This window comes from Rhizobium sp. P38BS-XIX, assembly GCF_012641435.1.
GTDB lineage: Bacteria > Pseudomonadota > Alphaproteobacteria > Rhizobiales > Rhizobiaceae > Rhizobium.
Map to the genome: position 1 here is coordinate 1 of NZ_JABAIJ010000001.1, position 56941 is coordinate 56941.

General features: G+C 60.2%; 51 protein-coding genes and 1 riboswitch (1 of these 52 cut by a window edge). Of the genes, 24 read left to right on the plus strand and 27 right to left on the minus strand.

The features are described from left to right. Positions 1 to 148 precede the first annotated feature (148 nt). Positions 149 to 2263: a glycine--tRNA ligase subunit beta gene (gene glyS, locus HGP17_RS00005; protein WP_168804751.1), complete on the plus strand. Its 2115-nt coding sequence runs from the start codon at positions 149 to 151 to the stop codon at positions 2261 to 2263. Between the two features lie 14 nt (positions 2264 to 2277). Further along, positions 2278 to 2772: a DUF523 domain-containing protein gene (locus tag HGP17_RS00010; RefSeq protein ID WP_168804753.1), complete on the plus strand. Its 495-nt coding sequence runs from the start codon at positions 2278 to 2280 to the stop codon at positions 2770 to 2772. A 77-nt stretch (positions 2773 to 2849) separates the two neighbouring features. Here HGP17_RS00010 and HGP17_RS00015 read toward each other — a convergent pair whose 3' ends face one another. The 3 genes from HGP17_RS00015 to purD all read right to left on the minus strand — a co-directional run bounded on the left by HGP17_RS00015 (position 2850) and on the right by purD (position 6822). Further along, complete coding sequence (locus HGP17_RS00015; protein WP_168804755.1) at positions 2850 to 4664, minus strand: methyl-accepting chemotaxis protein; 1815 nt, start codon at positions 4662 to 4664, stop codon at positions 2850 to 2852. 345 nt (positions 4665 to 5009) lie between these two features. Beyond that, positions 5010 to 5441: a plant virulence effector HPE1-like domain-containing protein gene (locus HGP17_RS00020; protein ID WP_168804757.1), complete on the minus strand. Its 432-nt coding sequence runs from the start codon at positions 5439 to 5441 to the stop codon at positions 5010 to 5012. 112 nt (positions 5442 to 5553) lie between these two features. Then, positions 5554 to 6822, minus strand: a complete 1269-nt coding sequence (purD, locus tag HGP17_RS00025; protein ID WP_168804759.1) for a phosphoribosylamine--glycine ligase — start codon at positions 6820 to 6822, stop codon at positions 5554 to 5556. Positions 6823 to 7068: 246 nt separating this feature from the next. On the opposite strand from purD, the gene HGP17_RS00030 reads away from it, so the two are divergent. Together HGP17_RS00030 and HGP17_RS00035 are read left to right on the plus strand one after the other, a co-directional pair. After that, a complete protein-coding gene (locus tag HGP17_RS00030) occupies positions 7069 to 9378 on the plus strand; it encodes a Tex family protein (RefSeq protein ID WP_168804761.1) in 2310 nt (769 codons plus the stop codon). Positions 9379 to 9523: 145 nt separating this feature from the next. Beyond that, on the plus strand, positions 9524 to 10783 hold the full coding sequence (locus tag HGP17_RS00035; RefSeq protein WP_168804763.1) for a cyclopropane-fatty-acyl-phospholipid synthase family protein: 1260 nt from the start codon (positions 9524 to 9526) through the stop codon (positions 10781 to 10783). A gap of 183 nt (positions 10784 to 10966) precedes the next feature. Here HGP17_RS00035 and HGP17_RS00040 read toward each other — a convergent pair whose 3' ends face one another. Further along, positions 10967 to 11401: an Ig-like domain-containing protein gene (locus HGP17_RS00040; protein ID WP_168804765.1), complete on the minus strand. Its 435-nt coding sequence runs from the start codon at positions 11399 to 11401 to the stop codon at positions 10967 to 10969. A 294-nt stretch (positions 11402 to 11695) separates the two neighbouring features. Between HGP17_RS00040 and HGP17_RS00045 the strand changes: the two genes are divergently transcribed. The 3 genes from HGP17_RS00045 (at position 11696) to HGP17_RS00055 (ending at position 14000) form a co-directional block, all read left to right on the plus strand. Further along, the gene (locus HGP17_RS00045; RefSeq protein ID WP_348648897.1) at positions 11696 to 12478 is read left to right on the plus strand and encodes a MipA/OmpV family protein; all 783 of its coding nucleotides are present in this window, start codon (positions 11696 to 11698) and stop codon (positions 12476 to 12478) included. A gap of 62 nt (positions 12479 to 12540) precedes the next feature. Then, complete coding sequence (gene ubiA, locus HGP17_RS00050; RefSeq protein ID WP_168804769.1) at positions 12541 to 13503, plus strand: 4-hydroxybenzoate octaprenyltransferase; 963 nt, start codon at positions 12541 to 12543, stop codon at positions 13501 to 13503. Between the two features lie 41 nt (positions 13504 to 13544). Beyond that, a complete protein-coding gene (locus HGP17_RS00055) occupies positions 13545 to 14000 on the plus strand; it encodes a GNAT family N-acetyltransferase (protein ID WP_168804771.1) in 456 nt (151 codons plus the stop codon). A 68-nt stretch (positions 14001 to 14068) separates the two neighbouring features. Here HGP17_RS00055 and HGP17_RS00060 read toward each other — a convergent pair whose 3' ends face one another. Next, positions 14069 to 14635, minus strand: coding sequence for a DUF6101 family protein (locus HGP17_RS00060; protein WP_168804773.1), 567 nt, complete (start codon positions 14633 to 14635; stop codon positions 14069 to 14071). A gap of 318 nt (positions 14636 to 14953) precedes the next feature. On the opposite strand from HGP17_RS00060, the gene HGP17_RS00065 reads away from it, so the two are divergent. Then, positions 14954 to 17461, plus strand: a complete 2508-nt coding sequence (locus HGP17_RS00065) for a DUF1217 domain-containing protein (RefSeq protein WP_168804775.1) — start codon at positions 14954 to 14956, stop codon at positions 17459 to 17461. Positions 17462 to 17678: 217 nt separating this feature from the next. After that, a complete protein-coding gene (locus HGP17_RS00070; RefSeq protein WP_168804777.1) occupies positions 17679 to 20660 on the plus strand; it encodes a DNA translocase FtsK in 2982 nt (993 codons plus the stop codon). 78 nt (positions 20661 to 20738) lie between these two features. Here the strand turns inward: HGP17_RS00070 and HGP17_RS00075 are convergent, their stop codons facing one another. Continuing rightward, a complete protein-coding gene (locus HGP17_RS00075; protein ID WP_168804779.1) occupies positions 20739 to 21290 on the minus strand; it encodes an MOSC domain-containing protein in 552 nt (183 codons plus the stop codon). Positions 21291 to 21362: 72 nt separating this feature from the next. Here HGP17_RS00075 and phnF point away from each other — a divergent pair, with 72 nt between their 5' ends. Further along, entirely contained in the window at positions 21363 to 22097 is a 735-nt protein-coding gene (phnF, locus tag HGP17_RS00080; protein ID WP_168804781.1) for a phosphonate metabolism transcriptional regulator PhnF, read from the plus strand. A gap of 4 nt (positions 22098 to 22101) precedes the next feature. Here phnF and HGP17_RS00085 read toward each other — a convergent pair whose 3' ends face one another. Genes HGP17_RS00085 through HGP17_RS00095 form a run of 3 tightly spaced genes read right to left on the minus strand, consistent with a single transcriptional unit; the run spans position 22102 to position 25217 of the window. Continuing rightward, positions 22102 to 23532 (minus strand): FAD-binding oxidoreductase, encoded by a 1431-nt coding sequence (locus HGP17_RS00085; protein ID WP_168804783.1) that lies wholly within the window; start codon positions 23530 to 23532, stop codon positions 22102 to 22104. Positions 23533 to 23565: 33 nt separating this feature from the next. Next, on the minus strand, positions 23566 to 24540 hold the full coding sequence (locus tag HGP17_RS00090; protein WP_168804785.1) for an L-threonylcarbamoyladenylate synthase: 975 nt from the start codon (positions 24538 to 24540) through the stop codon (positions 23566 to 23568). A 59-nt stretch (positions 24541 to 24599) separates the two neighbouring features. Further along, positions 24600 to 25217 (minus strand): DUF6656 family protein, encoded by a 618-nt coding sequence (locus HGP17_RS00095; protein WP_168804787.1) that lies wholly within the window; start codon positions 25215 to 25217, stop codon positions 24600 to 24602. 100 nt (positions 25218 to 25317) lie between these two features. On the opposite strand from HGP17_RS00095, the gene HGP17_RS00100 reads away from it, so the two are divergent. The 3 genes from HGP17_RS00100 (at position 25318) to HGP17_RS00110 (ending at position 28586) form a co-directional block, all read left to right on the plus strand. After that, positions 25318 to 25731 (plus strand): ACT domain-containing protein, encoded by a 414-nt coding sequence (locus HGP17_RS00100; RefSeq protein WP_168804789.1) that lies wholly within the window; start codon positions 25318 to 25320, stop codon positions 25729 to 25731. A gap of 217 nt (positions 25732 to 25948) precedes the next feature. Continuing rightward, positions 25949 to 26153: riboswitch (cobalamin riboswitch) on the plus strand. A 97-nt stretch (positions 26154 to 26250) separates the two neighbouring features. After that, positions 26251 to 27495, plus strand: coding sequence for an aromatic ring-hydroxylating dioxygenase subunit alpha (locus tag HGP17_RS00105; protein ID WP_168804791.1), 1245 nt, complete (start codon positions 26251 to 26253; stop codon positions 27493 to 27495). A 2-nt stretch (positions 27496 to 27497) separates the two neighbouring features. Further along, entirely contained in the window at positions 27498 to 28586 is a 1089-nt protein-coding gene (locus tag HGP17_RS00110; protein WP_168804793.1) for a hybrid-cluster NAD(P)-dependent oxidoreductase, read from the plus strand. Positions 28587 to 28615: 29 nt separating this feature from the next. On the opposite strand, the gene HGP17_RS00115 is transcribed toward HGP17_RS00110, so the two are convergent. Then, on the minus strand, positions 28616 to 29626 hold the full coding sequence (locus HGP17_RS00115; protein ID WP_246703934.1) for a GH25 family lysozyme: 1011 nt from the start codon (positions 29624 to 29626) through the stop codon (positions 28616 to 28618). A gap of 247 nt (positions 29627 to 29873) precedes the next feature. Here HGP17_RS00115 and HGP17_RS00120 point away from each other — a divergent pair, with 247 nt between their 5' ends. After that, on the plus strand, positions 29874 to 30341 hold the full coding sequence (locus tag HGP17_RS00120) for a BA14K family protein (RefSeq protein WP_168804795.1): 468 nt from the start codon (positions 29874 to 29876) through the stop codon (positions 30339 to 30341). Positions 30342 to 30407: 66 nt separating this feature from the next. On the opposite strand, the gene HGP17_RS00125 is transcribed toward HGP17_RS00120, so the two are convergent. Continuing rightward, the gene (locus HGP17_RS00125; RefSeq protein WP_168804797.1) at positions 30408 to 31409 is read right to left on the minus strand and encodes a transporter; all 1002 of its coding nucleotides are present in this window, start codon (positions 31407 to 31409) and stop codon (positions 30408 to 30410) included. Between the two features lie 288 nt (positions 31410 to 31697). On the opposite strand from HGP17_RS00125, the gene HGP17_RS00130 reads away from it, so the two are divergent. Both HGP17_RS00130 and HGP17_RS00135 read left to right on the plus strand, forming a co-directional pair. Further along, on the plus strand, positions 31698 to 33476 hold the full coding sequence (locus tag HGP17_RS00130; RefSeq protein WP_168804799.1) for an acyl-CoA dehydrogenase: 1779 nt from the start codon (positions 31698 to 31700) through the stop codon (positions 33474 to 33476). A gap of 9 nt (positions 33477 to 33485) precedes the next feature. Continuing rightward, positions 33486 to 34238: a crotonase/enoyl-CoA hydratase family protein gene (locus tag HGP17_RS00135; protein ID WP_168804801.1), complete on the plus strand. Its 753-nt coding sequence runs from the start codon at positions 33486 to 33488 to the stop codon at positions 34236 to 34238. 4 nt (positions 34239 to 34242) lie between these two features. Here HGP17_RS00135 and HGP17_RS00140 read toward each other — a convergent pair whose 3' ends face one another. Together HGP17_RS00140 and HGP17_RS00145 are read right to left on the minus strand one after the other, a co-directional pair. Next, entirely contained in the window at positions 34243 to 35493 is a 1251-nt protein-coding gene (locus tag HGP17_RS00140) for a class I SAM-dependent RNA methyltransferase (protein ID WP_168804803.1), read from the minus strand. Further along, on the minus strand, positions 35490 to 36230 hold the full coding sequence (locus HGP17_RS00145) for a TlyA family RNA methyltransferase (RefSeq protein WP_168804805.1): 741 nt from the start codon (positions 36228 to 36230) through the stop codon (positions 35490 to 35492). The genes HGP17_RS00140 and HGP17_RS00145 overlap by 4 nt, the downstream gene beginning before the upstream one ends. 114 nt (positions 36231 to 36344) lie before the next feature. On the opposite strand from HGP17_RS00145, the gene HGP17_RS00150 reads away from it, so the two are divergent. The 3 genes from HGP17_RS00150 (at position 36345) to HGP17_RS00160 (ending at position 40926) form a co-directional block, all read left to right on the plus strand. After that, on the plus strand, positions 36345 to 37355 hold the full coding sequence (locus tag HGP17_RS00150; protein ID WP_168804807.1) for a DUF4424 domain-containing protein: 1011 nt from the start codon (positions 36345 to 36347) through the stop codon (positions 37353 to 37355). Positions 37356 to 37610: 255 nt separating this feature from the next. Then, positions 37611 to 39548 (plus strand): methyl-accepting chemotaxis protein, encoded by a 1938-nt coding sequence (locus tag HGP17_RS00155; protein ID WP_168804809.1) that lies wholly within the window; start codon positions 37611 to 37613, stop codon positions 39546 to 39548. 349 nt (positions 39549 to 39897) lie between these two features. After that, positions 39898 to 40926, plus strand: a complete 1029-nt coding sequence (locus HGP17_RS00160; RefSeq protein WP_168804811.1) for a sensor domain-containing diguanylate cyclase — start codon at positions 39898 to 39900, stop codon at positions 40924 to 40926. 96 nt (positions 40927 to 41022) lie between these two features. Here the strand turns inward: HGP17_RS00160 and dxs are convergent, their stop codons facing one another. The 4 genes from dxs to HGP17_RS00180 form a co-directional block, all read right to left on the minus strand. Next, on the minus strand, positions 41023 to 42939 hold the full coding sequence (gene dxs / locus HGP17_RS00165; protein WP_168804813.1) for a 1-deoxy-D-xylulose-5-phosphate synthase: 1917 nt from the start codon (positions 42937 to 42939) through the stop codon (positions 41023 to 41025). A gap of 124 nt (positions 42940 to 43063) precedes the next feature. Then, entirely contained in the window at positions 43064 to 43987 is a 924-nt protein-coding gene (locus tag HGP17_RS00170) for a pirin family protein (protein WP_168804815.1), read from the minus strand. Positions 43988 to 44071: 84 nt separating this feature from the next. Next, on the minus strand, positions 44072 to 44323 hold the full coding sequence (locus HGP17_RS00175) for an exodeoxyribonuclease VII small subunit (protein WP_069613731.1): 252 nt from the start codon (positions 44321 to 44323) through the stop codon (positions 44072 to 44074). Positions 44324 to 44325: 2 nt separating this feature from the next. After that, complete coding sequence (locus tag HGP17_RS00180) at positions 44326 to 45267, minus strand: histone deacetylase family protein (protein ID WP_168804817.1); 942 nt, start codon at positions 45265 to 45267, stop codon at positions 44326 to 44328. 167 nt (positions 45268 to 45434) lie between these two features. Here HGP17_RS00180 and HGP17_RS00185 point away from each other — a divergent pair, with 167 nt between their 5' ends. Next, complete coding sequence (locus HGP17_RS00185) at positions 45435 to 45836, plus strand: thioesterase family protein (RefSeq protein ID WP_168804819.1); 402 nt, start codon at positions 45435 to 45437, stop codon at positions 45834 to 45836. A 54-nt stretch (positions 45837 to 45890) separates the two neighbouring features. Here HGP17_RS00185 and HGP17_RS00190 read toward each other — a convergent pair whose 3' ends face one another. Genes HGP17_RS00190 through HGP17_RS00200 form a run of 3 tightly spaced genes read right to left on the minus strand, consistent with a single transcriptional unit; the run spans position 45891 to position 47756 of the window. Beyond that, on the minus strand, positions 45891 to 46448 hold the full coding sequence (locus tag HGP17_RS00190; RefSeq protein ID WP_168804821.1) for a biotin transporter BioY: 558 nt from the start codon (positions 46446 to 46448) through the stop codon (positions 45891 to 45893). Between the two features lie 28 nt (positions 46449 to 46476). Next, positions 46477 to 47079 (minus strand): energy-coupling factor transporter transmembrane protein EcfT, encoded by a 603-nt coding sequence (locus tag HGP17_RS00195; protein ID WP_168804823.1) that lies wholly within the window; start codon positions 47077 to 47079, stop codon positions 46477 to 46479. Continuing rightward, complete coding sequence (locus HGP17_RS00200) at positions 47079 to 47756, minus strand: ABC transporter ATP-binding protein (protein ID WP_168804825.1); 678 nt, start codon at positions 47754 to 47756, stop codon at positions 47079 to 47081. The genes HGP17_RS00195 and HGP17_RS00200 overlap by 1 nt, the downstream gene beginning before the upstream one ends. Positions 47757 to 47863: 107 nt before the next feature. Here HGP17_RS00200 and HGP17_RS00205 point away from each other — a divergent pair, with 107 nt between their 5' ends. Further along, positions 47864 to 49054: a winged helix-turn-helix domain-containing protein gene (locus tag HGP17_RS00205; RefSeq protein ID WP_168804827.1), complete on the plus strand. Its 1191-nt coding sequence runs from the start codon at positions 47864 to 47866 to the stop codon at positions 49052 to 49054. 144 nt (positions 49055 to 49198) lie between these two features. Beyond that, entirely contained in the window at positions 49199 to 49759 is a 561-nt protein-coding gene (locus HGP17_RS00210) for a GNAT family protein (protein ID WP_168808000.1), read from the plus strand. Between the two features lie 64 nt (positions 49760 to 49823). Here the strand turns inward: HGP17_RS00210 and ribB are convergent, their stop codons facing one another. Both ribB and aroC read right to left on the minus strand, forming a co-directional pair. Continuing rightward, positions 49824 to 50927, minus strand: coding sequence for a 3,4-dihydroxy-2-butanone-4-phosphate synthase (gene ribB, locus HGP17_RS00215; protein ID WP_168804829.1), 1104 nt, complete (start codon positions 50925 to 50927; stop codon positions 49824 to 49826). Between the two features lie 10 nt (positions 50928 to 50937). After that, a complete protein-coding gene (aroC, locus tag HGP17_RS00220; protein WP_168804831.1) occupies positions 50938 to 52035 on the minus strand; it encodes a chorismate synthase in 1098 nt (365 codons plus the stop codon). Between the two features lie 309 nt (positions 52036 to 52344). Here aroC and HGP17_RS00225 point away from each other — a divergent pair, with 309 nt between their 5' ends. Continuing rightward, positions 52345 to 52605: a DUF1344 domain-containing protein gene (locus tag HGP17_RS00225; RefSeq protein WP_168804833.1), complete on the plus strand. Its 261-nt coding sequence runs from the start codon at positions 52345 to 52347 to the stop codon at positions 52603 to 52605. Between the two features lie 111 nt (positions 52606 to 52716). Here the strand turns inward: HGP17_RS00225 and HGP17_RS00230 are convergent, their stop codons facing one another. From HGP17_RS00230 to HGP17_RS00245, 4 genes are all read right to left on the minus strand, one after another. Further along, complete coding sequence (locus tag HGP17_RS00230) at positions 52717 to 53313, minus strand: histidine phosphatase family protein (protein ID WP_168804835.1); 597 nt, start codon at positions 53311 to 53313, stop codon at positions 52717 to 52719. 17 nt (positions 53314 to 53330) lie between these two features. Continuing rightward, positions 53331 to 54149 carry an enoyl-ACP reductase FabI gene (gene fabI, locus HGP17_RS00235; protein WP_168804837.1) on the minus strand — a complete coding sequence of 273 codons (819 nt, stop codon included), beginning with the start codon at positions 54147 to 54149 and terminating at the stop codon, positions 53331 to 53333. A 122-nt stretch (positions 54150 to 54271) separates the two neighbouring features. Further along, a complete protein-coding gene (locus HGP17_RS00240; protein ID WP_246703935.1) occupies positions 54272 to 55450 on the minus strand; it encodes a DnaJ domain-containing protein in 1179 nt (392 codons plus the stop codon). Positions 55451 to 55736: 286 nt separating this feature from the next. Then, positions 55737 to 56174, minus strand: a complete 438-nt coding sequence (locus tag HGP17_RS00245) for an RT0821/Lpp0805 family surface protein (RefSeq protein ID WP_348648898.1) — start codon at positions 56172 to 56174, stop codon at positions 55737 to 55739. Between the two features lie 85 nt (positions 56175 to 56259). On the opposite strand from HGP17_RS00245, the gene pdxH reads away from it, so the two are divergent. Beyond that, the gene (gene pdxH, locus HGP17_RS00250) at positions 56260 to 56880 is read left to right on the plus strand and encodes a pyridoxamine 5'-phosphate oxidase (RefSeq protein WP_168804841.1); all 621 of its coding nucleotides are present in this window, start codon (positions 56260 to 56262) and stop codon (positions 56878 to 56880) included. Positions 56881 to 56921: 41 nt separating this feature from the next. Here the strand turns inward: pdxH and HGP17_RS00255 are convergent, their stop codons facing one another. Then, a protein-coding gene (locus tag HGP17_RS00255; RefSeq protein WP_168804843.1) for a polysaccharide deacetylase family protein crosses the window boundary here: on the minus strand, positions 56922 to 56941 show its final stretch. The gene runs 1039 nt beyond the window's last position; the window shows 20 of its 1059 coding nt (coding positions 1040-1059); its start codon lies beyond the right edge, outside the window; it ends in the stop codon at positions 56922 to 56924.

The following is a 56941-nucleotide window of genomic DNA, read 5'->3' on the forward strand; positions in this document are numbered from 1 at the left end:
GGCGGCGGTGGTGGTGGATCGTCAGGCGGCGGCGGCGGCGGTGGAGGTGGCGGCGGATGGTAAATTCGCCGTTTGCCTTGGTGACTTTTGCTGCCGGGCTTGCTAAGTCCGCCCGGATCATTTCTGCCTCAAGGTAAAGACAGCTCCCATGCCCGATCTCCTTCTCGAACTCCGCTCCGAGGAAATTCCCGCCCGTATGCAGCGCAAGGCTGCCGGCGACCTGAAGAAGCTGGTCACCGATGCCCTGGTCGAAGCGGGTCTTTCCTATGAGGGTGCCAGGGAATACTGGACGCCGCGGCGCCTCACGCTCGATATTCGCGGATTGACCGCGCGCTCGGCGGATGTGCGGGAAGAACGCAAGGGCCCGCGCACCGATGCCAACGAGAAGGCGATCGAGGGCTTCCTACGCGGCGCCGGCCTGTCTTCCATTTCCGAGGCGCAGGTACAGAGCGACCCGAAGAAGGGTGATTTCTACGTCGCGATCATTTCCAAGCCCGGTCGTGCGGCGGAGGAAATCGTCGCTGCGGTCATGCCTGACATTACCCGCAACTTCCCCTGGCCGAAGTCGATGCGCTGGGGCAAGGCCTCGGTAAAGCCCGGCTCGCTGCGCTGGGTGCGCCCGCTGCAGTCGATCGTCTGCACCTTCGGCACCGAGCATGAAGAGACTGTCGTCATCCCCTTCGAGATCGACGGCATCGTCGCCTCCAACGTCACCTACGGCCATCGCTTCCATGCGCCGGACGCGATTACGGTCAAGCGCTTCGAGGATTATGTTACCAGCCTCGAGAAGGCTTACGTCGTGCTGGACGCGGAGCGCCGCAAGGACATCATTCTGCATGATGCCCGCGATGTCGCTTTCGCCAATGGCCTGGAACTGGTCGAAGACGAAGGTTTGCTGGAGGAAGTGTCCGGCCTCGTCGAGTGGCCGCAAGTCCTGATGGGTTCCTTCGAGGCAGACTATCTGACCATCCCGTCGGAAATCATCCGTCTGACAATCAAGACCAACCAGAAGTGTTTCGTCACCCGGCCACAGGTTGGCGAGACGCTGTCCAACCGCTTCATCCTGATTTCCAATATCCAGGCGACCGACGGCGGCGAGGAAATCATCCACGGTAACGGCAAGGTCGTGCGTGCCCGCCTGTCCGACGCGCTGCACTTCTGGAAGCGCGACCAGGGCGATCTGCCCGATCTCGAAACGCTGGAAGCCTCGGCTAAGAAGTTCGGCCTCGATCTGAAGAAGCCGCTCGATCAGCGCATGGCCAAGCTCGACGCCCTGAATGTCACCTTCCATGCCAAGCTCGGCAGCCAGGGCGAGCGTGTCGCCCGCATCCGCACGCTGGCCGCTGACCTCGCCAAAATCACCGGCGCCGATGCCGCTTTGGTCGACCGTGCCGTGGTGCTCGCCAAGGCCGATCTGCGCACCGAAGCGGTCGGCGAATTCCCCGAATTGCAGGGCCTCATGGGCCGCAAATATGCGGTGCTTCAGGGCGAGAATGCCTCTGTTGCTGCGGCGATCGAAGATCACTACAAGCCGCAAGGACCATCCGATCGCGTGCCTGAAGACAAGGCTGCGATCACGGTCGCGCTTGCCGACAAGCTGGATACGCTTGCCGGCTTCTGGAGGATCGATGAAAAGCCGACGGGTTCGAAAGATCCTTACGCGCTGCGTCGCGCAGCCCTCGGCGTCGTCCGTATCCTGCTGGAGCGAGGCGTGCGCGTGCCATTGCTCGCAATCACCAAGGATGCCGATCTGCTGGCCTTCTTCCATGATCGCCTCAAGGTCTATCTGCGCGATCTCGGTGCCCGCCATGATCTGATCGACGCCGTGCTGACGCCGGAGGCTGATGATCTGCTGATGGTCGCGCGCCGCGTCGAGGCGCTGACCGCGTTCATCACCTCCGAGGATGGGAAGAACCTACTGGCCGGCACCAAGCGTGCGACCCAGCTTCTGGCCGCCGAAGAGAAGAAGGGTACGGTCGTTGCCGATGGCGTTTCGGACGCTCTGCTGAAGCTCGATGCGGAAAAACACCTCTTTGCCGCCGTCAAGGCCGCCTCCGCCGAGGCTTCCGATGCGGTCGCAAAGGAGGACTTCCGGTCGGCCATGGCAGCGCTTTCCAAGCTGCGCGCTCCCGTCGACCGCTTCTTCGAGGACGTGCTCGTCAACGATGAAGACACCGCCATCCGTGCCAATCGCCTGGCGCTGCTGCGCCTGATCCGCGAAGCAACCGGCACGGTTGCCGACTTCTCGAAGATCGCTGGATAAGGCATGGAGGCGCGATGACCGGAAAGATTCTCGTCAGCGCCTGCCTCATGGGCCATGCCGTCCGCTACGACGGTCGTTCCAAGCCGCTCATCCATCCCGCGATCGATCGCTGGCGCGAGGAGGGGCGGCTGGTGACGATCTGTCCGGAAATGTCTGCGGGCATGGCGGTTCCAAGACCGCCGGCCGAGATTGCCGGTGGCGCCACCGGCGAAGACGTGCTGGCCGGCACGGCAAAGGTCATGGAAATCACTGGCGGCGATGTGACGGCGGAGTTTCGTCGAGCGGCGGAAAATGCACTGACGCTCGCACAGGAAACCGGCTGTCGCTACGCTCTTTTGATTGACGGCAGCCCATCCTGCGGTTCCGGCTTCATCTATGACGGCTCATTTTCGGGTGGCCGGCAGAGCGGCCAAGGCGTTACCGCAGCGCTGCTCAAGCAGGCCGGCATCGAGGTCTATTCCGATCGCGAGATCGATAAATTGGTCGAGCGGTTGCAAGCCGTGGACTGAATTGGCGGCCAAACCCAGCGCAAAAGAAAACCGCCGGACGCGAGCCCGGCGGTTTCTTGTTTTAGGCCACGTCGTGTTTAGGCGGCGCGGCGATGATCCATGGCCGAGCGGCTGTCGTTGACGCGGAAACCGCGAATGAGGGCGAGAAGATCTTCCGTGTCGGCGGCGAGCGTTTCGGCCGATGCGGTGGTCTCTTCCGCCATGGCGGCGTTCTGCTGCGTGGCGGCATCGAGCTGGTTCATCGAGGACGAGATCGAGCGCAGCGTCGTATCCTGCTCGGAGGCGCTATGAGCGATCTTCGAGACGATTTCGTTGGCCGCCTTGATCTGGTCGGAGATGCGCTTCAGCGCCTCGCCTGCCTCGCCGACAAGGCGGACGCCCTGGTCGACCTGGCCGGAGGAGCGGGCGATCTGGTCCTTGATCTCCTTGGCGGCTGCCGCGGAGCGCTGAGCCAGTTCACGCACTTCCTGGGCGACGACCGCAAAGCCCTTGCCGGATTCGCCGGCACGAGCGGCTTCGACGCCGGCGTTGAGCGCCAGCAGGTTGGTCTGGAAGGCGATCTCGTCGATAACGCCGATGATCTTGCCGATCTCAGACGAGGACTTCTCGATGCCGCTCATCGCTTCGATGGCCTGGGCAACCACGGCATCGCTGCGTGATGCTTCGGCGCTGACGGCATGAACGCGCTTGCTCGCTTCGTCGGCACCTTCCGCGGTCTGGCGGACGGCGACGGTGAGCTCGTCGAGTGCTGCCGAAGTTTCTTCCAGGCTTGCGGCCTGACGTTCGGTGCGCTGCGACAGTTCGTTGGAGGCGCGACGGATCTCTTCCTTGCTGAGGCCGATGTCGTTGCCCTTGGCGTTGACGCGGCCCATCGCAGCTTCGAGATGCGAGAGAGCTTCGTTGAAGTTATTGCGCAGACCTGCATAGCCGGCACCGAGATCGCCGCAACGCACCGTCAGGTTGCCTCGGGCCAGCTCTTCGAGCGCATTGCCGATGACGGACACGACACGGGCCTGTTCACGGGCTTCGTCCTGCTGCTGGCGCAGGTTCTGTTCGCGCTCGCTGCTGATCTCGAGTTCCTGAGCGGCCTGGCGGTCGGTCAGCATATGGCGCTCGCGCACCTTTTCCTGCAGCGCCTGGGTTGCTTTGGCCATCAGGCCGATTTCGTTGCGCATCTCGACATGCGGGATGGGCATCTTCACGTCTTCGTCGGCAACGGCCTTGAGCGCGGTATGAACGTCGGCGAGCGGCCGCGTAATGCCGCGGATGAAGAAGAGAGCGGCACCGATGCCGATGACGAACACGATGCCGCAGATCAGCAGGGCATTCCACATGGTCGTGTTGATCTGTGCCTGCAGGTCATCCATGTAAACGCCGCAGCCAACCACGAGCTGCCAGGGTTCGAAGGCGGCGGAATAGCTGCCCTTCAGGAAGACGTCGCTGTCCGGATGGCCGGGCTTGTTCCAGTAGTAGATCGTGCGGCCACCGCCCTTGATGCCCTTTTCAACCATTTCCTTGCTGAAATAGGTGCCCTTCTTGTCGACCTGCGAGGACATGTCCTTGCCGATATTGACCGGGCTTGGGTGGATGCGCTGCACGACATTGTAATCGAAGCCGAATAGATAGCCGGCCGGCGCGAAGCTGACATGCGAGAGGATCTTGAAGGCTTCGGCCTGGGCGGCCTCATGCGTCATCTCGCCGGATTTCTCGCGCTGGTAATATTGATTGAGGACCGAGATGCCGGATTCGACCTGCGTGCGCAGCATGTCGAAGCGGTCGTCATAGATGGAATCGGCCTGCGACCGGATCTGGAAATAGGTGGCCACTGCAAAGGCGGCCATCAGCACGCCAAGCAGGGCGAATAGTTGATGTGCAATCTTGAGATTCTTCATAACGTCTCCCACAGGTAAGTGATTACCGGTGCGGTATCCTACCGCCTGTGCGATCGCCTGAGATAATCCCCAATACGCTTGCCGCCGCTCAAATGACATGCTGCTGTCCGGTGGCAGTAAAATCGCTTTTTATGTCTAAAAAAGCTTTAATTGTAGGGGGTTGGTTGTGTTCTTCCGGAATTTAAACCGGCGATATGCTTTTCTCGAGAAAGTAATAATTATCTAGATTTGTAAAAAACTTCAGAAGCGAGTGGTTTTCTCAATCTGTATCTAGATATTCGAATATTATTGAAAATACGTTGAGCTTTCAGGCATGCGAGCCGACGCGGCGTAGCCCTCAGGGCACTATTGGCGAAGCTGGAACGTGGAGAGATTGAGCGGCGCCGGAGCGACGGCTGCTGCGGCCATGTCTGAAAGGGCTGCGGTTTTGGCGGTCATATCGATACCGTCGGAAGAAATGCCGGCGGACGCCAGGGCCTCAGGAGTAGGTTTGCTGACGAACATGACGGGTGAGCCGCCCATCCAGGCCTCGGTGCGCACGACCTTCTGCTGGCCATCAATGCTGCGAACGGTGATCGACTGTGTCCCAGGCGTCAGCGTCGGAACGGTATATTCTTTCTCAGCCAGCTTTGGCTTCAAAGGCGGGCAGTTGGCGCAGCTTTTTTCGACGATGCTGTTCCCACTGGTGCGCGTCGTGCTGTCGACGGATTGGATCGACGAAGCCATGGCGGAGCCGCCGGCCAGTACGCATGCCAAGGTCAGAAAGAGGGAACGCATAACAAACAACTCCGTCTATGTTGACGAAGACATTAGCGGCGCTTTGTTTCCATACCGTCAGGAGATTAGGTAAAGATTTAATGGACGGTCGATCGTAGGGCCGATCCGGCGTTTACGTTTCGCGCTCGATCGCGCGCCAGCCGATATCGTTGCGATGAAAACCGTTGTCCCACTGCACGGCACCGGCAAGCTCGTAGGCGCGCTTCTGCGCTTCTCCAACCGTCTTGCCCGTTGCGGTGATGTTGAGCACGCGGCCGCCGGTTGCGACCAGCGCTCCGTCCTTCAAGGCTGTGCCGGCATGAAACACTTTGGTGCCTTCGCCATCGCTGGGCAGCGCTGCAATCGGCGTATTTTTGTCATAGGAGCCGGGATAGCCCTTCGAGGCCATCACCACGGTCAACGCCGCGTCGTCACTCCATTCGGCCGTAACCTGATCGAGCGTGCCGGTGGCACAGGCATGAAGCAGCGGCAACAAATCGCTCTTCAGGCGCATCATCAGCACCTGGCACTCAGGGTCGCCGAAACGGACGTTATATTCGATCAGTTCAGGACCCTTGGCGGTGATCATCAGACCGGCGAAGAAGACGCCTGAGAACGGATGACCGCTTTCCGCCATGCCGCGCATCGTCGGCTCGATGATCTTCTTCATGGTGCGGTCGATCATCTCCGAGGTCATCACCGGGGCAGGGGAATAGGCTCCCATGCCGCCGGTGTTCGGGCCGGTGTCGCCGTCGCCGACGCGCTTGTGGTCCTGGGCTGTTGCCAGCGCCAGCGCATGCTTGCCGTCGCAAAGGCAGAAGAAGCTCGCTTCCTCGCCGTCGAGGTAGGCTTCGATTACGACCTCGGCACCGGCTTCGCCGAACGCACCTTCGAAACAATCGTCGATGGCTGCAAGCGCCTCCTCGACCGTCATGGCGACGGTCACGCCCTTGCCCGCAGCAAGGCCATCGGCTTTGACGACGATCGGGGCGCCCTGCGCACGCACATAGGCCTTCGCCTTCGGACCGTTGTTGAAGCGCTGGTAGGCGCCTGTGGGAATATCGTATCGAGCGCAGATATCCTTGGTGAAGCCCTTGGAGCCTTCCAGCTGGGCAGCGGCGGCGGAAGGCCCGAAGACGGCGATGCCGGCGGCTCTCAGCGCGTCGGCAATGCCCGCGACCAAAGGTGCCTCCGGGCCGACCACGACGAAGTCGATGGATTTTTCCTTGCAGAAGCCGATGACGGCATCATGATCGTCGACATCGAGCCCGACGAGTGTCGCATGCTCGGCGATGCCTGGGTTGCCCGGCGCCGCGTAGAACTCGGTCATGAGAGGCGATTGCGCCAGCTTCCAGGCCAGCGCGTGCTCGCGTCCGCCCGATCCGATCAACAGAACTCTCATGGCTTGCCCTCTCGTTGCATCCATTTGCGCGGTTAAGCGGGCTTGGAGCAAAGGTCAAGCATCAAATCCTGTGGAGGTTTGCCCGGTAACATTGCCATGCCTTTTTATGGCGCTAAAGCGGGGGTGCTTTTGGATGCGAGATCGCCTCTTCCTTGCCGGATTGGCATGTTCTGCGTCAAAACCGTTTCTATTGCTCACGGGATCATGCTTATGGTCCCCTTACGATTGTCCAGTCCAGAGAGTCACATGGCCGCTGATATCCGTTCCCTTGCCGCAACCATCGCCGCCGAGATCAATTCCCGCCCGGATCAGGCCAAGGCTGCGATCGAGCTTCTCGATGAAGGCGCGACCGTGCCGTTCATTGCCCGTTACCGCAAGGAAGTGACCGGTGGCCTGGACGACACGCAGCTTCGCAACCTGGCGGAGCGGCTCGTCTATCTGCGTGAACTGGAAGCCCGCCGCGCCGCCATCGTCGAATCGATCAACGGCCAGGGCAAGATGACCGACGAGCTGATGGGCAAGATCGTCAAGGTCGCCACCAAGTCGGAGCTCGAAGATCTCTATTTGCCCTATAAGCCGAAGCGTCGTACCCGCGCCGAAATCGCCAGGGAGCGCGGCCTTGGCCCGCTGGCCGACACGATCCTTGCCGATCGCTCCAGGGAGCCGGCAGCGCTCGCCGAAGGGTTCATTACCGCCGATGTCGCCGATGTGAAGACGGCGCTCGAAGGCGCACGCGATATCATCGCTGAAGGCATTGCCGAAAATGCCGATCTGCTGGGCAAGCTGCGCGGTTATATGAAGACCAATGCAAGCCTGAAAGCTGCCGTCGTCGATGGCAAGCAGGAGGCAGGCGCAAAATTTTCGGACTATTTCGCCCATCAGGAGCGCTGGGCAACGGCGCCGGGCCATCGCGCGCTTGCCATGCTGCGCGGCTGGAACGAAGAGTTCCTCACGCTGAATATCGAAGTCGATATGGATGCGGTCTCGCCGAACAAGCCCGTCGAGCGGATGATCGCTACAGCTTACGACATCGGCTCCAGCCGCCCAGGCGACCGCTGGCTCATGGATGTAGCGAGCTGGACATGGCGCGTGAAGCTATCCATGTCGCTGTCGCTCGATCTGATGCGCGAACTGCGCGAGCGGGCTGAAGAAGAGGCTATCCACGTCTTCGCCCGCAATCTGAAAGATCTGCTGCTTGCCGCTCCCGCCGGCTCGCGTGCGACCATGGGTCTCGATCCGGGCATCCGCACCGGCGTCAAGGTGGCGGCGGTCGACGGCACGGGCAAGGTTCTGGAGACGACGACGGTCTATCCTTTCCCGCCGAAGAACGATGTCCGCGGCACGCAGGCAACCTTGGCGGCCCTGATCCGCAAGCACAAGGTCGAGCTGATCTCCATCGGCAACGGCACCGGTAGCCGCGAGACGGAGAAGCTGGTGGCCGACATGCTGGCCGAGCTGCCGGCACCGAAGCCGACCAAGGTTATCGTTTCAGAGGCGGGCGCATCCGTCTACTCGGCCTCGGAAACGGCCGCGCTTGAGTTCCCCGGCCTGGACGTGTCGCTGCGCGGAGCCGTCTCTATCGCCCGCCGCCTGCAGGATCCGCTCGCCGAACTAGTGAAGATCGAGCCGAAATCGATCGGCGTGGGTCAGTATCAGCACGACGTGGATCAACAGAAGCTGTCCCGCTCGCTGGATGCCGTGGTCGAAGATGCGGTGAATGCGGTTGGCGTCGATCTCAATACGGCATCGGCCCCGCTGCTCGCTCGCGTGTCGGGCCTCGGCCCTTCGATTGCCGATGCGATCGTCAAGCATCGCGATGGTGAAGGTCCGTTCGGAAGCCGCCGCGATCTGTTGAAGGTCGCCCGGCTTGGTCAGCGCACTTTCGAGCAATGCGCCGGCTTCCTGCGCATCCCGAACGGCAAGGAGCCGTTGGACGCGTCCTCTGTGCATCCGGAAGCCTATGGCGTTGCCAAGAAGATCGTCGCTGCCTGCGGCCGCGATCTGCGCAGCCTGATGGGCGATAGCGCGGCGTTGAAGGCCGTGGATCCCCGGCAGTTCATTGACGAGCGATTCGGCCTGCCGACCGTGCGTGACATCATCGCCGAACTGGAAAAGCCCGGCCGCGACCCACGCCCGAGCTTCAAGACCGCGACCTTTGCCGAAGGCGTGAACGAGATCAGCGATCTCAAGCCGGGAATGCAGCTGGAGGGAACCGTCACCAACGTCGCCGCGTTCGGCGCCTTCGTCGATATTGGCGTCCACCAGGACGGTTTGGTGCACGTCTCCCAGCTCGCCGATCGCTTCGTCAAGGACCCCCATGAGGTTGTCAAAGCCGGCGACGTGGTGAAGGTCAGGGTGGTCGAAGTCGACGTAAAGCGAAAGCGAATCGCCCTTTCGATGCGCAAAGATGGCAGCACTGTGGCCGCCCCTTCAGGCCGCGAGTCGCGCGAGCAAAGTGGTGCGCGCAACGCTGGCGTTAGTGGCAATAGCCGTCCAAAGGCCGAGGAGAGGGGTAGTTTTGGTGCCGCTCTGGCGGATGCACTTAAACGAAAATAAGGACTTAGCGGGAGATAATGCAAGAATGTCACACTCTGGCAGAGTTGTTGCCAGAGTGCCAATGACTGCTGAAAGCTGATCTTGCCACACAGCTGTGAGGCGTTAAAGTCTGCCATAATGTCATGTCATAACATTCGAGGCGTCCATGGCGTCGGCACTTCTTTCTCTCGTTAAGAAACTCATCCGTAAAGGCTCCCTCAAACTGACGCTCGCTTCCGGCGAGACGCACACGATCGGCGATGGCTCCGGCGAAACGATCGTGGCGCGTATTGCCGACCAGCAGGCGGAAGACGCGATTGCGCGCGATCCGACCCTGAAGCTCGGCGAAATGTACATGGAGGGGCGCTTCATCCTGGAGCAGGGGGATATCTACGAATTCCTCTCGCTGGTGAAGCAGAACACGACCAACGAAATCTTTGACCTGCGCATGGCGGCACTCCTCATCGGCCGTATCGCCTGGCAGCAGATCAAGAGTCGTTCGCCGGTCAATCGCAACAAGTACAATGTTGCGCATCACTACGATCTGTCGGCCAAGCTCTTCGATCTCTTTCTCGATGAGGACTGGCAGTATTCCTGTGCGTACTTCAATCCGCCGGGCATCAGCCTCTACGAGGCGCAAGTGGCAAAGAAGCGCCACATTGCCGCGAAGCTGCTGGTCGAGCCGGGTCAAAAGGTACTGGAAATCGGCTCCGGTTGGGGCGGCATGGCCATGTATCTCGCCGAGGCCTATCCCGGCCTCGACGTGACAGGCATCACGCTCAGCGAAGAGCAGCTGAAAGTCTCACGCGAGCGGGCGGCCAAGCGCGGCCTTTCGGATCGCGTCCGTTTCGAGCTGCAGGACTATCGCTATATGACCGGTCGGAAGTTTGACCGTATCGTTTCCGTCGGCATGTTCGAGCATGTCGGCATCGGCGATTACGGCAAGTTCTTCCGCAAGGTGTCGGAGCTGCTTGACGATAACGGCGTCATGCTGCTGCATTCGATCGCGCGTCCGAAGCCAAGCTTTGCAACCAACGCCTTCATCGAGAAGTACATCTTCCCGGGCGGATATATTCCGTCGATCGGCGAAACCACGCCGCCGCTGGAAAAGGCCGGCTTGCTCACCAGGGACGTCGAAACCCTGCCGATGCATTATGCCTACACGCTGCGGCATTGGCGCAATCGCTTCGTCGCGCGCAAGGCCGAGGCAGTCGCACTTTACGACGAGAAGTTCTTCCGCATGTGGGAGTTCTATCTGGCCGGATCGGAAATGGGCTTCCGCTGGGATGAGCTGTTCATCATGCAGCTGCAGATCACGAAGAACCAGTTCGCAGTTCCGGACAATCGCAACTACATCGGTGAGCGCGAGGCGCTGCTGAAGGAGTTCGAGGCGACGCGCGCGCCGCTGGAAAAGATAACGTTCTGAACGTCAGCCATATCGCTTTCGAAAACGCCAGACCTGGGAAAACCATGGTCCGGCGTTTTCGTTTATGATCCGCGGATGGGGACCTGTGCTGGAGCCATTCCGTCCTTCTTTAAATCGCAAAGCGTCTCATTCCCGTATTACGTAACTCCAGATGGAAACGCTGTGCGCTTTACAGCGGCTGCTTTATCTGCCGACGCGGACGACGAAGGTTCCGTCCTGCACGGTGCCATCGGTGTGTAAACCCGTAAGGCGCACGGTGAACTGGTCGGTGCCGGAGAAGCCGGGGTTCGGCGTGTAGGAAATGATGTTCCCCTGGACGGATTTGCCTGAGCAAATATAGGCAGGGCTGTCCTTGGAAAACTTTGCCGCGACCGGACCGTGCTCGATATCGATCTTACCATGGGCCGGTGGCTTGACGACGCCTGTGTAGGGAAATCCCGCAAAGGTGCAATCCTGCTTTACAAGAGAAGCGCTTGTAATCTTCGTTTTCTTTCCGGCCGGAACCTGACGCGAAAAGCTGCTTTGCTTCGCACCTCCGATCGGAGCGCTGACGCAGCTGGAAAGCGCCGTTGCGGCGCCAAGCAGTAAACCCATGGAAATCAGGGATATGGTCTTCATTCGGTTCTCGTTTTGAAAAATGGGGGCTGCGCAATGGCCGGGTGAGATGATCGCTCGCCATTACCTATGATTGAGTAGCCTAAGTCATAATTAAATCACCGCGACAGATTGGCGCATGTCGCCCGCAACAACCGCGCAACCGGAATTTGGCCTGCGCATGAATTCGACGCCTTGTGGTTAAGAGAGCGGTAACGCGATCCGCATAATTTGAAGCAACTCTGGGGCCGCGTGTATGGCCCTTTGTATTGCGTATCATGGAGTTGCATTGTGTTTGCCAAGTCGCGTCTTTTCCTTATCCTCGGCCTTTCCGTTGCTTATGCGGGCGTTGCCCATGCCGGTGACGGCCAACATCTCTGGTCGGGCGATTGGTACTTAAGCGTCGGCGCGGCCGGTTTCTCCGCTCCGAAGTTCGAGGGTGGCAAGCATAACAAGCTGCAATGGTCGCCGCTGGTCTCCATCGGCCGGCAAGGCCCCGGTCCGCGGTTTTCCTCGCGCAATGACAACCCGTCCTTTGCCTTCATCGAGAGCGATGCGTTCCGCGTCGGTATCGTCGGCAAGTTCGTGCCGAGCCGCGATAGCGGTGATGGTCGTGAGCTGAAAGGGTTGAAGAAGGTCAAGTGGGGTCTGGAAGCCGGTGGCTTCGCCGAAGCCTATCCGACGGATTGGCTGCGTGCCCGCATCGAGGTGCGCCAGGGCATCCGGGCTCATAGCGGCCTCGTTGCCGACGCCGCCGTCGACGCCTTCACCGATATCACGCCTGAGCTGCGTGCATCCGCCGGCCCGCGCATGACGCTGGCCAGCAACGATTATATGAACACGTATTACGGTGTGAACGCGCGTGAATCGGCCGCATCCGGCCTCAGCCGCTATAGCCCCGGCGGCGGCGTGAAGTCCGTCGGCTTTGGCGGCGCGTTGACCTGGAAGGCCTCGCAGAACTGGACCACCAGCACGTTCCTCGAGTACACCCGGCTCACCGGACCCGCGGCCGATAGCAGCCTCGTTCGCGAACGTGGCGATCGCAATCAGCTGCTGATCGGCGTCTCCGCCAGCTACAAGTTCAATTTCACGATGAACTGAAATGAGCGGGGCGATCGCCCCGCCGCTTGACCTGCCCTGCCGGATATCACTACTACTCGCCTATGCAAAACACAGGCGACATCAACGGGCGCGTCGTCGACGCGCCATCCGGCAACTGGGTCTATCGTGTCCTGCCTCCGGCACTCTGGCCTTATGCGCAGCTCGCGCGCTGGGACAGGCCGATCGGCTGGCAACTGTTGATGTGGCCGTGCTTCTGGTCGGTCGCGCTCGCCGCTAATGCCTCGATATCCATGGGGCAGGGGTCGCCAGGCTTTGTGGTGATCTATCATCTGATCCTGTATTTCGTCGGCGCGGTCGCCATGCGCGGCGCCGGCTGCACCTATAACGATCTGGTCGATCATCAGATCGATATGTCTGTGGCTCGAACCCGCTCGCGCCCGCTGCCGTCAGGCCGGGTAACGCGCAGCCAGGCCAAGGTCTTCATTGCGCTGCAGGCTCTGCTCGGTCTGCTCGTGCTGCTGCAGTTCAACTGGTTTTCGGTTGTTCTCGGCGTCCTGTCGCTTGCCATCGTCGCGCTTTATCCCTTTGCGAAGCGCTTTACCGACTGGCCGCAGTTCTTCCTCGGTCTGGCCTTCTCCTGGGGTGCGCTGATGGGCTGGGCTGGGCTGTTCGGAAGCCTGTCGTTCGCAGCGATCATCCTATACGCCGCCGCGATCCTCTGGACGATCGGCTATGATACGATCTATGCCCATCAGGACAAGGAAGACGACGAACTGATCGGCGTTCGCTCGACGGCGCGGCTGTTTGGCGATCAGACACGTCTCTGGCTGATCGGTCTTTATGGCGCAACGCTTTTCCTGATGCTCATTGCCTTCGCGCTGGCCGGCGCCGGATGGCTCTCTTACATCGGCCTGATCGCCGCCGGCGGCATGTTTGCCTATCAGATCGCCGTGCTCGACATTAACGACGGCGAGCAGTGCCTGGCATTGTTCAAATCGAACAATCGAGTCGGACTGATCATCTTCGTCGGCTTGTTTGCATCGTTCCTGTTTTTGGTGCGCTGACCGGAGCGGCAAGCCGCGCCCAATTCCGAAGGAGGGGCGTCATGGCATGTAAGATTCGTCCGGCTGTCGAGGCCGACGCCGAAGCAATCAGCGGCGTGATCCTTGCCACGCTTCGCGAAAGCAATGCCAAGGACTATTCTGCTGGCATCATCGACCGCGTTGCCCGGAGTTTCAGTCCGATCGGAGTGCGCAAGCTCCTGAGCAGCCGAACGGTTTTCGTCGCGGTTGACGACGGAATTGTCGTCGGCACCGCCGGCCTGGAAGGCTCGGTCGTGCGCACGATGTTCGTCTCTCCCTCGATGCAACGACGTGGGGTTGGTGCCCAGCTGATGGAAGCAATTGAACAAGCTGCCATCGCCCGTGGGATTGTCACGCTGTCCGTACCCTCATTGATGACCGCGCAGGGCTTTTACGAACGGCTCGGTTTCCATGCCGTCGGTGAGCACTTTCATGGCGAAGAGCGAACGATCCTCATGGAGCGTTTGCTGCGCTCATAACGATTTCGGCCGCGGAATTGGATATCCCACGGCCGAATTGCGTATCATCGGGCTGTAATATGGATGCCCTAGCGGCGCGCGATGATCTCGCGGCCCTGGATCTTCATCTTCACGCCCAGCTTGCCGGTCGAGCGGCGCACGAGGAAGCGCGGACGGCGATCGGCGAAGTAGGAGTGGCGACGACGCGGCTGGCTGTCGTTCGCACGGACGCCGCCGAGATGCTCTTCCAGCGGACGGGCAACGCCGTCGGCTTCGATCATGAGCATCGGAATGCGGAAGGCTTCCGACCAGGAGCGCCAGTCGGCGGCGATGTCGCTGAGGTCGTGAGCGACGAGAAGAGGAATGCAAAGATCCGGATCGGAGTGATGAAGCTCCAGCGTCACGGTGACCTCACCGTCGCCATGGTCGATGGCGCGAGCGGCGACACCCATGAAGGCCCGCTTCGGGAGGGCCACGGACAGCGGCAGGCCGCTGGATGGCAGGATCTTGCGCAGGACGGCGCCGCGCTCGTCTATCGTGATGGTAACGTCGCCTTCGGCACCCCGCATGGCATAGCTGACCTGCTGCGGAAAGCGCGAGGGGTCAAGTCGCAGTGTGGTTCCAGCCCAATCGGGCTTCAGGACGGTATTTGTCATCGATTCTCTACCCTTGCTTTACCTGAGAGCCGTTTTTTCCGGTCTTCTCTCGGAGAACTTTTGTCCTCTCGTTGTAGGGCAGATTAGGCGCCGTCCCTTCCAGACAGCTTAAAAATCGAGGTTAAGAAAACTTTGCCTCATCAAATGGTTAGCAAAGTCGAATGCATCAGGGTTTCCATAAAGTGAACACACGGCAGGGGAGTCGTTTCACTATAGTGCACGCATAGGGAGAGTGCATGTAAGTCTCGGGTAAGGTTTGTATGAAATAATGTCAGCTAGATTCGCCCCCTATATTAGAGATCTATTGGGATTCTGCTGATGATTTCCACCTATCTTGGTTATACGATCGCAACCAGAGATATGTCGACCTCTCTCAATCAGGTGGCGTCACAGGCGCAAAACAAGCGCCAGATCGACTATTACAATGCCAATATCGGCAAAGTAACCAACGCCGACGACTTCGTGAATGACTATCAGCTATACAGTTATGCCATGGAAGCCTACGGGCTCTCCGACATGACGTATGCCAAGGCGTTTATGAAACAGGTGCTGACCAGCGACCTCAGCGACTCCAACAGTTTCGCGAATAAGCTGAGCGATCCGCGCTACAAGGAGTTTGCCGCTGCGTTCAATTTCGGCACGGGCGGCACGAATACGGCCCAATCCAGCACGCAGGAAGACGATCTCATCGGGCTTTATCAGCAGTCGTTTACAAATGAAGAGACGTCCGCGGCCACCGAGACAAGCTATTACACGCAGAACATCAGCTCCGTTAAGACGGTCGATGACCTGCTCGGCAACAGCAGGCTGAAGAATTACGTTCTCCAGGCCTATGGCATCGATCCGACCTACGCCTCGAATTCGATCCTGAAGCAGATGCTGACCAGCGATCCGAACGATCCCAACAGCTTTGTCAATCAGAATGGCAGCGCTGCCGACAAGGCTCTTGTCGCGGAATTCAATTTCAACGCCGACGGCACGGTCAAGGCTTCGACGCCGGACAGCGATAACGCCTATTATCAGGCAACGATCGGAACGATCACCTCGGTCGATCAGCTGACCTCGAATGCACGGCTGTTTCAGTACGTAAAAACCGCCTACAATATTCCCGCCTACATCACGGCCGATCAGTTCAACAATTCGGCGATGAGCGCCACCACGGCGGCCTCGAATGGGCTGACCAGCGTGATGGCGCAATTCAATTTCAAGAACGACGGAACAGTTGCCTCCGGCTCGCAGGCACAGACGTCGGATCAGGCGAATGCGACAACGGCTGCCTACACCGCCAACTATCCCGGCGGCCCGCAGACGCTCGGCCAGAAGGCCGATGTGATGAGCGCCTATAACTCAACCGTGCCTTCGTTCATCACGACTGTCGGGGCGGCCGACAACGATCTCTATTACAAGGATCATATCGGCTCGATCACCTCGGTCGACCAGCTGACCTCGGATCCACGGCTCTACGACTATATCAAGACGGCCTACGGCATCGATCCAACCACGCCGGCCATCGTTTTCAAGAATGCCTTTGCCGACCCTTCGACCGCCGCCATCTTCGGCCTGACGAATGTCGTATCGCAGTTCAATTTCCAGTCGGACGGCACGCTTGCCTCCGGCCAGACGGCGCAGTCCCAGGACGCCACCAATGCCGCGTCCAAGGCCTACATGACCAATTATCTGACCTCGCAGTCGAACATGACGAGCGATGCGGTCAACAATTACAAGAACCGGCTCGCCGACGTGAAGACCATCAAGGATTTCTTCGCGAGCAATAAGTCCGACAGCGATGTTTCCAACGACAACGCGCCGGAGCTTTATCAGATGGCGCTGCGCGCCTACGGCATCGGCGAGAACGAGGTCACGAAGACGCAGCTGACAAAGATGCTCGAAAGCGATCCCTACGATCCGAAGAGCTACGTCAATTCGCTCAACGATCCCCGGTTTACCGCGCTTGTCAAAGCCTTCAATTTCGACAGCAAGGGCAATCTGACGCCGCCGGTCCAGGCTTTGTCGTCGGCGCAGGTGAATAGCTACATCTCGCAATATTCCAGCCGCGCGACGACCGGACTGACGGGCGCCGAGCTGACCAAGGCGACCAGCGACGCCAAGGATGCCGGCACCTATTTCGCAACCAACATCGTCAAGGTGAACAGCCTCACGGATCTGCTTGCGGACAGCAAGCTCACCAATTTCATCCTGACCGCCAACGGCATCGATCCGAAAACAGTCGATACCGCGACCCTGAAGAAGGCCTTCGCCTCCGATCCCTCCGATTCGAAGAGCTTCATCAACACGGCCGATGGCGCCAAGTTCAAGAGCATCGTCGAGGCGTTCAATTTCGACACGAAGGGAAACCTGACCGATAGCAAGCTCGGCGTTGCGCAGAACCAGGGCGCCCTCTCGGCGACCAACGATCTCTACCTGCATCAGACGCTTGAAGATCAGGAGGGTGACACCAATCCCGGCGTCCGCCTCGCGCTCTATTTCCAGCGCAAGGCGCCTGACATCAATTCGATCTATGACATCATGGGCGATGCGGCGCTGTATCAGGTGATTACCACGACCTACAGCTTGCCGAGTTCGATCTCGAATATGGATGTCGACACCCAGGCCAAAATGCTGGGCAAGTTCGTCAATGTCAGCGACCTGCAGGACCCGGATAAGGTCAACAAGCTGCTGCAGCGTTTCTCGGCGATGTACGACATCAATAACAATACGGCTGCGTCGACGTCGCCGGCTCTGTCGATTCTGACCGGCTCCTCTTCAGGCGCCGGCATCAGCGCCGATACCCTGCTGTCGATCGCACAGCTGTCGCCGTCGCGATAACGAACCGACAAAAAATTTAACCGGCCGCCTGGCCGCATTCACGCGCGCCAAAGCTGTTTGCGTGCGCCGGTTTGCGGAGGATTTTGCCTGTTGTAGCGGCAACACAGAGGGTGGGGAATAAGCGCTTTCGCGGGCTTCAGGAAGGAACTTATTAACCATCCTTGCCCTATCGATTTGGAAAGCCATCGGCAATATCAATGACTGGGTTGCAGGTCTCATGCGTCTTTCCCGAACGACAGTTTCAAATGCGTCATCAGGCGTACAGCCGGAGGGCGAACTCAACCAGGAGCAGGCAGCCGAAGAGGCGCGCCGGGCCGAGCAGATCGCTGCACGTCGGGCATTCCTGGAAGAAAAGATCCGCAATGCCCGCGAAGGCAAGCGCAAGGCTGAAGAGCAGCGTCGCGCGGAAGAGTTGCGTCGTGCCGAAGAGCTGAGGCACCGCACAGCGGCTGCGCCAAAGCCGGTTGTCGAGGCTCTGCAGGCAAAGCCCGCCGAGAGCGCTCCAGTGATGCCTGTCCTGCCGCAGGGCATATCGGCCGAGGATCTGGCTTCCCCGGGCTGGCAGAACGCGTTCCTGATGGGGCCGAACGTGCGCTTCACCCGCACGCGCGAAAACGAGATCATTGGTCGTCGTCCGCCGGCCGAGCCTCAGGTCGAGGTCGCGCCGCAGGTTTCCGCCCATGCCGCCATGCGCCTGATGGAGCCTCCGGTCATCGAGACGCCGATCGTCACGGCACCGGTGGTCGAGACCCCGGTGACAACAGTTGCGCCCCAGCTAGCGCAATATGCCGAATTCCACCTGCCGCCGCTTGAGGACATGCCTTTTGCGGTTGGGGGCTACATGCCCTCCGTAATCAAGAAATCTCCGGCAACCGAGCCGGACGCATTGGAGATGACCGTTATCGCTACCGCATTTTCGAAGGCTCCCGCGATCGCGCTGGATGCTTCCCCTGTATCGTCAAGTGTTCCTGAGTCTGTTGCCGCGCCTGTGGTCGAGTCGCGGCTTACCCATCTTTCCGATTTCGCCTTCTGGGATGCCATGCCATTCGAAGGTGAATTCGTGTCCGCCATCCGGGGCGTGCCCGTCCAGCCTGTCGTACTGCCCGAGATTCAGATCGAAGCCGAATCGATCGTTGCCAAATTCCGCATCGTGGAATGCCGCAAGCCTGCCTCGATGATCGAGATCCAGCCATCCGTCTCTGAGGTTATTGCTCCCTTCGAGCCCGTCCTCAACCTCGCGCCGGTCGCGGCCAGCACACCCGCCATGGACGAGCTTGCGGCTTGGGAAGCTTCTGTATTGGTCACCGTCGCAGACCCGGTCGTCGACGTTGTTGTGCCTGTTGTTGCGGAACCGCAAATCGCGGTCGAGGCCGCAATGTTCGTTCCTCCGGCGTTTGTAACCGCAGTCTATGGTTCGGCGGCCGCTCCCGTTGTCGAAGCGCGCCCGGCGCCGATGGTTCTGGCACCAATGCCGACCAAGGTCGCGGCTGTCGCGCCTGCCGAGCCTGTGGCCAAAGCAACGCCGACCATGCCGGCTGTCGAAGCTGCTGCTCAGCGCTTGATCGATGCGCCGCCTTCACGGGTTGTCCCACGTCGTCCTGCATCGCTGACGCCTCCGGAATGGCGCCCGATCGCCCCCAGTGTCGATGGCGAGTATGAGTTGCCGCCGCGTGAACTGCTGCAGGAGCCGGCGGCTCGCACCGGCGTAATCATGACGCAGGAAACCCTGGAGCAGAATGCCGGCCTGCTGGAAAGCGTGCTTGAAGATTTCGGCGTCAAGGGCGAGATCATCCATGTGCGTCCCGGCCCTGTCGTCACGCTTTATGAATTCGAGCCGGCGCCCGGCGTTAAATCCTCGCGCGTCATCAACCTTGCCGACGATATCGCCCGTTCGATGTCGGCCCTTTCGGCCCGCGTTGCCGTCGTTCCCGGCCGTAACGTCATCGGCATCGAACTGCCGAACGTCAACCGCGAGACCGTCTATTTCCGTGAGATGATCGATTCGCCCGATTTCGAGAAGAGCGGCTACAAGCTGGCGCTCGGCCTCGGCAAGACCATCGGCGGCGAGCCCGTCATCGCGGAACTTGCGAAGATGCCGCATCTGCTCGTTGCCGGCACCACCGGTTCGGGCAAGTCCGTCGCGATCAACACGATGATCCTGTCGTTGCTCTATCGCATGACGCCGGAACAGTGCCGCCTGATCATGGTCGATCCGAAGATGCTGGAACTGTCCGTCTATGACGGCATCCCGCACCTTCTGACCCCCGTCGTTACCGATCCCAAGAAGGCCGTCATGGCGCTGAAGTGGGCGGTGCGCGAAATGGAGGATCGCTACAAGAAGATGTCGCGCCTCGGCGTGCGCAACATCGACGGCTATAACAGCCGCGTCGCCTCCGCCAAGGAAAAGGGTGAGACGATCCACGTCATGGTCCAGACCGGCTTCGACAAGGGCACCGGTGCCCCGATCGAGGAGAGCCAGGAAATGGACCTGACGCCAATGCCCTATATCGTCGTCATCGTCGACGAAATGGCAGACCTGATGATGGTCGCCGGCAAGGAAATCGAAGGGGCGATCCAGCGTCTGGCGCAGATGGCGCGTGCCGCCGGTATCCACCTGATCATGGCGACGCAGCGTCCATCGGTCGACGTCATCACCGGCACGATCAAGGCGAACTTCCCGACGCGCATTTCCTTCCAGGTGACGTCGAAGATCGACAGCCGCACTATCCTTGGCGAACAGGGTGCCGAACAGCTCCTCGGCCAGGGCGACATGCTGCACATGGCCGGCGGCGGCCGCATCTCCCGCGTTCACGGCCCCTTCGTCTCCGACGAGGAAGTCGAAAAGGTCGTGGCGCACCTCAAGCTGCAGGGCCGGCCGGAATATCTCGATACGGTCACGGCCGACGAGGAAGAGGAAGACGAGGAAGAAGATACGGCCGTGTTCGACAAGGGCGCGATTGCCTCGGAAGATGGCGACGATCTCTACGAACAGGCGATCAAGGTCGTCATGCGCGACAAGAAGTGCTCGACCTCCTATATCCAGCGTCGCCTGGGCATTGGCTACAACCGCGCCGCCTCGCTCGTCGAGCGCATGGAAAAGGACGGTCTGGTGGGTCCGGCCAACCACGTCGGCAAGCGTGAGATCATCACCGGCAACCGCAATGGCGGCGGTAATTCCAGCCAGGAAGATTTCGATTGATCTGACCGGCAGCCAGATCGGAACGACATCGTGACAAGATAGAAAGCGGCTTTCCAATGGAAGGCCGCTTCTTTTTTGTCAGACACGCTCGAGCTTGATGTGCGGCAATGGCGGTAGCTCGACATGGATGGTGTCATCGCGCCGTACGCGGCCACCCTGCGAGACGATACCCATAATGCCGGCCTTGCGGATCAAGCCGCCATCCGCATCCTTGTCGAGCACGGCATGCAGCAGGCCCTTCTGGAAATTATCGATCTGCTTGCAGGGATTGCGCAAGCCCGTCACCTCGACGATGGCATCCTTGCCGATATGGAGGCGCGTGCCTTGCGGCAGCGAAAGCAGGTCGATCCCTCTGGTCACGATATTCTCGCCCATATCGCCCGCCGAAACGGAAAATCCCTTTTCCGTGAGTTCGTCGAACAGCTCTTCATGGATGATATGCACCTGGCGCAGATTGGGCTGGGTCGGATCGACCGCGACGCGGGAACGATGCTTCACCGTCACCCCCATATGCGCGTCACCCTCTACGCCGAGCCCCGTCAGCAGCTGGATATGATCTTTGATCTGCTTGCTGAACTCGTGCACGCCGCTGCTGCTGACCGACGTTACATATATGCGCTTGTCGCCCATGCCGAACCCTTCCATAAACGATCGAGATCTTTATAAATTGGTATATACCAATTTCAAGGCGACAGATTTGTGATGGTAGAGAAAATTCGACAGGACGAAGACGTAAAAACTGGGGGAGGCTGGGCGACCGTTGCCGCGGAACTCAGACGCGCCATCGATGATGGCCAGCATGCGCCGGGTAGCCGGCTGCCGAGCGAGCGCGCTCTATCCGAACAATTCGGTGTCTCCAGGGTGACGATGCGGCGGGCGATCGCCGAACTGGAGGGGGAGGGGCTGCTGCGTGTCGCGCGTGGCAGTGGCGCCTATGTCCGCGCCGATATGCCCGTTCGTTTCCAGTTGGGCGACAAGGTGCGCTTCAGCAAGGACTTGACCGCGACAGACGCCAACCTCACGCGCAAGGTTATCTCGGCGAAGGAGGTTCCGGCGACCGCCGATATCGCCGCAAGGCTGAATTTGCAGCCGGGCGAGATCGTGCTGGATATGTGCGTCGTCGCCTATGCCGATGCGCTTCCCGTCTCGGTGGTCATGCGCAGCTGCTCAGCTAAGCGCTTCGCCGGCTTGGCAGAGAAGTTCGCTGCAATGGGTTCGTTTACGGCGGCGCTGAAGGAGTACGGCGTGACGGATTACTGGCGACGTTCCACCGACATCACGGCACGCATGCCGACGGAAGCCGAGGCGCGACTTCTGCAGCAATCGCGTTTGACCCCTGTGCTTGCTTACGCCGGCGAAGATATCGATGCCGGTGGCACGATCATCTCATGCCAGATCGGCTGCTTCGCCTCGGAGCGGGTCGTCGTGACTGTCTAGGGGATCAGACCTTGAGAACCTTGCCGGGATTCATGATGCCGGCCGGGTCGAAGGCCGTCTTGATCCGGTGCATCAGGTCGATCTCGATATCGGAGCGGATCGAGGCAAGCTCGTCGCGCTTCAGCTGGCCGATACCATGCTCGGCGGAGATCGAGCCGCCATGCTGTAGCACCAGACCGTGCACAATCTTGTTGATCTCGCGCCAGCGGCCGATGAACTCCGCTTTGTCGGCGCCGACGGGCTGCGAGATGTTGTAATGGATATTGCCGTCGCCCATATGACCGAAGGCGCAGACGCGCGCGCCCGGCATGGCGGCAACGACGGCCTTTTCGGCCTCCGCCATGAATTGCGGGATCTGCGCCACCGGCACCGAAACGTCGTGCTTGATCGAGCCGCCTTCCGGCTTTTGCGCGTCCGACATGCTCTCGCGCATATGCCAGATGGCCTTTTGCTGGGCTTCCGAGCTGGCGATGGTCGCATCCTGGATCAGGCCGGCCTCATAGCCCTGTTCGAGCAGTGCCGTCATCATCCGCTCGGCCGTCTCGGCTGAATCGGAGGTAGAGATGTCGATCAGCACATACCAGGGATGGGCAGTCTCAAGCGGATCGCGCACGCCGGGGATATGCCGTGTCGTGAACTCGACGCCGATGCGTGGCATCAGCTCGAAGCCCGTCAGCGCCGGGCCGCAGAGGCTCGAGGCATTCTTGAACAGGGTCAGCGCATCATCGACGGATTGCAGGCCGGCGAAGGCCACCTGATGGCCGAGCGGTTGCGGAAAGAGCTTCAGCACCGCGCCAGTGATGACGCCGAGCGTGCCTTCGGCGCCGATGAAGAGATCGCGCAGATCGTAGCCGGTATTGTCCTTTTTCAGGCGGCGCAACCCGTTCCAGATTTCGCCCGTGGGCAACACGACTTCAAGGCCGAGGCAGAGCTGGCGCATGTTGCCATAGGCAAGAACGGCCGTACCGCCGGCATTGGTGGACAGGTTGCCGGCAATGCGGCAGGAGCCTTCGGAGCCGAGCGAAAGCGGGAACATGCGGCCATGCTCGGCCGCTGCCTTGTGCACATCGGCGAGAATGCAGCCGCCGTCGACGATCATGGTGTTGCCGACCGGATCGATATCGCGAACGCGGTTCATACGCTCCAGCGACAGGATGATGTCGGAGCCACCCTCGCGGGGCGTCTGCCCGCCGACAAGGCCGGTGTTGCCGGTCTGGGGTACGATGGCCGTACCGGCCTCGCTTGCCAGTTTCAGGATCGCGGACACCTCTTCCACCGAGCCGGGCTTCAGCAGCATGGGTGACGAGCCGTGATAGAGGCCGCGATTTTCCACGAGATGCGGCGCGATTTCCGCCGGGTCCCGCACGGCATGGTTTTCGCCGACGATGGCGGCGAAGCGATCGAGAAGGTCGGAAGAAAGGGCGGAGCTGCTCATGGCGTGTCCTTTGCCTGATAAGGTCGGGCTGATTTATTCTCTGGGTGCGGCCGCGCGGCGCAGCCGGTCGTTGATGGCCTCGCCGAGGCCTTCGTCGGGAATATGTGAAAAGGCAATCGTCGCAGCGCCGGTGGCATCGGCGCGCTTCATGAAGTCGAAGAGGTTTGCGGCGGCTTCGGAAAGATCGCCGGCAGCGCTCAGATCGAGCACGGCGACGGCCTTTTCGATGCCGGTAATGTCAGGCGTACCAAAGCGGATCAGCGTCTCGTTTGCGGAAACGTCCGTTGCATCCAGCCGCACGGCCGCTCCCGGCGCATAATGCGAAGCCATCATGCCGGGCGCCTCGATGGCAGCCGAAGCCTTCTTCTTGCGCTTCAGCGCCTTGCCGGCCACGCGCTCGATTTCGCTGGCCGCAAGGCCGCCGGGCCGTAGGAGGCGCATCTCGCCATCCTCGACCTTGACGATGGTCGACTCCACGCCGACAACGGATGCTCCTGCATCCAGAATGAGGGTAATCCGCTCACCGAGATCGTCGTCGACGTGATCGGCGCTGGTGGCGCTGATCTTGCCTGACGTATTGGCGCTCGGCGCTGCAAGCGGGCGGTCGAAGGCGCGGATCAGGTCTCCGGCAAAACCTTGCGGCACGCGAATGCCAACAGTGTCGAGACCGGCAGTTGCCAGCGGATGAATGCCGCTATCGGGTCTGAGCGGCAGCACCAGCGTCAACGGGCCGGGCCAGAAGGCTTCCGCGAGCTTGCGCGAGATGGGGTCGAAGATGGCATAGCGCTCGGCCATGGCGAGATCGCTCATATGGCAGATCAATGGATTGAAGCGCGGCCGCCCCTTTGTCTCATAGATCCGGGTAATGGCAGTGGGGTTGGTGGCATCGGCGGCGAGACCATAAACCGTCTCTGTCGGTAGCCCGATCGGCAGACCCTCGGCAAGGGTTGCCGTTGCGACGTCGATCGCGGTTTGCGGATGTTCGAGAATGTCTATGTGTCGTGCCATGGCCTGCCTGCTTGCAGTTCAGGCCGTTTCTTATGCCCTTCGAGTTTTCGGATCAATCGTCAAAGCTGGCGAATGATGTCGCGAAGCTGCTCGTTGCGGGCGCCGAGCAAAAGAACATTGCGGATGGCGATCTGCGGATCATGGGTGTGGAACAGGACGCCGTTGCCTCTGATATCGCGATTGATCGTCAGCTTCTTGTCTTCCGCCTGTTTGTCCGGATGGACGGCGACGGCGAAATACATCCGCGAATATTTAAGGCTGATGTCCTCGAAGAAGTTTTCTTCCTGGCCGATGCGGGCGAAGAAATTGGCGATATAGAAGGCCCAGTTCACTTCCTCGTATTGAGCGAACTGCGTCCGTGCCGCGGTCACATGGCAATAACCGAGATGCGGTGAGTCTTTCAGCGTGTGGTGAAAGATGAGCTTCGGGAAACGAATGGATTGGTGGAAGCTGTTGAGCCGGTCGTGGGTCTTTTCGCCGGCGCTGAGCAGCTTCATCGCCGTCCGTTCCGCCACCTCCTGATGGCTCATGTAACGCCGTTCCTCGGCGAGCCAATGCGCTCTGTCGCGGGTGATGCGACCGGTGCGCAGGAATTCGCTATGCCCCGTTGTCGATGCCACTGGCGTCGGCTCGGGGTCGGCGGGCTTCCCAGCGTCGAAATATCTGAGTTTTGCCATGCCGGCTCTCGCTATAGAGGTCTGGAGACTGCATGATAAACTGTCTGGCTTGAGCCGAGCTTAACCGCGACCTGAGCCGAATTTCAAGGAGATTGACGACATGCCGGGAATGACCGATCTCAAACTGCTTCTGTCCGGCATGCGGCCCAATCTGATCGAGGGCGAGTTCGTCTATTGCGGTGTACCGTCGTCGTCGCTTGCCGACTATGTTCACCTCGAACCTGTCGGCGTCTTTCGTGAAAAAGAGGGAGCAACCTTGATCCTTCCGCTTGAAACCGCACGGCAGGCGGGTCTGGCGACGGCGCCCGTGATGCGCATGATCACCCTCGATGTTCACTCCTCGCTGGAAGCCGTGGGTCTGACCGCAGCCTTTGCCACAGCGTTGGGAAACGAGGGCATCAGCGCCAATGTCGTCGCGGCTTTTTACCACGACCACATCTTCGTGCCGACGGTCGATGCCGAGCGGGCGATGGCGGCGCTGCGGGCGCTTTCGGCAGCGCAGACGGCACCCTGATAGCCGGAGTTCAGCCGCTCTGTCGCAATCAGAATAAAGCGTCATAAAGGCTGAGCGGCCGGATCGGATTTTACCGTTCGGGCCGTCATTCCTAAAGGATTGAATTACCTTTCTATATCGGCTCTTTTTATCGCTTTTCCGAGCCCGTTTTTCAAACGTCGGCAATTTCGAAGCGGATGTCGCATTGTAGCGCAGTCGGCGACACGGCCGAGGGATATGATGTGATCAATCTCAAGGTGCCGTCTATTAGGGAGACGGAGAATTGGGAAGCCGGTCAAAATCCGGCGCTGCCCCCGCAACGGTGGTGGAGTGAGGCATGGCGAAAAAAGCCACTGGGTCGGCCGACCTGGGAAGGTGCCATGGGGTCCTGGAAACAGGGCCGCTCCAGAGCCCGGAAACCAGCCTTGGGCACATATGGTTTACTGACCGCGGCGGGCGGTCGGGACATTGCTTTCGGCTGTCTTCAAGCGGCCTCGCATGTCCTTCGTTCGCCTCTCGGTACTGCGCAAGGATAGGCAAATGGACATCAGAAGCAACGTTCTCAGGCAATTGAAGAACCACCCGACAGGCTTGAGCCTCGAGCAACCGTTCTACACGGATCCGGACTACTTCAAGCTCGACATGGAGACGATCTACTATCGCGACTGGCTGTTCATCGGTCACGATTGCGAAGTGCCGCGCGCGGGCAACTATTTCACCGTCCAGATCGGCGATTATCCCGTCGTTATCGTTCGCGGCCGTGATCAGGTCATCCGCGCCTTCCACAACAGCTGTCGCCATCGCGGTTCGCGCGTGTGCACGACGGAGCGCGGCTCCTCGGCGAAGCTCGTCTGCCCCTATCATCAATGGACCTACGAGCTCGACGGGTCACTGCTCTTCGCCCGCCAGATGGCCGAGGACTTTGACAAGAGCCAGTATTCCCTGAAGCCGGTTCACTGTGAAAGCGTTGGTGGCTACATCTTCATCTGCCTCGCGAAAAACGCGCCGGATTTTGAGCCGGTTCGCGCAACGATCGAGCCCTATATGGCGCCGCATCGGATCAGCGAAGCCAAGATCGCCTTCCAGAGCACCATCATCGAGAAGGGGAACTGGAAGCTCGTCTGGGAAAACAATCGCGAGTGCTATCACTGTGCGGCAAACCATCCAGAGCTTTGCCGCACCTTCCCGGAAGCGCCGACCGTGACCGGCGTTCAGGGCGCGATGAACGATCCCGTCATCGCCGAACATTGGAATCGCTGCGAAGCGGCCGGCTTGCCGAGCGAATTCAAGATCTCGCCCGATGGCCAGTTCCGCACCGCCCGCATGCCGCTGATCGAAGGCGCCGAAAGCTACACCATGTCCGGCAAGAATGCCGTCCAGCGGCCGCTCTCGCCGGATGTCAGGATTAACGGCATCGGCACCATGCTGCTGTTCCACTACCCGACCACTTGGAACCACATCCTGGGCGATCACGCGATTTCCTTCCGTGTGCTGCCGATCAGCGCGGAGGAAACCGCCGTCACCACGAAGTGGCTCGTCCATAAGGATGCCGTCGAAGGTGTCGATTACAATCTCGAAGAGCTGACCCACGTCTGGACCGAAACCAACGATCAGGATCGCCGAATCGTCGAGGAAAATGCCTTCGGCATCCGCTCGCCGGCTTACGAACCAGGCCCCTATTCGGAAATCCACGAAGGCGGCGTCATGCAGTTCGTCGAGTGGTACACGAATTTCATGATCAACCGGCTGCAGGGCGATCAGTCCAAGCTGTCGGCGGTTGCCTGAGTATGAACATGGCCGTCTCTCTTCCGCATCGCCACCTCGACCAGATGCAGCCCTGGAATGACAGGCAGCATGTGCTCGAATGCCTGTCGGTCACGCCGGAAGCTCCCGATGTGATGACCTTCACGTTCGGATCCGACAAGGACAACTGGTTTCGGTATCTGCCGGGCCAGTTCGTGACGCTGGAGTTGCCCACGGCTCCCGAGCCGGTCATGCGCACTTATACGCTGTCTTCCACGCCATCGCGGCCCTTTTCGGTCGCGGTGACGGTGAAGGCGCAAAAGGACAGCATCGGCACGCGCTGGATGTTCGAAAACCTGAAGCCGGGCATGCGCATCAAGGCTTTCGGACCGCTGGGGGATTTCACCCATATCCGCCATCCCGGCGAGAAATACCTGTTCGTCTCGGCCGGCTCGGGCGTCACCCCGATGATGGCCATGACCCGCTACATGGCCGACACGGCGCCGCTATCGGACATCACCTTCGTCAACTGCTCGCGCAGCCCGGCCGACATCATCTTCCGTTCCGAACTCGAATATCTCGCCCGCTTCATGCCGAACCTCAATCTCGGCCTGATCGTCGAGGGTTGCGGCCGCACCGATCTTTGGTCGGGGCTGAAGGGCCGCATCGACAAGGCGAAAATCGGCCTGCTGGCGCCCGACTTCATGGATCGCACCATTTTCTGTTGCGGCCCGGAAGTCTTCATGGATGCCGTCCGCTCCATGCTGGACGCGCACGGCTTCGACATGAAGCGCTATCATCAGGAAAGCTTCCAGCCGGCGAGCGCGGCAACACCGTTGGCGGAAGTGGCCGACGATGGCTCGGCCGAAGCGGCCACCACGATCCGCTTCACCATGGCCGGCAAGGACGTTGCCTGTGCGGCGGGCCAAACCGTGCTGCAGGCGGCGCGCGGCGCCGGCGTTCGCATCGGTGCGGCCTGCGAGTCCGGTCTATGCGGCACATGCCGTGTGATGAAGCTCTCGGGCGACGTCGATATGAGCCACAATGGCGGCATCCTCGATGACGAGATCGAAGAGGGCTATATTCTCGCCTGCTGCTCGCGGCCGAAAACGGACGTCCAGATCGAGGCTTGAGGACTGTCCGGCACGTAAGCCGGGCAGTCTCAAAAATCCTGATAGTTCAGCTCGTTGATTTCGACAGGCTTGGTTTGCGGCGTCGAGGCGGTAACGACCGGATCGACGTCGACGATGAGCGAAACGAGCGTCTGCCGCGGCCCGTTGCACATCTGGGCGAGCGCGATCGTCAGGTCGGGCGCGGGCAGGGGTTTGGCCGGCAGGAGATCTCCCTGCGGCCAGATCTTCGCAAGCTGTAGCTTGGTCATCGGCACGACATTGACATCGATGTCCGTCAGCGTGCCCGGCACGCGGTAGGGGCAGCTCTTTTCCGAGCAATTATCCGACGAGGCGAATTGCCAGATGGCATAATTATCCCAATTGCCGAGCGGGAACGTCCCCTTCACGTCCGACTTGTAGCGCGCGTACCACAAGGGAAGTCTTGAGAGCAGCGCGTAGGTGTCGCGATGATCGGCGATATAGCGGGCCGTGTTGTGATTGACGTAGAGGATGGGATAGCGCCCGGTTCTGAGCTTGATATGGGCAACGAAAATCTGCGCATCCTCGAGCGACATGAACTGCGTCGTATCCATGCCGTCTATGTCGAGCACCATAAGCTCATCCGGCTGCGGATCGGCATAATCGAGAAAATGATTGGCCTGGTCGATCGGATTGCCGGGTCGCCCTAGATGATAAGCGCCCCATAATAGGCCATTTGTCTTCGCGAGCATCCGGCGGGTCTGATAGAGCTCGCGACTGACGGCATATTTGCGCCAGATCGTCTTGCAGTGGGCGACGGTGTCGCCGGCATGATCTCCGGTGCAGCTGAAACTTTCGGGAAGTCCATCGGACGCCTTGGAGATGAACGCCGCGATGCGCTTGTCCTGTAAAAACGCGCTCCAGTCGATGGTATTGAGCTCGTAAGCGTCGACGATGAGGGCGTTTTGCGGATCGGTCCAGGGCTGGCTTTCGCTCGCCGAAGGCTTCGATGCCGGCCCCATCAGAGCCAGAACCGTCAGGAGGCTGCAAATCAGAGCGTGGCTCGGCCGGTATCCTCTCATGAAATAATGGTAAGGATTGCAGGTTAATCTTGGGTTAAGCATACGTTCACTATAAATTCATCGTGGAGCCCTCGCATACCTCCTCAAATCGGTAGGGTTTGAGGAACTGAACAACATGTTGCCGCGTTTCAGATTGTCTATTCGGACATGCGACGAAGCAGGCAGTTCAACCTTGGTCGGGAACGACACGCCCGATTTGAAACGCTACATGCTTGAGCACAAGTCAAACCAGGGAATGGAGATAAAAATGCTTGGTTTCCGTGCGAAACTTGCGACCATCGCTATCACGGCCGCAGTCACTGTGACGAGCTTCACGCCGTCCTTCGCTATCCAGATGCCTGCTGCGCCGGCCGCGCCGGTCGAAAAATCCACGCTTGGCAATGTCGAGCAGGTCCAGTGGCGTCACGGCGGCTATTACCGCCGGGGCTGGTATGGCGGTTATCGTGGCTATTCGGGTTATCGCCATGGCTATCGTTATCATGATGGCTACTGGTTCCCGCTGGCTGCCTTCGGCGCCGGCGCACTGATCGGTGGCGCAATCGCCAGCGAGCCGCGCTATTATGCACCTGCGCCGCGTTACTATGCGCCCGCCGGCGGCATCAACCCGCGCCATGTCGAATGGTGCTCGGATCGCTATCGTTCGTATCGCTCTTACGACAATACGTTCCAGCCGAATTACGGCCCGCGCCGCCAGTGCTACTCGCCTTACTATTGATCGGCATTCGATGCTGATTGAAACAAGCCGTCCGGTGCGCCGGACGGCTTTTTCATGTTCGGGGCGTCAGAGAATATCGACGCGCTTCAGCAGCCACCACGCAAGCAGCATGGATATCAGGATAAAGCCGACGGCATAGCCTGTGCCGCCGGCGCCGCCGGAAAGGGGCAGGCCTGAGGTGTTCATGCCGAAGAAGCCGGTCACCAGTGTCGGTGGCAGCAGGAACGCGGTCATGATCGAGAGAATGTAAAGGTGGCGATTGATCTCGGACGCCAGCTTTGAATCGATCTCTTCGTGCAGCAGTCTAGCTCGCTCCTGCAATGCGTAGACATCGTGCTCGACGGCCTCGAGGCGGCCCGTCAGGCGGCCCGCGACATCTTCGAAGCCGAGCGGCATTTCCTCGTCGTCCGAGGCTGCGGCGTGGCGCATCAGAGAGAGGACGGTCCGCAGATGCCGGTGCAGACGAACGATCGTCCGGCGAATGGGCGGAAGTTGTGCCCGCTCGTCACGCGACGTGTTGCCGTGAACGAAATCCTCGATGGTATTGAGTTCTTCGCCGATCTCGATGACGACGGAAATCAGCGTGCGCTGAAACTCGACGACCAACGCCTCGAAAATGTCCAGCGGGCTCGTGAAGCGCGCGGGATTCTTCTCGATCATGATCCGGCCGCGGTCGACGCATCGAAGCGGCTGTAGCCTGCTGGTGATGAGGATGCGGTCGGTCAGCGCAAAATGCAGCCAGCCGATATCGTGCGTGTTATGGGCGAAGTCACGCTGGAAATCGACCAGCGTGCCGAACAGCATCTGCTCGTCGACCGTGACCGTCGCATGAGTTTCATGCGTCGTCAGCGCGAGGCGCGCTGCCTCGCTCAGTCCGGGCGTATCTTCGAGAAAGGCCGGGATACGGGCATCCACGAGATTGAGGTGCAGCCAAAGGAAACCTTCCCCTCCAAAGAGCGCGGCGCGATCGGTATCATCAGATAGCCGCTCCGGCTTGTCTGCGCCGGGAAGCAAACGATAGGCCCAGACGAAACCGGGTATCGTGGAGGTTGACGTCATCGTGTTCATGGCTGGATCGTTCGCATTGTCTGAAGAGTTGCCTTAGTCTTCGTTCATGACGATTGTTTATGCAAGGCTTGAGGTCTGATGGAATAATTGCCTTTGCACTGCCGATTCCGAGGGTCCGCAACGCGCTTAAGGCGTATGACCGTCAGGACTTCACGACAGGGTGGAAATTGCCGTTCGCGAGCGTTTGATAAAATTGACGTTTACGTAAAAATCAACTAGCTATACCAACATATTGCCGATGAGCCGGGTGAGGTGGATCGTTGGCATCACCGATGCGGAGGAAGCAGCATGTATAAGGCGCCTGTCGAAGAAATCGCATTCACGCTCAATCATGTTGCCGGCATGGGGCGGGCCATGGAAGAGGGCATTCTCGGCGATCTCAGCGCCGATGTCGTCGATGCCATTTTGGCGGAGGCCGGACGTTTCGCCGGTGAGGAGATGGAGCCGCTTGCCGAAGTCGGAGACAGACAGGGTGCAAAGCTCGTCGACGGCAAGGTTGTGCTTCCGGACGGATGGGAGAAGCTTTATCGCGACTGGATCGCCGGTGGCTGGAACGGGCTGACCGCACCGGAGGAGTTCGGCGGGCAGGGCCTGCCGCACATGCTCAACATCGCGACGCTGGAAATGTGGAACTCGGCATCGATGGCCTTCGGCCTTGCGCCGACTTTGACCATGGGCGCCGTCGAGGCGCTGATCGCTCACGGCAGCGAAGACCTCAAGCAAACCTATCTGACCAAGCTCGTCTCCGGCGAATGGGCTGGCACGATGAACCTGACCGAGCCGCATGCCGGTTCCGACGTCGGAGCCTTGCGCACTCGCGCCGAGCGCCGCGATGACGGCACCTATCGGCTCTTTGGCCAAAAGATATTCATCACCTGGGGCGATCATGAAGCGGCCGAGAATATCGTCCACTTCGTGCTTGCCCGTCTGCCTGATGCGCCGGCCGGCACACGCGGCATTTCGCTGTTTCTCGTTCCGAAATTCCTGGTCGATGGCGATGGTTCGCTCGGCGCCCGCAACGATTATTTCGCCCATTCGCTCGAACATAAGCTCGGCATCCATGGATCGCCGACCTGCACGATGATTTATGGTGATGGAAAATACGGCACGGAGAAGGGTGCAGTTGCCTGGCTCGTCGGCGAGGAAAACAAGGGTCTCGCCTGCATGTTCACGATGATGAACAACGCTCGCCTGGCCGTCGGCATTCAGGGTGTCGCGATTGCCGAAGCTGCGACGCAGAAGGCAATCGTCTATGCCCGGGAGCGCACGCAAGGCCGCGCACCCGGTACGACATCCCCAGGCATGAGCCCGATCATCGAGCATCCGGATGTCGCGCGCATGCTGCTGACGATGAAGACGCTGACCCAGGGTTCTCGCGCCATCTGCTACGCCTGTGCCGAGGCGATCGACATGTCGCATCGCGACCCACAGAAAGCTCGTTATTGGCAGGAGCGGGCTGCATTGCTGACGCCGATCGCCAAGTCCTTTTCCACCGACGCCGGTGTCGATGTCGCTTCTCTCGGCATCCAGGTTCACGGCGGCATGGGCTTCATCGAGGAGACGGGTGCCGCGCGCTTGCTGCGGGATGCTCGTATCGCACCGATCTACGAGGGCACGAACGGCATTCAGGCCATGGATCTGGTGACGCGCAAGCTGACGATCGCCAATGGCGACCACGTGCGCGGTTTCATCGCCGAACTGCGCGAGACGGCGGACGCCGTCGCAAAGTCCAATCTCGATGGTTTCGGCGAAACGGCGGAAAGGCTGAAGGCGGCCATCTCCAATCTGGAAAAGGCAAGCGAATGGCTGCTTGCGCGACAGGCCGAAGGCGCGACCGCCGAAGCCCTGGCTGGGGCGACACCCTATCAGCGCCTTTTCGGTCTTGTGCTGACCGGATCTTATCTGGCCAAGGGCGGCCTTGCCGATGTGGCGGATGGTGCGGGTGCTAAGCGCATCAGCCTTTGCCGCTTCGCTGTAGAGAACCTTCTGGCCGAAACCGCTGCGCTCGCCGATTGCGTTGTCACCGGCGCATCCAGCCTCGAAGCCGCCCGTATTGCACTTGCCTGAGGAGAGGCCATGACCGACCATATCCTGATCGAGCGTTCCGAAACGGCGCCGCATGTCCAGATCATCCGGTTCAATCGGCCGGAAAAGAAGAATGCGATCACCCGCGCCATGTATCAGGTGATGACCGATGCACTGAAAGCGGCGGACGAGACGCCGGATATCCGCGTTACAGCTTTCCTCGGCACGGAGGGGTGCTTCTCCGCCGGCAACGACATGGCTGATTTCCTCGCCTTCGCCATGGGCGGCAGCATGGGTCGGGAAGTGTTGGATTTTCTGGCCGCGCTGGCAAATGCCAGAAAGCCGATCGTCTCAGGTGTCGATGGGCTGGCGATTGGCATTGGCACCACCATCCACCTCCATTGCGATCTGACGGTCGCTTCCGACCGCAGCCTGTTCAAGACGCCTTTCGTCGACCTGGCTCTCGTTCCCGAGGCCGCGTCGAGCCTGATCGCGCCGCGCTTGATGGGGCATCAGCGCGCCTTTGCCCTGCTTGCCCTTGGCGAAGGGTTCTCCGCCACTGATGCCAAGGAAGCCGGATTGATCTGGAAGGTGACGTCACCGGAAGTGGTGGAGGCAGAAACCTTGTCCCTGGCGGCCAGGCTCGCCGCCAAGCCGCCGGAGGCGCTGCGGATCGCGCGAGACCTGATGCGCGGCTCACCGGATGACGTGCTCGAGCGAATTCAAAAGGAAGCCGAGCACTTCGCCGCGCAGCTGAAAAGCGCCGAAGCCCGCGCGGCCTTCGAAGCCTTCATGAAGCGGTGAGGGTCTATTTCTCCAATACCGCGACCACCTCGACGTGGGAGGTCCACAGGAACTGGTCGATCGGCGTTACCTTGGTGATGCGGTAACCGCCTTCGACCAGCAGCGCGAGATCGCGGGCGAATGTCAACGGGTTGCAGGAGACGGCGACGATCTTCTTGACCTGCGAGCGCGCCAGTTCCTTGCACTGGAATTCCGCGCCGGCGCGTGGCGGGTCGAAGACGACGGCGTCGTAGACCTTCAACTCCTGTGCCATCAGCGGCCGGCGAAAAAGATCGCGGCGTTCGACGCTGACAGGCTTCAGTCCTTGCGTGTTGCGAGCCGCATGATCGAGCGCGGCCAGCGGTTTATCGTCGCTTTCAACCGCATGGACGCGGCCGATGCGCGCCAGACGGAGCGAGAAAGTGCCGCTGCCGGCAAAGAGATCGGCGACCCGCTTTGCCTTGCCGACGTGACCGACAACCAGTTCGGCCATGGCGTCTTCCGCCTGCTTGGTCGCCTGCGTAAAGGCACCGGGCGGTGGTGCGACCTGCACGCCGCCGAAATCGATCATCGGCTTTGACGGTTCAACGAGGATTTCACCGTTGAGCGAGACGCGGGCAATGCCGCGCAGCGACAATACCGTCTCGACCGCGCTGCGGCGCTGCTTGTCGGAAAGCGATTTGATGCCGTCCACGGCAAGATCGAGGCCGGAGAGGGTCTCCAGCACCGAGATGCGGAAGGCCTCGGCATTGATGGCAAGCGCGGTCGCAACCGCCCGGATCGCTTCCAGCCGCGCCATGATCCCCGACGAGGCAATGGGACATTCCTCGATCGCGACGATGTGATGGCTTTCGGCCTGGTTGAAGCCGATGAGTGTGCTCTTCTCGGTCTTGCGCGCTGCAAAGACGACCCTGCGCCGTTCGCCCGGATGGGCGGCAACGACATCGTCGACCTCTGGCGTCAAACCCTTGGAGCGCAGCGCATCGACGACGAGGTGCCGCTTGAAGTCGCGATAGGGCGCATCGGCATAATGCTGCAGCGTACAGCCGCCACAGGTGCCGTTAACGCCGTCGGGGCCGAAGTGCCGACAGTGCGGTTCCTGCCGGTCTGGCGAAGCCGAGGCAATCGATATCAGCGTGCCCTGGTTCTTCACGCGTGCGATGGCGACGCTTTCGTCCGGCAGCGTGAAGGGCACGTAGATCGGGCCGTCGTTGCCCTGGGCAATGCCGTCGCCCTGGGCGCCGAGCTTCTGGATGGTGACGGTTTCGGTGCTCATGGTTTGATCCCTGCGAGAAGAAATTCCTGGTTGCCGTCGCCGCCTGCAATCGGTGAGGCGATGAGGCCGAGGCTCTGCCAGCCCATGTCTTCGGTAAACCAACGCTCAAGTTCGGCCGCGACTGCGGGGGCGGAGGAGGGGTCTTTTAGAAGGCCCGCCTTGCCGATTGCATCCCGCCCCGCCTCGAATTGCGGCTTCACCAGCAATACGGCGCGCGTGCCTTGTTCGGCAAGCTCCAGCGCCGGCGCCAATGCGAGCTTCAGCGAAATGAAGGAGACATCGGAGACGACGAATGAGAAAACGTCGCCGATATCTTCGGCAGTCAGATTGCGTGCGTTCAATCCTTCGATGTTCGTCACGCGCGGATCGGCCGCTATGCGCGGATGCATCTGATCGTGACCGACGTCTATTGCGGAGACATGCGCCGCGCCTCGCTGCAGCAGCACTTCCGTAAAGCCGCCCGTCGATGCGCCGACATCGAGACAGTGAAGCCCCTTCGGATCCAGGCCGAAATGATCGAGCGCGGCGACCAGCTTCAACGCCGCCCTCGAGACGTAATCCTGCGCCGGATCGTCGATGGCGATCTCGGCATCTTCGGTGAACAGCGCACCCGGCTTAGTGACGATCTTGCCGTTTACGGTCACGGTGCCGCGCTGGATCGCATCGCGCGCACGGGAGCGGCTGGCGAAGAGCGAAAGGGTGACGAGAAGCTGGTCGAGGCGTTGTGGTTCGGACATAGGCTGTCCATGCAGGGCAATGCACGAGGTTGCAAGCCTTTTATGCTGATATCGACGTTGACGCCGGACGGCGGCTAGCGATAATCGCCGCGATCACAGGGTATGGGGGACGGCATGCGAAAGAAGATCGGTGGCTTGGCGGCGTTGATGGCGGTCTTCGCAGGCCCGGCGATGGCGAACGATACCATGGCCGAACTGAGCACGGGCGGTCTCGCCTATGTCCGCACCGGCGATATCAGCATGGATGAGGAAAAGCTGTTCATTTCGGCTGAGCAGGTGCGTGTCGATTATGTCTTCGAAAACACTTCCGACAAGGATGTCGAAAGCGTCGTCGCTTTCCCCATGCCCGATATCAAGGGTGACATTGACAGCATGGTCGACGCGGGAAATGTCGATTCCGACAATTTCCTCGGCTTCACCGTCGCGCAGGATGGCAAGCCGATTACGCCGACGCTTCAGCAGCGCGTATCGGTGGCGGGCATCGACATGACCGACGAGTTGAAGGCGCACAACATTCCGCTGCTGCCGTTGAGCAAGGCCGCCATGGATGCCGTTGCGAAGCTTCCGGTCGAAGTGCTGGAGGATTGGACCGCTCGCGGGCTGATCGCCGACGACGAATACGATAATGACGGCCAGGGCATGAAACATCATCCCACGCCGATGTGGACGCTGCACACGACCTATTGGTGGCGCACCAAATTCCCCGCCAGCGCCAAGATCAGCGTGCAGCATCGTTATAAGCCGAGCGTCGGCGGAACCGTGGCGATCACCTTCGCCGGTGAAGAGGACTATCAAAAACAGCAGCTGCAAACCTATCGCGGCAAATATTGTCTCGATGAAACCTTCATAAAGGCGGCGACGAAGCTGGCCGCTGCCGCCAACAAGGGTGGACGCAGCTATACGGAAAGCTGGATCTCCTACGTGCTGACGACAGGTGCCAACTGGTCTGGCCCGATCAAGCATTTCGAGCTGACGGTCGACAAGGGCAGCTCCGACAATTACGTCAGCTTCTGCGGCAAGGATGTGAAAAAGACCGGCGCGACGACCTTCCAGATGACAGCCCAGGATTTCTATCCGGAACACGATCTGGATGTCCTTATTCTCGCTGCAGCTCCGGTAAATTAAGCTCCATCGCCGAAGCGCATCCGCCCGTTTTGGCTGCATTTCAAAATGGTGCGCAATTAAATAAATTTAAAGTCCGAGCCTCTACTGATGCCCGGGATTGCGGCGATCTGTTTGAGATCGCCGCCTGCCATGAAGGCTTCGCGCGTCTGCGTCCCAATCATGCCCCCTCCCTGAATTCTCCGAGCCGTGCGCCGCTCTCCTCCCAAGGCGGTCCCATGACGCTCGCCAGAACCGGCGCTCAGGAGGCGCTCGCTTATGTTTGCGAAAAAACTCTCGTTGAATGGCAAGCTTGCCATCACGTTTACGCTGCTCATCGCCATTTTCGCCTGCGTTTCCGCCTTCGTCTATTCCAAGGCAAAGGTCTCCGATGAGGCCGCGGCGGAACAGGCCAAATCGCAGCAGCTCGTCAGCCTCATCGACGACTCGCTGCAGGCTATGCTGGAACAGGCCGTCAATCTGCGCGGCTTCCTGCTCCTGCGCAGCGACAGCACCTATGGTGATATCTTCAACAATCGCGATCGTATGCTGAAGAGCATTGGCGCAGCCAAGCAGGTGGCTGCCGGCTCTCCGGAACTGCTGCAGGCGATCGATAACATGCAGAAGGCCGCCGATCTATATTTCCATCAGCTCGCCGAGCCGCAGGCCAAGGCTCGCAAGGAAACCGAGATGCCGCTCGATCAGATCGTCAAGATCGGTCAGAACGAAACTCGCGGCCAGCTCGATGGCTTCCGCGAGGCTGCGGCCAAGATCAAGCAGGCTGCCCGCGCAAAGGCGAGCGATCTGGCGGCCACGCAGGACGGCGCCAATAGCGATCTGCGCATAACCCTTATTCTGGGCGGCATTTTCGCGTCGCTCGCCGCAGCCGTACTCGCCTGTCTGCTGTCGCGCCTCATCGTGCGCCCGATCGTCGGCATGACGGCGGCCATGGATCGCCTGGCCAATGGCGAGCATGATGTCGAGGTGCCGGCTGTTGGTCGTGGCGACGAAGTCGGTCGTATGGCCGATGCCGTTCTCGTCTTCAAGCAAGCCGGCATCGAGAAGCTGCGTCTCGCCGGCGAAACCGATCGCATGCGAGATGATGCCGAGCGTCAGCGTCAGATGAGCGACGAGCGGAAGGCACGGGAAGAGGACGATATCCGTTTCGCAATGGAAGCGCTCGCAAATGGGCTTTCAACGCTCGCAGCCGGCAATGTCGCGGCGCGCCTCGATCAGGCATTCGCACCGCAATTCGACAGCGTTCGAGCCGACTTCAACAATGCCGTCGAAAAGCTGGAAGCGGCTCTGCAGTCGGTTGGGCGCAATGCGGCCGCCATCAACGCCGGCGCCGGTGAGATTCGCTCGGCTGCCGACGATCTCGCCCATCGCACCGAGCAGCAAGCGGCGTCCGTCGAGGAAACGGCCGCAGCACTCGAACAGGTGACGACCACAGTACGAGATTCGGCCAAGCGCGCCGAAGATGTAGGCCATCTTGTCGAGCGTGCCCGCCTGGGTGCGGAGCGCTCGGGCGAAGTCGTGCGCCGGGCCGTCTCCGCCATGCAGCAGATCGAAAAGTCCTCGGGCGAGATCAGCAACATCATCAGCGTCATCGACGATATCGCCTTCCAGACCAATCTTCTCGCGCTGAACGCCGGTGTCGAAGCAGCCCGAGCAGGGGATGCCGGCAAGGGCTTTGCCGTCGTCGCGCAGGAAGTCCGCGAGCTGGCGCAGCGCTCCGCCAATGCTGCCAAGGAAATCAAGTCGCTCATCACCACGTCGAGCGATCAGGTCAACACCGGCGTGTCTCTGGTCGGCGAAACCGGCAAGGCGCTGGAACTGATCGTTTCCGAAGTGCAGGAGATCAACCGCCACGTCGGCGCGATCGTCACCGCGACCCGCGAGCAGTCGACCGGCCTTCAGGAAATCAACACGGCGGTCAACAATATGGACCAGGGCACGCAGAAGAATGCTGCCATGGTCGAGGAGCAGACAGCAGCAAGCCACGCGTTGGCGCGCGAGGCCGCAGCATTGAACGAACTGCTTCAGCAGTTCCGCCTCAGCAACGCGACGCAGGCAGCGCCCGCCCGGCCTGTCGTTGCAACGCAGCGTTCCAAGCCGGCCGTATCACCCGCTCGTGCGCTGGGGCGCACCGTGGCGAAGGCCTTTGGCGGCGCGGCGACTGCGGCGGCGGTGCAGGACGATTGGGAAGAATTCTGATCGTTTCTACCGGCTATCTGGCAGCGTAGATCCTTCGATCGATCGCGAATCATCACGAGCAAAACAATACCGGCCTGTCGTTTTATCGGCGGGCCGGTTGCACTTTTAAGGAGGCATCGAGACTCGTGATCATGGATTTGCCCCGTTTTGGTTCAGTCCGTATCGGGGCAAATTAGAGCGCGCAGCCAATATAATAGGCATTTTTACCGGTAATTCGTGGTTTTAGCCTATTTTCCGCAACATTCGCTCGCCAAGATTTATTAAATATTTGATCTGCAACAGGGTTGCGTTGAGCGCCAAACCATCTTTTTTATAGCTACACTACGAGTGATTGCCGAGGGAGATTCGAATGGGACAGCTCGTCAGAGTTCCGCCCAATGAAACACAGAGGCTTCTGGCCGTGCGTTCCCTGACTGCGATCCATAGCAGCCCGACGCCGGAACTTGCGGTGCTTGCGGAACTGGCGAGGGGTGTCTTCGACACACCTTATGCGGCGATCAACATTATCGACGAAGATTGGCAGCGCATTGCCGGGCAGGCGGGCCTCAAGATCAGCGAGTGCTCCCGCGACATGTCGATCTGCACGCGTGTGGTCTTCGAAGACGAATTGCTTGTGATCCCCGATCTCGCCGAAGACACCGAATTAATGGTCGCGCCTTTCGTTGTGGAGGATCCGTATTTCCGTTTCTATGCCGGTGCTCCCGTCCGGCTGGAAAATGGATTGCCCGTTGGTGCGTTTTGCGTCCTGGACCAGACGCCGCGCCGCTTTTCGCAGGGCGAGCAGAAAAATCTCATGCAGTTCGCACAGATCGCCAGTGCGCTGCTCCGCCTTCAGAAAAACAACCTGTTGATGGGTATTGCCGAAACCGGCTTGCGCACGGCCGCCATGACAGATCCTCTGACCCGCTTTTTCAACCGGTCCGCACTGGAAGGCATCGTGGACGGAGCCTTGAGCACTGCCATTGCGGCTGGCCGCAGCTTCGGCGTGCTTTATCTGGATATGGACGGCTTCAAGTCGATCAATGATCGCTTTGGCCACAATGTTGGCGACGAGGTGCTTTGCGAAGCTGCGTCGCGCATTCGCTCCGTCACGCGGGCCGATGATATAATCGTGCGCATGGGTGGCGACGAATTCGCGATCTTCGTTCCCAATCAGCCGGAAAAAAACACGCTGATGTCTCTGTCCGAGCGGTTACTCGTGGCGTTCAGGGCGCCCTTCATGGTGGATGGCGTGTCGATTTTTGCCAGATTGAGCATTGGCGCTGCGCTTGCGCCCCAGGACGGCGCAACGCGCACGGTGCTTTTGCGAAACGTCGATGCCGCGCTGTACCAGGCTAAGGCCGCCGGCCGTGATCGCGTCGCAATATACAATACCTGACAGTCAGGCTGAAACCGCAATGCGTCGGTTTCAGCTTATTCGGACGGATATGAAGGTCGTCCCGGACTGGAGCAATTCCAGAAAGACGGAAAATCTCTAGCCGGCCGCTTCGACGATGCGACCACGACCGAGAGTGCGAAACACCGTCTGAACGATGCTGGCGCGGTCGAGCCCGGCTTTGGCATTCATCGCTTCGGGCTTGGCCTGCTCCATCCAGATATCCGGCATGACCAGCGAGCGGACCTTCAAGCCGCTGTCGAGCAAGCCATCATTGGCGAGGAAATGCATGACCTGGCTGCCGAAGCCGCCAACCGCGCCTTCTTCGATGGTGATCAGCATTTCGTGGTGGGCGGCAAGCTGACGAATGAGGTCGTGGTCGAGCGGTTTGGCGAAGCGCGCGTCGGCAACCGTCGTCGACAGGCCAGCGGCATCGAGGTCTTCGGCTGCAAGCAGGCTGTCGGCCAATCGGGTTCCGAAGGACAGAAGCGCCACTTTCGATCCCTGCTTGACGACGCGTCCCTTGCCGATCTCCAGAATCCGGCCGCGTTCCGGCAGGTCGACGCCAACGCCTTCTCCGCGCGGATAGCGGAAGGAGATCGGGCCGAGATCATAGGCGGCGGCTGTGCGAACCATGTGCTTGAGTTCAGCCTCGTCAGCCGCAGCCATGACGACGAAGCCCGGCAGCGTCGCGAGAAAAGTCGTGTCGAAGGAACCGGCATGCGTTGGGCCGTCCGCCCCGACGAACCCGGCTCGATCGATCGGGAAGCGAACCGGCAGACCCTGGATCGCCACGTCGTGCACTACCTGGTCGTAGGCGCGCTGCAGGAAGGTCGAGTAGAGCGCGGCAAAGGGCTTGTAGCCTTCGGCGGCAAGACCGGCTGCGAAGGTCACGGCATGCTGTTCGGCAATGCCGACGTCGAAGCAACGCTTGGGGAAGAATTCCTGGAGCTTGTCGAGACCGGTGCCGTTCGGCATGGCGGCGGTGATGCCGACGATCTTGTCGTCGAGTGTCGCTTCCTGCACCAAAGCGTCCGCAAAGACGCTTGTATAGCTCGGCGCATTCGGCTTCACCTTGGTCTGCGCGCCGGTAATGACGTCGAACTTGTTGACGCCGTGATATTTGTCCGCCGCAGCCTCGGCGGGCGCATAGCCCTTGCCCTTCTGCGTGACGACATGGATCAGCACCGGCCCCTGGGCATTGTCGCGCACATTGCGCAGCACTGGCAGCAGGTGTTCGAAGGAATGGCCGTCGATCGGGCCGATATGGTAGAAGCCCATCTCCTCGAACATGGTTCCACCGGTCACGTAGCCCCGCGCGTGCTCGACGGCCCGGGTGATGGCGCGATCGACCTTCTTGCCGAGGTAGGCGGTCAGTTTCTTTCCGAAATCCCGGAAGCCCATATAGGTGCGCCCGGAGGCGAGGCGCGCGAGATAGGCGCTCATTGCCCCGGTCGGCGGAGCGATCGACATGTCGTTGTCGTTGAGGATGACGATCAGCCGCGCGTCGAGCGCGCCGGCATTGTTCAAGGCTTCATAGGCCATACCGGCCGACATCGCGCCGTCGCCGATAACGGCAATGACGCGGCGGTCGGTGTTATCAAGCTCGGCGGCCACAGCCATGCCGAGGCCGGCTGAAATGGAGGTGGACGAATGCGCGGCGCCGAACGGATCGTATTCGCTTTCGGCCCGGCGGGTGAAGCCGGAAAGGCCGTCTTCCTGTCGCAGCGTGCGAATGCGATCACGGCGTCCGGTCAGGATCTTGTGCGGATAACACTGGTGCCCGACGTCGAAGATCAGGCGATCGTCCGGCGTGTTGAAGACGCTGTGAATGGCGATGGTCAACTCGACGACGCCGAGGCCGGCGCCCAGATGTCCGCCCGTGCGCGACACCGCGTCGATCATCTCGTCGCGAACTTCGCGAGCGAGCTGCGGCAATTCCTTGTCCTCGAGCTTTCGCAGGTCGGAGGGATAGTGGACCCGGTCAAGCAGGGGCGTCTTTGGCATTTGTGTCAAGGCTAGAGCCTCTTTCTTGCTATTCTTGGGCGGGTGTCCGCCTTATCTCAAAACAGATTGCGACAAAAGGCGCCGAATTCAAGGTGTTCCCGAACAAGAAACATGTGGGATTGTTATGAACCCGTTAGCCTTCCGGCAGGGGGATGAACTCTTCCTCGTCGCCCGGCACGATATCGAAGCGGCCGGTGCGCCATTCTTCCTTGGCTTTTTCGATACGCTCCTTTGAGGACGAAACGAAATTCCACCAGATATAGCGCTTCGAATTGAGCGCCGCACCGCCAAAAAGCATGAGATGACAGCCTTTTTCGCCAGCTTCGAGCGTGATCGCATCGCCCGGACGGAAGACGAGCAGCTGATCGCTGGCAAAATGGTCGCCGGCGACAATGAGAGAGCCGGAGAGAATGTAGACGGCGCGTTCCTCGTGCGCTGCCCCAAAAGGAAACGTCGTGTTCGGCTGCAGTTGAAGATCGACGTAGAGCGTATCGGAAAAGGATTTCACCGGCGACTTAAGACCTTCGAAATCGCCGATAACAACCCGCCCCGTGACGCCACCATCAGCAATCAACGGCAGTGCGTCTTTTTCGGTATGAGCGAAAGAGGGATCGATCTCTTCCTTCTCGTCGGGCAGTGCCAGCCATGTCTGCAACCCGGACATGGCGAACGGGTGGTCGCGCAGATTTTCCGGCGTGCGCTCGGAATGCACGATGCCGCGCCCGGCCGTCATCAGGTTGACGTCGCCGGGGCGGATCACCTTTGCCGTACCAAGGCTGTCGAGGTGGCGGATTTCGCCGTCGAACAGATAGGTTACTGTGGAGAGGCCGATATGCGGATGCGGACGCACATCGACTGCCTGGCCTGGCCGAAAAATTGCCGGCCCCATGCGGTCGAAGAAGATGAACGGCCCCACCAGACGCCGGCGGCTGCTCGGCAGCGCGCGCCGCACGGAAAAGCCGCCTAGGTCGCTGGTGCGCGGAATGATGAGGTTCTCGATCGCGTCACAGGCGAAGGCGTCACCGGCCTGCGGATCGTTTCTTGGGAAGAAGGACATATCGGCTCTCCTTTCGGCGGGCACGTGACCCACCGGGCCAACCTACCGGGAATATCAGCCAAACTCAAATTTTCCCGCCGGATTTCAGGCGCCGTCCAGTGCTTCCGTGCCCTGCGGCTTTCCGGCGCGATCGAGCCTGATCTTCTCGATGCGGTTTTCCGCTGCCGAAAGCAGCGCCTCGCAATGCTTCTTCAGCGCTTCGCCGCGCTCGTAGATGGCGATGGATTCATCCAGAGCCACATCGCCGCGCTCGAGGCGGGCAACGATGCTCTCAAGCTCCGCCACGGCCTTCTCGAAGGAATAGCCCGAAACATCTGCCTTGGCGTTCTCGCTCATCGTCAACCTTTCATCATGCGTAGAATATGCATTCCCGCCGACTCGGCGAGGCCTTCCAGATCATAGCCGCCTTCGAGCAGGCTGACGACCCGGTTCTTGGCGCTTCGATCGGCGACTTCGAGCAACCGCCCGGTCGCCCAGTCGAAATCTTCGCCGGTCAGGTTCAATTGCGCTAGGGGATCGCGGTGATGGGCGTCGAAGCCGGCCGAGATGATGATGAGATCCGGGCTGAAATCGCTGAGCGCCGGCAAAACGCGGGATTTGAAGGCCTCACGAAATTGATCCCCGCCCGTGTTGGGGGAGAGCGGCGCGTTGACGATGGTGTTGTGCGTGCCGCGATCATCCTTCTTGCCCGTGCCCGGATAAAGCGGCATCTGATGGGTGGAGCAGAACAATACGGACGGATCGTCCCAGAATATATCCTGTGTACCGTTGCCGTGATGCACGTCCCAGTCGACGATGGCGACGCGTTCGGCGCCATGTGCCTTCTGCGCGTGGCGGGCGGCAATTGCGGCATTGTTGAAGAAGCAGAAGCCCATGGCCTTCGTCTTCTCCGCATGATGGCCCGGGGGACGTGCTGCGACGAAGACATTGTCCGCCGCGCCCGAAAAGACGTCGTCGACCGCCGCCATGGCGCCACCGACACCATGCATGATCGCTTGCAGCGTCTTCGGGCTGGCATAGGTATCGGCTTCGAGCTGGTTGATTTCGCCCTCATCGCCTCTGTCCGGCATGGAGCGCAGCACGAAATCCAGATGTTCTTCGGGATGTGCCAGCAGGATCGAATCCTCATGCGCGGCAGGGGCTTTCCGCCGGTCCAGCCGCTCGAAATTCGGATGCTCCAGGGCGATGTTCAGAGAGCGCAGCCGATCCGGTCGCTCGGGATGGCCGGGCGGGACAATGTGTTCAAGAAAGATCGGATGTTCGTAAAGACGTGTGCTCATGGGACCAATCTATAAATGACGTGTGACGCCTATTACAGGACATGGACCATGTCACTACAATGTCAACAATCCATCTTAACCACTTTGGGATCGCGCCCGTTTACTTATCGAGGCCCGGTGTTAAGCTTTCATTAAGTCAGTACGGCGTCGGCCAGGGTTATTGCGTGATGGCGAGAGTAGAACGATCCGATGTCATAGAGGTCAGGGTGCCGCCGCGCGATGTCGACCGGCATGGCCAGATGTTCATCGCCTCCTACATCTCCCAGGCGGAAACGGCGCTCTCGAATTTCTGGCGCACGCGTCCGCTGGTCGACGATGAACCCATCTATATCGCCAGGAAAGCATCCTGCTCGCTGCATCGCGCCCTGCATTATGACGATCTCGCCCGCTTTTCGGTGAGCGTCAACAAGATCGGCGGCAAGTCGATCGGCTTCATGGTCATGGTCGAGACCGGCAATGAACTGGCGGCCGAGATCGAAATTCTCTGGATGGCCGTGCGCGGCGAAGAGCACGATCCGACATCGCTGCCGGAAGACACGCGAGACTGGCTCTACAAATACCTGACTTGAGCTGACTTAGAGGGCTTCATCGAGCAGCCGCGGAGCGCTTTTGCGCGCCATGCGCTAGCTTCGTTGTGGCAGAAGCGGATAGCCGGCCATAACGGCGCGGCCGACAAGGGCTGCGACGAACGCCTTGATGACATCACCCGGCACGAAGCCCAGCGAGCCGAGAAACGCCTTGCTGAAGCCGATATTGATCGCCAGCCAGGCAATGCCGAAGGCATAGAGCACCACGACGCCGCCGATAACGGCCGCGATGAAAAAGCCCACGCCCTGCACGAGGCCGCTTTGTTCCGGTTTGACCAATTGCTCCGAGAGGTAGCCTGTTACGAGGGCTGCAAATATCCAGCCGACAAAGAAGCCGGCGGTCGGGCCCGCAAATACTGCAAGACCGCCGCGACCGCCCGACAGCACCGGCAGGCCGATCGAGACGAGCACCACCACCAGCAGGACGGCGATGGTGCCGCGTTTTGCGCCCAGCACCACACCCGACAGCATGATGCCGAGCGATTGGGCGGTGATTGGAACCGGAATGATGCCGATCGGGATCGGCGGCAGGAGGCCGAGCGCCACGATGATGGCGGCAAAAAGCGCCGAAAGCACGAGGTCGCGGGTATTCATGGCGGTTCCTTCCAACAAAGACCCATGTTCATTGACGCCGAATCCCGCGCGCGTCAATCGCAGCGGCAATATTGTCGGCATCGCGTAGCGTCAGGATGATCAGCGGCGCAAGCGTGGTTGCCAGTCGAACCTTGATTCCACGTGCCTGATGCGCATCGCGGATCGCACGATAACGATCGAGAATCTCCGGCACGAAACGGATGACGAGGCCGATCGCAAGCCCGATATCGGCGGCCCTCAGCAGGCCGAGCCTTTCGAGCGGTGTGGCAAGCGCCGTGATCTCATCGATGAAGGCAGTCATTGAGGTTGTCGCCGTCACCGTGGCGGCGAACAGCGCAAGTGCGGTCAGGCGCAGCGCAGTGACGACTGCCGCGTGCAGCGGCCCGACGAGCGCCGCGAAAACCGCCAGAATGGCAATCGAGATCAGAATTGGCCGAAGCCGCTTCAGCGCCTCCGCGATCCGCAAGCCGCTGCGCAGATAAAGCGCGGCGCCGATAACGTTTGCGCCGACAAGAATAACGATCGACGAGGTAAGGAAAAGCACCACGCCGAACGCCGTCAGGGCAAGCAACTTTATGCGCGGCGACAGCCGGTGCAGCCAGGTATCGACGTCGACATGCAGCGTCTGCATCAGCCTGCCAACTCCCTGTAGCGCGCGATCGCTTCCGCTGCGGGTGCATCGGCGACGAGACGGCCGCCATCAAAGAGCAGTACCCGCTCGAAATCCTCGAGCAGCGGCAGGTCATGGCTGATGACGATGAGATTTTCCGGCAGCGACGCGATAGTCTTCTGCACGAGTGCCCTGTTCCTGAGATCAAGCTGATTGGTCGGCTCGTCCAGAATGAGAATGTCCGGACCGGTCACCAACACGGAGCATAGGGCCGCCATCTGCAGCTCGCCACCGGAAAGCTCATGCGCGCGCCTGCTCCCGAGATGGCTGACGCCAAAACGGCCCAGAATGCCCTCGACCGCCGCGTCGATCATCGCCTTGTCGTATCCGCGCGCTTTCAGCCCATAGGCGATGTCGTCGCGCACGATGGGCAGAATGATCTGGTTCTGCGGCGACTGGAAGATATAGCCGACTTTTCCGAGCACCTTGCCGGCATCGCCGACGGTATCGAGCCCATCGACCACGACACGGCCGGTCGTCGGCTTGACGAGCCCATTGATCAGCCGCGCAAAGGTCGTCTTGCCGGAACCGTTGAGACCGATCACGCCGATGCGGCGCTCTTTAAGCGCGAGACTTAACGGAAACAGCGCGGTGCGCTTGCCGTAATCGACGCCGGCATTGTCGAAGCGGATATCCAAGCACTTTCCCTGTTCAATAACGTGATCGCGGACCTATAACGCATCGTCCGGATTTATCAAATCGGCGCCTCTTTGAAAGCATGGGAATTTATGCCTATGATTGGGCCATGACGAATCTGCTCTCGAATCGCGATGCCCGCCGCGTGTTCCTTGCCAGGCAGGGGCTCGCCAATCCGCCGAACCGCGCCTTGACCAAGGCAGGCTTGCTGCAACTCATCCACGACATCGGCTTTGTGCAGGTGGACAGCATCGCCACCGTCGAGCGCGCCCATCACCAGATCCTGTTTTCGCGCAACCAGACCTATCGGCGCGAACACCTGACCGAACTTCTGGAGAAGGATGGCGCGCTTTTCGAGAACTGGACGCACGATGCCTCCATCCTGCCGAGCGCCTTCTTCGTCTACTGGAAGCATCGCTTCCGACGTGAGGATGAAGCGATCATCGCACGATGGCGCAAATGGCGCGGGGAGGGTTTCGAGGCGGCGTTCGAAGAAACCTACGAGCGCGTGCTGACGAATGGCGCGATCACCGCCCGCGAGGTCAAGGCGGAGGATCATGTCTCGGGCGGCTGGTGGAACTGGCACCCCAATAAGACGGCGCTCGAGTATTTCTGGCGCACCGGCAAGTTCGCGATTGCCGGCCGCACGAATTTCCAGAAGGTCTATGACCTCGTGGAGCGTGTCTTGCCGAGCCATTTCCATGAGCCGGAAGTCGAGCACGACGAATTTGTCGACTGGGCTTGCCGCAGCGCGCTGCAGCGCCTCGGCTTTGCGACTTCGGGCGAGATCGCCGCCTTCTGGGATCTGGTGACCCCGCAGGAGGCCAAGACCTGGGTAGAGACGCATCGCGACGAACTCACAGATATATTGATCGAACCCGCCGGTAGCGGCAAGCCAAGGTTGTCCTTCGCCTTCCTCGATTTCCACGAAACGCTCGATGCGCACGCCGAAGCGCCGGCGCGCATCCGCGTTCTCAGCCCATTTGATCCCACGCTGCGGGACCGCAATCGTACCGAACGTCTCTTCGGCTTCTTCTACCGCATCGAGATTTTCGTACCTGAACCGAAGCGCGAATACGGCTACTACGTCTTTCCGTTGCTGGAAGGAGACCGTCTGATTGGCCGGATTGATATGAAGGCCGACCGCAAGGCCGGCACACTCGATGTCAAGCGCCTCTGGCTGGAGCCGGGCGTCAAGGCATCGGCTGGCCGGCTTGAGAAATTGGAGGCGGAGCTGGAGCGTCTTGCGCGCTTCACCGGCGTCGAAAAGGTCGTATTTCTTGAAGGCTGGCGCGGCTAGCGAGCCTTCTGCGGAGAGGTAGGGCGGAACGCATGTGCAAGTGACACTTTTCTGGCTCTGAAGACTGAGGCGATCAATCGGCTTGGTCGTCACACAAGGGAAGTCAGGCCGAGGCGCCTGCGAAGAAGGGAGGGTTCTTTGTCTGTGCCAATTCTCGAGGGTCGCAATGTCAGGCTTCGTCCGCCATGCTCCGACGATGCCGATGTGCGTTTCGCCCTCGGCACGAATGCCGAGATCTCGGAGATGTACGGCATCAACAAGGAAGATATCAAACCGATCACGCGCGAAGGTGCTGTCAGGTGGGTGCAATGGTTCGATAAACGTCCGCATGCCTGGGTCATTGAAATCAACGGCGCCTTTGCCGGCGAAATCAGATTGGACAACGTGAACGCGCAGGACAAGCGCGCGACGATGGCGATCGGCATCAACAATCCCGCATTGCTCGGCAAAGGCTTCGGAACCGAGGCAATCACCATTTTACTGCGCCATGCCTTTGGCGAGATGGCACTCCACCGCATCGGAATACGCGTGCTCGCCTACAACAAGCGCGCCATTCGCGCCTACGAAAAATGCGGCTTTATCATCGAGGGAAGAGAGCGTGAAACCGCTTACGTCAACGGCCGCTGGCACGACGATATCATGATGGGCCTGCTGGATCGCGAGTTTCACACACACGATGCCGTTCATCCATCAAGCGGCAAATGACATTGACCATGGTCCGTTGCGATGGTGGACAACCGCAACGGATGAGCTGGGCAACAAAAGCCGATTAGCAGATCTCGGTCTTGGCGATCTTGATGCCGAAGCCTTCCAGGCCGACGTAGTGGCGTTCGCGGCTGGTCATCAGTTTGATCGAGCTGACGCCGAGGTCCTTCAGGATCTGTGCGCCAAGTCCGATTTCGAGCCATTCGCTTTCGCGTGACTTGGCTTCGGCATGGGCTTCGCGATCCGTCTGGCGTGACTTGCGGCCATTGTCGACATGGCCTACGCCAACGGAGCCTTCGCGCAGGTAGACGATGATGCCGCGGCCCTCTTCGGCGATCTTCTTCATGTAGAAATCGACCGGGCTGCTCTTGCCGAAAATATCGTCTGCCACGTTTTCCGGATGCAGGCGCACCGGAATGTCGATGCCGTCGCGGATATCGCCGAAGACGACGGCCAGATGCTGCATCGGATCCCAAGGCAGGGAATAGGTATGGGCACGCGCCTTGCCGAACGGCGTCTCGATGTCGAAGCTCGCACCGAGTTCGATCAGCGTTTCCTTGCGCTGGCGATAGGCGATGAGGTCGGCCACCGAGACGAGCTTCAGCCCATGCTGTTCGGCAAAGCTGACGACCTGCTGGCCACGCGTGACGGTGCCATCGTCGTTGACGAGTTCGCAGATGACGCCGATCGGTGGCAGGCCGGCAAGCTTGCAGAGGTCAACGGCAGCTTCCGTGTGGCCGGACCGCATGAGGACGCCGCCTTCGCGGGCAACGAGCGGAAAGATGTGGCCGGGACGGACGAAATCCGTGGGGCCGACATTCGGGTTGGCGAGATTGCGCACTGTCAGCGTGCGGTCGTCGGCGGAAATGCCTGTCGTGGTGCCGTGCTTGAAGTCGACGGAAACGGTGAAGGCGGTGGTGTGGGCGGAATCGTTCTCCGCCACCATGGCATTGAGATTGAGACGCTTGGCTTCTTCACGCGGCATCGGCGTGCAGACGATGCCGGAAGTGTGCCGGACGATGAAAGCCATCTTTTCGGCCGTGCAATGAACCGCAGCGACGATCAGGTCGCCTTCGTTTTCGCGGTCGTTGTCATCCATGACGACGACGATCTCGCCGGCCTCGAAGGCCCTGATAGCATCGACAACACGCTTCTGGTCGTAAGGCATCTCGAAATTCCTATCTCTGCTGGCCCGTCTGGCCGCGATCCCTCAGATAATGGTCGGCAACGGCGCAGGCAACCATGGCCTCGCCGATCGGCACGGCACGAATGCCGACGCATGGATCGTGGCGGCCCTTGGTGCGCACATCGACATTGTTGCCATCGGCATCGATCGACTGGCGTTCTGTCAGGATCGACGAGGTCGGCTTGATGGCGAAGCGCGCGACCACCGGCTCGCCGGTGGAGATGCCGCCCAGAATGCCGCCTGCGTGATTGGAGAGGAAGATACGCTTGCCGTCATTGCCCATGCGCATCTCGTCGGCATTTTCTTCGCCGGTCAGTTCTGCGGATGCGAAGCCTTCGCCGATTTCGACGCCCTTGACGGCGTTGATCGACATCAGCAACGACGCGATGTCCTGATCGAGCTTGCCGTAGATCGGCGCTCCGAGACCCGCAGGCACGCCTTCTGCAATGACTTCCACCACGGCGCCGACCGAAGAGCCGGCCTTGCGAATGCCGTCGAGATATTCTTCCCACACCGGCACGATCGCAGGATCGGGCGCGAAGAACGGGTTCTGGTCCACCTGAGCCCAATCCCAATTGGCGCGGTTGATCTTGTGCTTGCCGATCTGCACCAGTGCGCCGCGGATCGTTGCGCCGGGCACAACGAGGCGGGCGATGCCGCCGGCTGCAACGCGTGCGGCCGTCTCGCGGGCAGACGAACGGCCGCCGCCGCGATAGTCGCGGATGCCATATTTGACGTCATAGGTATAGTCGGCATGGCCCGGGCGGTAACGCTTGGCGATCTCGCCATAGTCCTTGGAGCGCTGGTCGGTGTTCTCGATTAGCATCGAGATCGGTGTCCCGGTCGAGATCATCGTCTCGCCGTCCTCGTCGAACATCACGCCCGATAGCACCTTGACGAGATCGTCTTCGCGTCGCTGCGTGACAAACCGGGATTGTCCCGGCTTGCGCTTGTCGAGCCAGACCTGAAGATCCTCCAGCTTGAAGCGGAGGCCGGGAGGGCAGCCGTCGACGACGCAGCCGAGCGCCGGACCATGGCTTTCGCCCCAGGTGGTGACGCGGAAGAGGTGACCGAATGTGTTGTGCGACATGGAAAACGACCAGCTTGGTGCGGACTGACAGGCAGGCCGCGTCTTTTCTCTTGCAATTGCGGCCCACTCATAGGCCAAAATGCCGGCAAGACAAAATCTTTCTTTCGGCGATCGAAGAAACGATCTTCAGCATAATCTGCTGCCTGCCATCATCATGGTAAACAAAGATTAATCCGAATTGTGGATTGTGACGATGCATTCACCAATTAGGCGAGCCTAGCCATTATTGGGGGCAACTTCCGCCATATTCACCGTGTTTTCTACACTCCATAAGAGATCACGAGCAAATTGACCTGAAGGGTAACGACCATGCGCTTTTTTGTTGCGACGCTTTTGGCCACGGCAGCCTTGCTTGCGCCCGTCGCGGGCTTTGCCGAAAGCGCAGATGTCGAATCCACCATCAAGAAGGTCGATACGAAAAACTTCAGCATCACCCTCGATGACGGCAAGAACTATCAGGTGCCGGAAGATTTCGATTTCAATGGTCTGAAGGCCGGCGTCAAGGTCGTGGTTTTCTACACCGAAGTCGACGGCAAGCGCGTCGTCAACGATCTCGATATCGTTCAGTAATCAGGCGATACCGCCGGCAAATTGACGGCGCTCGAGAGTACGCTTGCGTCGCTGACGCGTTTCCTCACGCAATTCCCGGCAGAACCCGCTGCCGTGCATCTCAGGAATCATTTAGACCCAGCCGATGATCTTCATGTCCAGATCGACTTTCAGGATCTGATCCTGATGGATCGGAATGTCGGCCGCTTCTTCCTTGGCAATATCGCCTACCAGACGAAACAGTGTCCGAATGACGCCGCCATGCGTGACGCAAACGGTCGGGCGTTCGACTGAAGTCAGCCAAGAGCCCACACGCCAGGAGAGGATCTCGTAGCTTTCGGCATCTTCGCCCGGAGGAATGAAGTCCCATTTGCCGGCCTTGCGCTCGGCAAGACGCTCTGGCTCGGAGATCTTCAGTTCCTTGAGCGTAAAACCTTCCCAGGCGCCGAAGGAGACTTCGACGAGCCTTTCGTCCGTGCGGTAATCCTTGGGAGGGCGTTCCATGGCCTCGCGCATGATTTCCATCGTCTCGCGCGTACGCCGCAAGGGACTTGCGACGAAATCGAACGGCTGGCCTTCGAATGTCAGGATTTCGCCGAGGTCGATGCCGTTCTGGCGCGCCTGTTCGCGGCCGATGGCGTTGAGGTCGATGTCCTTCTGCCCCTGCAGACGGCGCTCGGCATTCCAGTCGGTCTGACCGTGACGGATCACATAGAGGATTGGCGACACGGTCAGATTCCTGTTGATCAGTCCTTCGCGACGGAAATGTCAGGCGCGTCCACGGCCTTCATGCCGACCGTGTGGTAGCCGGAATCGACGTGGTGGACTTCACCAGTGACTGCGGTCGACAGATCGGACAGAAGATAGAGAGCCGAGTTGCCGACTTCGTCGATCGTGACGGTCCGCTTCAGCGGAGCATTATACTCGTTCCACTTCAGGATGTAGCGGAAGTCGCCGATGCCGGACGCTGCGAGCGTCTTGATCGGGCCTGCGGAGATCGCGTTGACGCGGATGCCGCGACCGCCGAGATCGACGGCGAGATAGCGCACGCTTGCTTCGAGAGCCGCCTTGGCAACGCCCATGACGTTGTAATGCGGCATGACTTTTTCCGCACCGTAATAGGTGAGGGTGATCATCGAGCCGCCATCATTCATGATTCGCTCGGCGCGCTGTGCAACCGCCGTGAACGAATAGACGGAGATGTCCATCGTCTTCGTGAAGTTGTCGCGGCTGGTATCGAGGTAACGGCCGGTCAGCTCGTCCTTGTCCGAGAAGGCGATGGCATGCACGACGAAATCGATCTTGCCCCATTTCGCTTCCAGCGTGTCGATGACGGCATCGATCGTTGCCGGGTCGGTCACGTCGCAATGGCCAGCCATGAAGGCACCCAGTTCCTGGGCGAGGGGCTCGACACGCTTCTTCAGGGCATCGCCCTGCCACGTCAGTGCGATCTCGGCTCCGGCATCCGAACAGGCCTTGGCAATACCCCACGCTATCGAACGGTTGTTTGCAACGCCGAGGATGACGCCGCGCTTGCCTGCCATGAGGCCAGTGGATTGAGCCATATTCTGCTCCCTTGAACTTTCGAATGACCCTGCCTATGGCATAGGCCGTTCCCCTGTTCAAGCATCGTAAAGATCATCAACTGTTAGGGATCGTAACAAAGGGTGCTGTTGTCACCAAAATTTCACAGGAAAAGCCCCTCGCGCATACTGCGCATGAGATCGGTGACCTTATCGTCAGGTTTTTCCCACAGCATCAGCCGCAATTCGACAATGAGATCGCCTTTTGCGCCATTTCCGTCGGGCAAGCCTTCGCCGGGAACGCGCACGATGTGATCCGAACCAGACCACGGCGGCACCGTCAATTTGACCGGGCCGTTCAATCCTTCGACGGTTGTTTCACAGCCGAGCACCGCGTTTTCGATGGTCACTGGCAATATCGTGCGCACATGGCTGCCATCGAGGGTGAAGCGTCCGTCGGTCGACATGTGCACCGTGATGGCGACGTCGCCGCGCAGCATGCCCTGCAGTTTCAGACCCTGGTTCTTGAGATGCAGCACCTGGCCGTTGGAAATATCGGTCGTCGCCTGGAAGCGCGCCTCGCGACCGTCCGGCAGCGGAACGATGATCCAGCGGCTCTTCAGCATGTCCTCAAGTGTGACCGTCGCTTCGGCCGCGACTTCAGGCGTCTTTTCCGGCGGCTTGTCTTGAACGTTGCTGCCGGTGATACGGCGCATGAGCGAACCCAGGATGCCGAAAGCCGAGCGCGAACCGCCCGAAGCCGTGCCCGTCGCAAGCAGTTCTTCCTCCGGCTGGATGTCTTCCGCTGCCGATGCGGTGGTCTCCGGTTGCTTTTCGGGCTGGGGCGCGGCCGCTTCGGCGCTTGCCTGTTCCTGCTGCTGTGCGCGGCCGGCCTTCACGCCGAAAATACGCTCGACCACGTCTTCGGGCGTTTCTTTCTGGGCTCCCGCCTGCTGGCTGGCTGCCGACGCAGCCGCCTTTCGGGCGTTGGCCCGCGCAAGCTCTTCCATGACCTTTTCCGCATTGGCGCGAGCCACCTTCGCACGCTCGGCCGCCTCACGCGCAGCCTGACGCTGCTGCATGATGGTCTGCTCCGTCGTCTGACCCTTGGCTTTCGCCAGGGTGGCGATCTGATCGTAGCGGCTGCGCTTTTCCGGGTCTTTCAGTGTCTCATAGGCGCGGCCGATCTCCGCGAAGCGCTCCGTCGCCGTCGGATCGCCCATATTATGATCGGGATGAGCGGTCTTTGCGAGGTTGCGCCACGCCGCCTTGATCTCATCCGCCCCGGCATCTTTTTTCACGCCCAACACCTGGTAAGGATCACGCATCTTTCCAGCCACCATTCTGTGGGTATCCGGCCCCTTCGGAGCACCCCCAACACACGAAACTCACACGTCGTGCTTCGCCGTCTCGCAGCCCTGGGAAAGGCAAGAGGTCAGCACGCGTATGAAGCGATCCTGCGGGAAGAGTTGCTAATCAGGCGTTACGTCTGATGGGGGAGGGCCTGCGCCATGTTCGCGGATGGTTAGCCGTTCGCTAACGCCGGACGCGAGAAATCGTAAGGCTGCAGCGGCGTTCACCGCTGCCATGCGTCGGGATTGCCGGTCGAGACGAAAAAGAGAGGGAAGGTCAGCCGGCCTGCTGGAAGCTCAACAACTGCCATTCGCCCTGGCTGACAAGGCAAGTTCTGCCGGAGAAGTTGGCAATGCCCTCGTAGGAGTGGCGGCTCGTGCGGAATTGGCGGCAGACGACGCCGGAGGAATTGCTCTCGGTGATCGCGTCGATAACCCCGGCGCTGCCGGTGGACGCGTTCGCCCAGGGGATGGGCTGGCCGTTCAGCTTGTGCAGGTCCGCCGAGCTGACGGCGTTTCGCACGGTCGATTCGTCTGAGATGCTGTCGGTCGTCACGGGCGCTGTCGGAACCGTGCCGGTCGAGACGCTGCGATCCACTTTTGCCGAGGCCAGGTAGTCCATGCCGCCGCCGACGCAGCCGCCAAGGGTGAGAAGGGAGACCAGGGCAACACCTATCGTCACGCCTTTCGCAAGCTTGCGCTTTGTATGAACGATCGACTTTGCTATGACTTCCACCCGAAGATCTTTGTCAGCCGGAGAGGCTGATGATTTTTAGGAATTGCGGAGTATTTAAACTAATATGTCGGAAAACGGGTTAACAAGCGGTGACTTCACCGAACAGAACGAACCTTTCACTCTATTTGCGGCCTGGCTTCGCGAAGCTGAGACCACAGAGCCAAATGATCCGAATGCGGTTGCCTTGGCAACGGTTGATAAGGATGGACTGCCAAATGTCCGCATGGTCCTTTTGAAAGGTTTCGATAGCGACGGATTCGTATTCTATACGAATTTCGAGAGCCAGAAAGGCCAAGAAATCCTTTCTCAGAAGAAAGCGGCCATGTGCTTCCACTGGAAGTCGCTTCGACGGCAGGTGCGTTTGCGCGGACTGGTTGAGGTGGTGACCGACAAGGAAGCCGACGAGTACTACAAAACAAGGGCTCGCGGCAGTCGCATCGGTGCCTGGGCCTCCAAGCAGTCTCGTCCGCTGGAAGGTCGTTTTGCACTGGAAAAATCTGTTGCCGAATATACGGCGCGGTATGCGATCGGCGATATTCCACGCCCGCCCTACTGGTCCGGCTTCCGCATTCGGCCGCTATCGATCGAATTCTGGCACGATCGCCAGTTCCGTCTTCATGACCGAATCGAGTTTCGTCGCGATATGCCTGAAGGTGCCTGGCAGAAGGTGCGGATGTACCCTTAAGGCGTCTCGCCCTTCGGCATACCAGGTCATTTACCGAGGATTTATATTGCGTCCCGGCGCC

What these genes read in the sequence shown, in the direction of transcription:
- HGP17_RS00155 (WP_168804809.1), top strand. Translation starts at nt 37,611, where the DNA reads ATGTTTGCGAAAAAACTCTCGTTGAATGGCAAGCTTGCCATCACGTTT.
- HGP17_RS00240 (WP_246703935.1), bottom strand. Translation starts at nt 55,450, where the DNA reads ATGGTGGCTGGAAAGATGCGTGATCCTTACCAGGTGTTGGGCGTGAAA.
- purD (WP_168804759.1), bottom strand. Translation starts at nt 6,822, where the DNA reads ATGAGAGTTCTGTTGATCGGATCGGGCGGACGCGAGCACGCGCTGGCC.
- HGP17_RS00020 (WP_168804757.1), bottom strand. Translation starts at nt 5,441, where the DNA reads ATGCGTTCCCTCTTTCTGACCTTGGCATGCGTACTGGCCGGCGGCTCC.
- HGP17_RS00010 (WP_168804753.1), top strand. Translation starts at nt 2,278, where the DNA reads ATGACCGGAAAGATTCTCGTCAGCGCCTGCCTCATGGGCCATGCCGTC.
- HGP17_RS00140 (WP_168804803.1), bottom strand. Translation starts at nt 35,493, where the DNA reads ATGAGCACCGAAACCGTCACCATCCAGAAGCTCGGCGCCCAGGGCGAC.
- HGP17_RS00110 (WP_168804793.1), top strand. Translation starts at nt 27,498, where the DNA reads ATGAACATGGCCGTCTCTCTTCCGCATCGCCACCTCGACCAGATGCAG.
- HGP17_RS00145 (WP_168804805.1), bottom strand. Translation starts at nt 36,230, where the DNA reads ATGTCCGAACCACAACGCCTCGACCAGCTTCTCGTCACCCTTTCGCTC.
- HGP17_RS00015 (WP_168804755.1), bottom strand. Translation starts at nt 4,664, where the DNA reads ATGAAGAATCTCAAGATTGCACATCAACTATTCGCCCTGCTTGGCGTG.
- HGP17_RS00160 (WP_168804811.1), top strand. Translation starts at nt 39,898, where the DNA reads ATGGGACAGCTCGTCAGAGTTCCGCCCAATGAAACACAGAGGCTTCTG.
- HGP17_RS00150 (WP_168804807.1), top strand. Translation starts at nt 36,345, where the DNA reads ATGCGAAAGAAGATCGGTGGCTTGGCGGCGTTGATGGCGGTCTTCGCA.
- HGP17_RS00105 (WP_168804791.1), top strand. Translation starts at nt 26,251, where the DNA reads ATGGACATCAGAAGCAACGTTCTCAGGCAATTGAAGAACCACCCGACA.
- HGP17_RS00180 (WP_168804817.1), bottom strand. Translation starts at nt 45,267, where the DNA reads ATGAGCACACGTCTTTACGAACATCCGATCTTTCTTGAACACATTGTC.
- HGP17_RS00030 (WP_168804761.1), top strand. Translation starts at nt 7,069, where the DNA reads ATGGCCGCTGATATCCGTTCCCTTGCCGCAACCATCGCCGCCGAGATC.
- HGP17_RS00095 (WP_168804787.1), bottom strand. Translation starts at nt 25,217, where the DNA reads ATGGCAAAACTCAGATATTTCGACGCTGGGAAGCCCGCCGACCCCGAG.
- HGP17_RS00100 (WP_168804789.1), top strand. Translation starts at nt 25,318, where the DNA reads ATGCCGGGAATGACCGATCTCAAACTGCTTCTGTCCGGCATGCGGCCC.
- HGP17_RS00060 (WP_168804773.1), bottom strand. Translation starts at nt 14,635, where the DNA reads ATGACAAATACCGTCCTGAAGCCCGATTGGGCTGGAACCACACTGCGA.
- fabI (WP_168804837.1), bottom strand. Translation starts at nt 54,149, where the DNA reads ATGGCTCAATCCACTGGCCTCATGGCAGGCAAGCGCGGCGTCATCCTC.
- HGP17_RS00125 (WP_168804797.1), bottom strand. Translation starts at nt 31,409, where the DNA reads ATGAACACGATGACGTCAACCTCCACGATACCCGGTTTCGTCTGGGCC.
- HGP17_RS00115 (WP_246703934.1), bottom strand. Translation starts at nt 29,626, where the DNA reads ATGAGAGGATACCGGCCGAGCCACGCTCTGATTTGCAGCCTCCTGACG.
- HGP17_RS00075 (WP_168804779.1), bottom strand. Translation starts at nt 21,290, where the DNA reads ATGGGCGACAAGCGCATATATGTAACGTCGGTCAGCAGCAGCGGCGTG.
- HGP17_RS00185 (WP_168804819.1), top strand. Translation starts at nt 45,435, where the DNA reads ATGGCGAGAGTAGAACGATCCGATGTCATAGAGGTCAGGGTGCCGCCG.
- HGP17_RS00085 (WP_168804783.1), bottom strand. Translation starts at nt 23,532, where the DNA reads ATGAGCAGCTCCGCCCTTTCTTCCGACCTTCTCGATCGCTTCGCCGCC.
- glyS (WP_168804751.1), top strand. Translation starts at nt 149, where the DNA reads ATGCCCGATCTCCTTCTCGAACTCCGCTCCGAGGAAATTCCCGCCCGT.
- ribB (WP_168804829.1), bottom strand. Translation starts at nt 50,927, where the DNA reads ATGCCTTACGACCAGAAGCGTGTTGTCGATGCTATCAGGGCCTTCGAG.
- aroC (WP_168804831.1), bottom strand. Translation starts at nt 52,035, where the DNA reads ATGTCGCACAACACATTCGGTCACCTCTTCCGCGTCACCACCTGGGGC.
- HGP17_RS00035 (WP_168804763.1), top strand. Translation starts at nt 9,524, where the DNA reads ATGGCGTCGGCACTTCTTTCTCTCGTTAAGAAACTCATCCGTAAAGGC.
- HGP17_RS00130 (WP_168804799.1), top strand. Translation starts at nt 31,698, where the DNA reads ATGTATAAGGCGCCTGTCGAAGAAATCGCATTCACGCTCAATCATGTT.
- HGP17_RS00090 (WP_168804785.1), bottom strand. Translation starts at nt 24,540, where the DNA reads ATGGCACGACACATAGACATTCTCGAACATCCGCAAACCGCGATCGAC.
- HGP17_RS00040 (WP_168804765.1), bottom strand. Translation starts at nt 11,401, where the DNA reads ATGAAGACCATATCCCTGATTTCCATGGGTTTACTGCTTGGCGCCGCA.
- HGP17_RS00065 (WP_168804775.1), top strand. Translation starts at nt 14,954, where the DNA reads ATGATTTCCACCTATCTTGGTTATACGATCGCAACCAGAGATATGTCG.
- HGP17_RS00195 (WP_168804823.1), bottom strand. Translation starts at nt 47,079, where the DNA reads ATGCAGACGCTGCATGTCGACGTCGATACCTGGCTGCACCGGCTGTCG.
- HGP17_RS00135 (WP_168804801.1), top strand. Translation starts at nt 33,486, where the DNA reads ATGACCGACCATATCCTGATCGAGCGTTCCGAAACGGCGCCGCATGTC.
- ubiA (WP_168804769.1), top strand. Translation starts at nt 12,541, where the DNA reads ATGCAAAACACAGGCGACATCAACGGGCGCGTCGTCGACGCGCCATCC.
- HGP17_RS00120 (WP_168804795.1), top strand. Translation starts at nt 29,874, where the DNA reads ATGCTTGGTTTCCGTGCGAAACTTGCGACCATCGCTATCACGGCCGCA.
- pdxH (WP_168804841.1), top strand. Translation starts at nt 56,260, where the DNA reads ATGTCGGAAAACGGGTTAACAAGCGGTGACTTCACCGAACAGAACGAA.
- HGP17_RS00175 (WP_069613731.1), bottom strand. Translation starts at nt 44,323, where the DNA reads ATGAGCGAGAACGCCAAGGCAGATGTTTCGGGCTATTCCTTCGAGAAG.
- HGP17_RS00170 (WP_168804815.1), bottom strand. Translation starts at nt 43,987, where the DNA reads ATGTCCTTCTTCCCAAGAAACGATCCGCAGGCCGGTGACGCCTTCGCC.
- HGP17_RS00205 (WP_168804827.1), top strand. Translation starts at nt 47,864, where the DNA reads ATGACGAATCTGCTCTCGAATCGCGATGCCCGCCGCGTGTTCCTTGCC.
- HGP17_RS00190 (WP_168804821.1), bottom strand. Translation starts at nt 46,448, where the DNA reads ATGAATACCCGCGACCTCGTGCTTTCGGCGCTTTTTGCCGCCATCATC.
- HGP17_RS00225 (WP_168804833.1), top strand. Translation starts at nt 52,345, where the DNA reads ATGCGCTTTTTTGTTGCGACGCTTTTGGCCACGGCAGCCTTGCTTGCG.
- HGP17_RS00070 (WP_168804777.1), top strand. Translation starts at nt 17,679, where the DNA reads ATGCGTCTTTCCCGAACGACAGTTTCAAATGCGTCATCAGGCGTACAG.
- phnF (WP_168804781.1), top strand. Translation starts at nt 21,363, where the DNA reads ATGGTAGAGAAAATTCGACAGGACGAAGACGTAAAAACTGGGGGAGGC.
- HGP17_RS00055 (WP_168804771.1), top strand. Translation starts at nt 13,545, where the DNA reads ATGGCATGTAAGATTCGTCCGGCTGTCGAGGCCGACGCCGAAGCAATC.